This window comes from Hoeflea sp. BAL378 (genome assembly GCF_000759435.1).
Classification (GTDB): domain Bacteria; phylum Pseudomonadota; class Alphaproteobacteria; order Rhizobiales; family Rhizobiaceae; genus Hoeflea.
Genome location: NZ_JRJG01000017.1, coordinates 1 through 55,379, shown reverse-complemented (window position 1 = coordinate 55,379; position 55,379 = coordinate 1). Strand labels below are relative to the sequence as shown.

At 66.6% G+C, this 55,379-nt stretch carries 54 protein-coding genes and 2 tRNA genes (1 of these 56 running past the window's edge); 35 read left to right on the top strand and 21 right to left on the bottom strand.

Features of this window, described 5'->3' with window-relative positions; genetic code table 11:
- A protein-coding gene (aroA, locus tag LL06_RS05880; RefSeq protein ID WP_035523551.1) for a 3-phosphoshikimate 1-carboxyvinyltransferase crosses the window boundary here: on the bottom strand, window positions 1–1,178 show its 5' portion. The gene continues 181 nt to the left of window position 1, outside the view; 1,178 of the gene's 1,359 nt are visible here — the first part of the coding sequence; its start codon is at window positions 1,176–1,178; the stop codon falls past the left edge of the window.
- A 220-nt stretch (window positions 1,179–1,398) separates the two neighbouring features.
- Between aroA and LL06_RS05875 the strand changes: the two genes are divergently transcribed.
- Window positions 1,399–1,803: a TIGR02300 family protein gene (locus LL06_RS05875; RefSeq protein ID WP_035523549.1), complete on the top strand. Its 405-nt coding sequence runs from the start codon at window positions 1,399–1,401 to the stop codon at window positions 1,801–1,803.
- A 169-nt stretch (window positions 1,804–1,972) separates the two neighbouring features.
- Window positions 1,973–2,048, top strand: a tRNA-Ala gene (locus LL06_RS05870).
- Window positions 2,049–2,145: 97 nt separating this feature from the next.
- On the opposite strand, the gene LL06_RS05865 is transcribed toward LL06_RS05870, so the two are convergent.
- Both LL06_RS05865 and LL06_RS05860 read right to left on the bottom strand, forming a co-directional pair.
- Window positions 2,146–2,514: a hypothetical protein gene (locus LL06_RS05865; RefSeq protein WP_035523546.1), complete on the bottom strand. Its 369-nt coding sequence runs from the start codon at window positions 2,512–2,514 to the stop codon at window positions 2,146–2,148.
- 9 nt (window positions 2,515–2,523) lie between these two features.
- Window positions 2,524–2,817, bottom strand: coding sequence for a type II toxin-antitoxin system HigB family toxin (locus LL06_RS05860; RefSeq protein ID WP_035523593.1), 294 nt, complete (start codon window positions 2,815–2,817; stop codon window positions 2,524–2,526).
- A 321-nt stretch (window positions 2,818–3,138) separates the two neighbouring features.
- Between LL06_RS05860 and LL06_RS05855 the strand changes: the two genes are divergently transcribed.
- The 5 genes from LL06_RS05855 (at window position 3,139) to LL06_RS05835 (ending at window position 10,939) form a co-directional block, all read left to right on the top strand.
- The gene (locus tag LL06_RS05855; RefSeq protein ID WP_035523543.1) at window positions 3,139–4,578 is read left to right on the top strand and encodes a UbiA family prenyltransferase; all 1,440 of its coding nucleotides are present in this window, start codon (window positions 3,139–3,141) and stop codon (window positions 4,576–4,578) included.
- Window positions 4,579–4,591: 13 nt separating this feature from the next.
- Window positions 4,592–5,938: an FAD-binding oxidoreductase gene (locus LL06_RS05850; RefSeq protein ID WP_035523539.1), complete on the top strand. Its 1,347-nt coding sequence runs from the start codon at window positions 4,592–4,594 to the stop codon at window positions 5,936–5,938.
- Window positions 5,939–6,063: 125 nt separating this feature from the next.
- Window positions 6,064–7,056, top strand: a complete 993-nt coding sequence (locus LL06_RS05845) for an NAD(P)H-dependent glycerol-3-phosphate dehydrogenase (RefSeq protein WP_035523537.1) — start codon at window positions 6,064–6,066, stop codon at window positions 7,054–7,056.
- Window positions 7,057–7,206: 150 nt separating this feature from the next.
- A complete protein-coding gene (locus LL06_RS05840) occupies window positions 7,207–9,477 on the top strand; it encodes an AGE family epimerase/isomerase (protein WP_081963680.1) in 2,271 nt (756 codons plus the stop codon).
- Window positions 9,478–9,511: 34 nt separating this feature from the next.
- Window positions 9,512–10,939, top strand: coding sequence for a phosphomannomutase (locus LL06_RS05835; protein ID WP_035523534.1), 1,428 nt, complete (start codon window positions 9,512–9,514; stop codon window positions 10,937–10,939).
- Here the strand turns inward: LL06_RS05835 and LL06_RS05830 are convergent.
- The 4 genes from LL06_RS05830 to LL06_RS05815 form a co-directional block, all read right to left on the bottom strand.
- Window positions 10,927–12,222, bottom strand: a complete 1,296-nt coding sequence (locus tag LL06_RS05830; RefSeq protein WP_035523531.1) for a TRAP transporter large permease — start codon at window positions 12,220–12,222, stop codon at window positions 10,927–10,929. The two genes, LL06_RS05835 and LL06_RS05830, sit on opposite strands and share 13 nt — an antisense overlap.
- Complete coding sequence (locus LL06_RS05825) at window positions 12,219–12,782, bottom strand: TRAP transporter small permease subunit (protein ID WP_035523526.1); 564 nt, start codon at window positions 12,780–12,782, stop codon at window positions 12,219–12,221. Before LL06_RS05825 ends, LL06_RS05830 begins: the two co-directional genes overlap by 4 nt.
- A gap of 133 nt (window positions 12,783–12,915) precedes the next feature.
- Window positions 12,916–13,920 carry a TRAP transporter substrate-binding protein DctP gene (dctP, locus tag LL06_RS05820; protein ID WP_035523524.1) on the bottom strand — a complete coding sequence of 335 codons (1,005 nt, stop codon included), beginning with the start codon at window positions 13,918–13,920 and terminating at the stop codon, window positions 12,916–12,918.
- A gap of 139 nt (window positions 13,921–14,059) precedes the next feature.
- Entirely contained in the window at window positions 14,060–14,728 is a 669-nt protein-coding gene (locus tag LL06_RS05815; RefSeq protein WP_035523521.1) for an FCD domain-containing protein, read from the bottom strand.
- Window positions 14,729–14,879: 151 nt separating this feature from the next.
- On the opposite strand from LL06_RS05815, the gene LL06_RS05810 reads away from it, so the two are divergent.
- The 3 genes from LL06_RS05810 to LL06_RS05800 are packed head-to-tail and all read left to right on the top strand — an operon-like array spanning window position 14,880 to window position 17,622.
- Entirely contained in the window at window positions 14,880–15,911 is a 1,032-nt protein-coding gene (locus tag LL06_RS05810; RefSeq protein ID WP_035523519.1) for a Gfo/Idh/MocA family oxidoreductase, read from the top strand.
- Window positions 15,912–15,969: 58 nt separating this feature from the next.
- Complete coding sequence (locus LL06_RS05805; protein ID WP_035523517.1) at window positions 15,970–16,800, top strand: shikimate dehydrogenase; 831 nt, start codon at window positions 15,970–15,972, stop codon at window positions 16,798–16,800.
- Between the two features lie 51 nt (window positions 16,801–16,851).
- Window positions 16,852–17,622 (top strand): aldolase/citrate lyase family protein, encoded by a 771-nt coding sequence (locus tag LL06_RS05800; protein WP_035523516.1) that lies wholly within the window; start codon window positions 16,852–16,854, stop codon window positions 17,620–17,622.
- A gap of 15 nt (window positions 17,623–17,637) precedes the next feature.
- Here LL06_RS05800 and LL06_RS05795 read toward each other — a convergent pair whose 3' ends face one another.
- Window positions 17,638–19,062 carry an amidohydrolase gene (locus LL06_RS05795; protein ID WP_035523513.1) on the bottom strand — a complete coding sequence of 475 codons (1,425 nt, stop codon included), beginning with the start codon at window positions 19,060–19,062 and terminating at the stop codon, window positions 17,638–17,640.
- Between the two features lie 183 nt (window positions 19,063–19,245).
- A tRNA-Leu gene (locus LL06_RS05790) sits at window positions 19,246–19,332 on the bottom strand.
- A gap of 395 nt (window positions 19,333–19,727) precedes the next feature.
- On the opposite strand from LL06_RS05790, the gene LL06_RS05785 reads away from it, so the two are divergent.
- A complete protein-coding gene (locus LL06_RS05785) occupies window positions 19,728–20,669 on the top strand; it encodes a DMT family transporter (protein WP_035523510.1) in 942 nt (313 codons plus the stop codon).
- 42 nt (window positions 20,670–20,711) lie between these two features.
- Here LL06_RS05785 and lepA read toward each other — a convergent pair whose 3' ends face one another.
- Entirely contained in the window at window positions 20,712–22,520 is a 1,809-nt protein-coding gene (gene lepA / locus LL06_RS05780) for a translation elongation factor 4 (protein ID WP_035523506.1), read from the bottom strand.
- Window positions 22,521–22,870: 350 nt separating this feature from the next.
- Between lepA and LL06_RS05775 the strand changes: the two genes are divergently transcribed.
- Window positions 22,871–24,121: an O-antigen ligase family protein gene (locus LL06_RS05775; RefSeq protein WP_035523502.1), complete on the top strand. Its 1,251-nt coding sequence runs from the start codon at window positions 22,871–22,873 to the stop codon at window positions 24,119–24,121.
- Window positions 24,122–24,158: 37 nt separating this feature from the next.
- Here the strand turns inward: LL06_RS05775 and LL06_RS05770 are convergent, their stop codons facing one another.
- Together LL06_RS05770 and LL06_RS05765 are read right to left on the bottom strand one after the other, a co-directional pair.
- On the bottom strand, window positions 24,159–25,475 hold the full coding sequence (locus LL06_RS05770; protein ID WP_052161247.1) for a SulP family inorganic anion transporter: 1,317 nt from the start codon (window positions 25,473–25,475) through the stop codon (window positions 24,159–24,161).
- Window positions 25,476–25,660: 185 nt separating this feature from the next.
- Entirely contained in the window at window positions 25,661–26,464 is an 804-nt protein-coding gene (locus LL06_RS05765; RefSeq protein WP_035523500.1) for a YiiX/YebB-like N1pC/P60 family cysteine hydrolase, read from the bottom strand.
- Window positions 26,465–26,589: 125 nt separating this feature from the next.
- Between LL06_RS05765 and mbfA the strand changes: the two genes are divergently transcribed.
- The gene (gene mbfA, locus LL06_RS05760) at window positions 26,590–27,573 is read left to right on the top strand and encodes an iron exporter MbfA (RefSeq protein ID WP_035523497.1); all 984 of its coding nucleotides are present in this window, start codon (window positions 26,590–26,592) and stop codon (window positions 27,571–27,573) included.
- A 180-nt stretch (window positions 27,574–27,753) separates the two neighbouring features.
- Window positions 27,754–28,950 (top strand): MFS transporter, encoded by a 1,197-nt coding sequence (locus tag LL06_RS05755; RefSeq protein WP_035523495.1) that lies wholly within the window; start codon window positions 27,754–27,756, stop codon window positions 28,948–28,950.
- A gap of 26 nt (window positions 28,951–28,976) precedes the next feature.
- On the opposite strand, the gene LL06_RS05750 is transcribed toward LL06_RS05755, so the two are convergent.
- Both LL06_RS05750 and LL06_RS05745 read right to left on the bottom strand, forming a co-directional pair.
- The gene (locus tag LL06_RS05750) at window positions 28,977–29,585 is read right to left on the bottom strand and encodes a transglutaminase-like cysteine peptidase (protein ID WP_081963679.1); all 609 of its coding nucleotides are present in this window, start codon (window positions 29,583–29,585) and stop codon (window positions 28,977–28,979) included.
- A gap of 196 nt (window positions 29,586–29,781) precedes the next feature.
- On the bottom strand, window positions 29,782–30,573 hold the full coding sequence (locus tag LL06_RS05745; protein WP_035523492.1) for an alpha/beta hydrolase: 792 nt from the start codon (window positions 30,571–30,573) through the stop codon (window positions 29,782–29,784).
- A 194-nt stretch (window positions 30,574–30,767) separates the two neighbouring features.
- On the opposite strand from LL06_RS05745, the gene infC reads away from it, so the two are divergent.
- The 9 genes from infC (at window position 30,768) to LL06_RS05700 (ending at window position 38,405) form a co-directional block, all read left to right on the top strand.
- Window positions 30,768–31,304 (top strand): translation initiation factor IF-3, encoded by a 537-nt coding sequence (gene infC, locus LL06_RS05740; RefSeq protein ID WP_035523583.1) that lies wholly within the window; start codon window positions 30,768–30,770, stop codon window positions 31,302–31,304.
- 261 nt (window positions 31,305–31,565) lie between these two features.
- Window positions 31,566–31,766 carry a 50S ribosomal protein L35 gene (gene rpmI / locus LL06_RS05735; RefSeq protein ID WP_035523489.1) on the top strand — a complete coding sequence of 67 codons (201 nt, stop codon included), beginning with the start codon at window positions 31,566–31,568 and terminating at the stop codon, window positions 31,764–31,766.
- Between the two features lie 37 nt (window positions 31,767–31,803).
- On the top strand, window positions 31,804–32,205 hold the full coding sequence (gene rplT / locus LL06_RS05730; protein ID WP_035523486.1) for a 50S ribosomal protein L20: 402 nt from the start codon (window positions 31,804–31,806) through the stop codon (window positions 32,203–32,205).
- Window positions 32,206–32,394: 189 nt separating this feature from the next.
- The gene (gene pheS / locus LL06_RS05725; RefSeq protein ID WP_035523483.1) at window positions 32,395–33,480 is read left to right on the top strand and encodes a phenylalanine--tRNA ligase subunit alpha; all 1,086 of its coding nucleotides are present in this window, start codon (window positions 32,395–32,397) and stop codon (window positions 33,478–33,480) included.
- 4 nt (window positions 33,481–33,484) lie between these two features.
- A complete protein-coding gene (locus LL06_RS05720; protein WP_035523480.1) occupies window positions 33,485–33,727 on the top strand; it encodes a DUF4160 domain-containing protein in 243 nt (80 codons plus the stop codon).
- Window positions 33,702–33,977: a DUF2442 domain-containing protein gene (locus tag LL06_RS05715; protein ID WP_035523477.1), complete on the top strand. Its 276-nt coding sequence runs from the start codon at window positions 33,702–33,704 to the stop codon at window positions 33,975–33,977. Before LL06_RS05720 ends, LL06_RS05715 begins: the two co-directional genes overlap by 26 nt.
- A gap of 28 nt (window positions 33,978–34,005) precedes the next feature.
- On the top strand, window positions 34,006–34,434 hold the full coding sequence (locus LL06_RS05710; protein ID WP_035523474.1) for a GFA family protein: 429 nt from the start codon (window positions 34,006–34,008) through the stop codon (window positions 34,432–34,434).
- Entirely contained in the window at window positions 34,431–36,842 is a 2,412-nt protein-coding gene (gene pheT / locus LL06_RS05705; RefSeq protein ID WP_035523471.1) for a phenylalanine--tRNA ligase subunit beta, read from the top strand. Before LL06_RS05710 ends, pheT begins: the two co-directional genes overlap by 4 nt.
- A gap of 177 nt (window positions 36,843–37,019) precedes the next feature.
- Entirely contained in the window at window positions 37,020–38,405 is a 1,386-nt protein-coding gene (locus LL06_RS05700; protein ID WP_052161245.1) for a nicotinate phosphoribosyltransferase, read from the top strand.
- Between the two features lie 9 nt (window positions 38,406–38,414).
- On the opposite strand, the gene LL06_RS05695 is transcribed toward LL06_RS05700, so the two are convergent.
- The gene (locus LL06_RS05695; protein WP_035523465.1) at window positions 38,415–38,705 is read right to left on the bottom strand and encodes a hypothetical protein; all 291 of its coding nucleotides are present in this window, start codon (window positions 38,703–38,705) and stop codon (window positions 38,415–38,417) included.
- A 256-nt stretch (window positions 38,706–38,961) separates the two neighbouring features.
- Between LL06_RS05695 and LL06_RS05690 the strand changes: the two genes are divergently transcribed.
- Window positions 38,962–39,948 carry a Gfo/Idh/MocA family oxidoreductase gene (locus LL06_RS05690; RefSeq protein ID WP_035523463.1) on the top strand — a complete coding sequence of 329 codons (987 nt, stop codon included), beginning with the start codon at window positions 38,962–38,964 and terminating at the stop codon, window positions 39,946–39,948.
- Window positions 39,949–39,950: 2 nt separating this feature from the next.
- Here LL06_RS05690 and LL06_RS05685 read toward each other — a convergent pair whose 3' ends face one another.
- Complete coding sequence (locus LL06_RS05685) at window positions 39,951–40,334, bottom strand: GtrA family protein (protein ID WP_035523460.1); 384 nt, start codon at window positions 40,332–40,334, stop codon at window positions 39,951–39,953.
- Window positions 40,331–41,362, bottom strand: a complete 1,032-nt coding sequence (locus tag LL06_RS05680) for a glycosyltransferase (RefSeq protein ID WP_052161244.1) — start codon at window positions 41,360–41,362, stop codon at window positions 40,331–40,333. Before LL06_RS05680 ends, LL06_RS05685 begins: the two co-directional genes overlap by 4 nt.
- A 93-nt stretch (window positions 41,363–41,455) precedes the next feature.
- Between LL06_RS05680 and LL06_RS05675 the strand changes: the two genes are divergently transcribed.
- From LL06_RS05675 to LL06_RS05645, 7 genes are all read left to right on the top strand, one after another.
- Window positions 41,456–43,321 carry a hypothetical protein gene (locus LL06_RS05675; RefSeq protein ID WP_161784937.1) on the top strand — a complete coding sequence of 622 codons (1,866 nt, stop codon included), beginning with the start codon at window positions 41,456–41,458 and terminating at the stop codon, window positions 43,319–43,321.
- 124 nt (window positions 43,322–43,445) lie between these two features.
- Complete coding sequence (gene mepA / locus LL06_RS05670) at window positions 43,446–44,507, top strand: penicillin-insensitive murein endopeptidase (protein WP_035523457.1); 1,062 nt, start codon at window positions 43,446–43,448, stop codon at window positions 44,505–44,507.
- 141 nt (window positions 44,508–44,648) lie between these two features.
- Complete coding sequence (locus LL06_RS05665) at window positions 44,649–45,026, top strand: methylglyoxal synthase (RefSeq protein WP_035523454.1); 378 nt, start codon at window positions 44,649–44,651, stop codon at window positions 45,024–45,026.
- 76 nt (window positions 45,027–45,102) lie between these two features.
- Complete coding sequence (locus LL06_RS05660; protein WP_035523450.1) at window positions 45,103–46,128, top strand: glucokinase; 1,026 nt, start codon at window positions 45,103–45,105, stop codon at window positions 46,126–46,128.
- Between the two features lie 104 nt (window positions 46,129–46,232).
- Window positions 46,233–48,062 carry an ABC transporter ATP-binding protein gene (locus LL06_RS05655; protein ID WP_052161242.1) on the top strand — a complete coding sequence of 610 codons (1,830 nt, stop codon included), beginning with the start codon at window positions 46,233–46,235 and terminating at the stop codon, window positions 48,060–48,062.
- A 17-nt stretch (window positions 48,063–48,079) separates the two neighbouring features.
- Window positions 48,080–48,889 (top strand): 4-hydroxy-tetrahydrodipicolinate reductase, encoded by an 810-nt coding sequence (dapB, locus tag LL06_RS05650; RefSeq protein WP_035523571.1) that lies wholly within the window; start codon window positions 48,080–48,082, stop codon window positions 48,887–48,889.
- A 29-nt stretch (window positions 48,890–48,918) separates the two neighbouring features.
- Entirely contained in the window at window positions 48,919–49,554 is a 636-nt protein-coding gene (locus tag LL06_RS05645) for a 2,3-bisphosphoglycerate-dependent phosphoglycerate mutase (protein ID WP_035523447.1), read from the top strand.
- 9 nt (window positions 49,555–49,563) lie between these two features.
- On the opposite strand, the gene LL06_RS05640 is transcribed toward LL06_RS05645, so the two are convergent.
- Together LL06_RS05640 and LL06_RS05635 are read right to left on the bottom strand one after the other, a co-directional pair.
- Window positions 49,564–50,448, bottom strand: a complete 885-nt coding sequence (locus tag LL06_RS05640) for a bifunctional helix-turn-helix domain-containing protein/methylated-DNA--[protein]-cysteine S-methyltransferase (RefSeq protein ID WP_035523444.1) — start codon at window positions 50,446–50,448, stop codon at window positions 49,564–49,566.
- 130 nt (window positions 50,449–50,578) lie between these two features.
- Window positions 50,579–51,049, bottom strand: a complete 471-nt coding sequence (locus LL06_RS05635; RefSeq protein WP_035523441.1) for a DUF2244 domain-containing protein — start codon at window positions 51,047–51,049, stop codon at window positions 50,579–50,581.
- 90 nt (window positions 51,050–51,139) lie between these two features.
- Between LL06_RS05635 and nth the strand changes: the two genes are divergently transcribed.
- On the top strand, window positions 51,140–51,907 hold the full coding sequence (nth, locus tag LL06_RS05630; protein ID WP_035523568.1) for an endonuclease III: 768 nt from the start codon (window positions 51,140–51,142) through the stop codon (window positions 51,905–51,907).
- A 392-nt stretch (window positions 51,908–52,299) separates the two neighbouring features.
- Here the strand turns inward: nth and LL06_RS05625 are convergent, their stop codons facing one another.
- Complete coding sequence (locus tag LL06_RS05625; RefSeq protein WP_035523438.1) at window positions 52,300–52,872, bottom strand: TetR/AcrR family transcriptional regulator; 573 nt, start codon at window positions 52,870–52,872, stop codon at window positions 52,300–52,302.
- A gap of 82 nt (window positions 52,873–52,954) precedes the next feature.
- On the opposite strand from LL06_RS05625, the gene LL06_RS05620 reads away from it, so the two are divergent.
- The 3 genes from LL06_RS05620 to LL06_RS05610 all read left to right on the top strand — a co-directional run bounded on the left by LL06_RS05620 (window position 52,955) and on the right by LL06_RS05610 (window position 54,501).
- Window positions 52,955–53,380: a VOC family protein gene (locus LL06_RS05620; protein WP_035523435.1), complete on the top strand. Its 426-nt coding sequence runs from the start codon at window positions 52,955–52,957 to the stop codon at window positions 53,378–53,380.
- Window positions 53,381–53,505: 125 nt separating this feature from the next.
- Window positions 53,506–53,877: a hypothetical protein gene (locus LL06_RS05615; RefSeq protein ID WP_152599506.1), complete on the top strand. Its 372-nt coding sequence runs from the start codon at window positions 53,506–53,508 to the stop codon at window positions 53,875–53,877.
- A 162-nt stretch (window positions 53,878–54,039) separates the two neighbouring features.
- Window positions 54,040–54,501 carry a DUF411 domain-containing protein gene (locus LL06_RS05610; protein WP_035523430.1) on the top strand — a complete coding sequence of 154 codons (462 nt, stop codon included), beginning with the start codon at window positions 54,040–54,042 and terminating at the stop codon, window positions 54,499–54,501.
- A 57-nt stretch (window positions 54,502–54,558) separates the two neighbouring features.
- On the opposite strand, the gene LL06_RS05605 is transcribed toward LL06_RS05610, so the two are convergent.
- Window positions 54,559–55,302 carry a sulfate transporter family protein gene (locus LL06_RS05605; protein WP_035523427.1) on the bottom strand — a complete coding sequence of 248 codons (744 nt, stop codon included), beginning with the start codon at window positions 55,300–55,302 and terminating at the stop codon, window positions 54,559–54,561.
- Between the last annotated feature and the right edge of the window lie 77 nt (window positions 55,303–55,379).

Below are 55,379 nucleotides of genomic sequence, written 5' to 3'. Positions count from 1 at the left end.
GCGCCAAGCCCCTTGCCGCCTGGCCTGCCGCGCACGGACAGCCAGTCCCCGCCCTCGCTGCAGTCGACGCCGTTGATCGCAAGGCCGCGCGCCATGGCGGCAAGCCGGTCGCTTTCCTTGACGCGGAGCTCCGCGAGGCCTCGCATCACCGTCTCGCCGCGGGCGAAACTCGCCGCGATCGCCAGCGCCGGATATTCGTCGATCATCGACGGCGCCCGCTCGGCCGGCACTGTCACGCCCTGGAGCGCGGAGGCGCGGACCCTGAGATCGGCAACCTGCTCGCCGCCGCTCCGGCGCGGATCCAGGATCTCGATCTCCGCGCCCATTTCCTGAAGCGTGAGGATCAGTCCGGTCCGGCCCGGGTTCATCAGCACGTTGCGGATCGTGATGTCGGATCCCGGCACGATCAGCGCCGCCACCAGCGGGAAGGCGGTCGACGAGGGATCGCCGGGCACGTCGATCACCTGACCCTTAAGCACGCCGCGGCCTTCGAGCCGGATCGTGCGCGCACCATCGGCGTCGGTCTCGACCTCGAGGGCTGCGCCGAAGCCGCTCAGCATGGTCTCGGTGTGGTCGCGGGTCATCACCGGCTCGATCACCGTGGTAACGCCGGGAGTGTTGAGCCCGGCCAGGAGCACGGCCGACTTCACCTGCGCCGAGGCCATCGGCACGCGGTAGCTGAGCGGCGCCGGCGCCCGCGGGCCGCGGAGGCTGAGCGGCAGCCGGTCGCTGGCCTCGGCCGTGACCTGCACGCCCATCTGCCGCAGGGGCTCGAGCACGCGGCCCATCGGCCGGCCCGACAGCGAAGCGTCGCCCACGAAGCGGGTCGTGAAATCGTAAGCCGCCACCAGCCCCATGGTCAGCCGGCAGCCGGTGCCGGCATTGCCGAAATCGAGCGGCGCCTCGGGCGCGAGCAGGCAGCCATTGCCGACGCCATGGACGATATAAGTGTCGCCCAGTTTGCGGATACGTGCCCCCAAGGCCTGCATCGCCTTGGCGGTGGCGATCACATCCTCGCCTTCGAGCAGGCCGGTGATCCGGGTTACCCCCTCGGCGAGGCCGCCCAGCATCAGCGCCCGGTGGGAAATCGACTTGTCGCCGGGAATGCGGACGTCGCCCTTGAGCGCGCCGCTTCGCGCGGCGGTGGCGGGACGGAGCGGGGCTGTGGCATGTCCCATGGGCTGGTTCCGGCGGGTTGGTCGGGATCGGCCGGAGGCCCGGCTGATGCGTTTGGGTGACTATCACAGCCGCGGGGGCTCAGTCATCCGGATTGGGCGGATTTTCATTGAGATTGGCTTTGACAGCCGCGTCCAACATCATTATGGGGACCGGACCCGCCGAAACGGGAAGTCGGGCGCTCCAGCCCCAAACTTCCTGCCAGTTCATGAGGCTTCGACAGTGGCAAAACCGGAACTTGGAACAAAACGCGTTTGCCCCGAAACCGGGCGCAAATTCTACGATCTGAACAAAGATCCCATCGTCTCGCCCTATACGGGCAAGGAATACCCGATTTCCTATTTCGAAGAGACCGCCAAGGTGGCCATCATCGAGAAGGTGAAAGAGGAAGAAGAGGAAGTCGCCGAAGTCGACGGTGATTCGGCCGACGTCGAGATCGTCTCGCTGGAAGAGGCGGACGAGGACGTCACCAGCACCGGCAAGTCCGAGGATCTTCCCGACATCGACGACGACGACGTTGAAATCGACGATGACGACGACGATACGTTCCTGGCCGATGACGATGATGACGACGACGACGATGTGAGCGACATCATCGGCGTCAATGACGACGACGACGACCAGTAAGCAAGGCCCTTTCGCAGGCGCGACGCCGTCAGGTGTGCGAAACTGCGAAAAGGTTTGAATTTACATCTTGATCTTGCGCGGCTGCAGAAGTATGAAGCCGCACCTGCCGGCCGGTTCTTCTGGCTGGTTCTCGCAAGGAGCGCGCGAAAGCACACCTCCTTTGCGTCCCGGGGCCATAGCTCAGCTGGGAGAGCGCCTGCATGGCATGCAGGAGGTCAGCGGTTCGATCCCGCTTGGCTCCACCATTTTTTCTCACGTCAGTTGGCTTCGCTCACACCCGCGGTGGGGCGGGGCGAAAGCCCGGGCCGCGGTCGTGTTCCGCCTTACAAGTCGCCTTCATCATTATCCTCGTACTGCGTAATCCTGAATCAAGGCTTCGGCAGGAATCTGCATGGCCTGATGCAGATTCCTGACCATTTCCATGGTCAGCTTCCGCTTGCGGTTCAGCACTTCGGAAACACGACTTTTCGATCCGAGCAATGGCTCCAGATCCTTTCGCGCCATGCCCATGGCTTCCATACGGTGATGGATGGCGGCGATGGGGTCGGGCGCATCAATAGTATGGTGCTTCGCCTCGTAGGCTTCCACGAGAGTCACGAGCACGTCCAGCTCGTCACCCTCTGGTGTGTTTGCTCTGGCGGTCATCAACGCTTCGATGCGCTTGAGGGCCTGGGCGTGGTCTTTCTTCGTCTTGATCGGCCGAATATTCATCGTTCATTCCTATATGTTTTGCGCATCCACTTTGTCGTACTGCCGATGCGTGCCGACGAAGCGCACATAGACCACGCGGTAGGGGAAGTTGATCCACACGATAAGCCGGTATTTGTTGCCCGCGATATTAAAGACGACACGACCCTCTTGGAGGATGCTCGCATTGCCATAGGTCGCTTTCACTTCGCCGGGCGTTTTCCAGTCCGACGTCCTGGTTACCGCATACCATGCCTTCAGCGCTTGTTCGCTATCGGGGTAGTCTTCCCAGAATTCTTTGAGCGTCTTAAGCGCTATGATCCGCATGTCCTCTCCCACTTGTATCACGTTCCCGAACTGGGAACCACTCATATTTCCCATATTGGGAACTGTGTGGGCTTTCTTACAAGCACCAGACCGAGCCATTATACCTTCCCGACGCAGACGAACAATTTGCTGGAGCGCAGAAGCGCATCCAGTCGATTGTACGCACGACGGACCACCAGCCGTAACCGGCAAGCTTTTGATAACCACGCGAGCCAAAAACCGGGTTCCCGGCGGCTCTCCCCCCGGTTGAAGCGGCGCTTTTACCTGAATCGAAATGTTTTCCGCCCATTGTCGCCCCAGACAGAAGGCAGGGACACGATCATGGATGCAGTGAGCGACAGTCGGCACGTGCCGCTTTGTATTGACCTGGATGGAACTCTGGTCGCCACCGACACGCTGTGGGAAGGGCTGGCCTCGGTGCTGATCCGGCGGCCGTGGCTGCTCTTCGCCGCCATCGCCTGGGCGATCGCCGGCAAGGCGGTGCTCAAGCGCGAGGTCGCCGCCCGCTACCAGAGCGCCGGCGGGGACTGGCCCTACCGGGCCGAGGTGCTCGAGCGGATCAAGCGCGCCCGTGCGGAGGGCCAGCCGGTGTGGCTCGTCACCGGCGCCGCCGAATCGACCGCCTGTGCCATCGCCGAGCATCTCGGCCTTTTCGACCGGGTGCTGCATTCCTCCGGAACCGAGAACCTCACCTCGCGCCGCAAGCGCGAGAAGCTTGTGGCGCTGTGCGGCGACGGCGGCTTCGACTATGCCGGCAACAGCCGCGACGATCTCCAGGTGTTCGACGCGGCGCGGCGCGCCATCATCGTCGCTCCCGACCGGGCCGCCAGGCGCTGGGGCGCGAGCCACGGCGGCGAAGTGCTGCCGATCGCCAGGGTCTCGCCGCTCGCCATCCTCAAGTCGATCCGCGTGCATCAATGGCTCAAGAACGTGCTGATCGCCGTTCCGCTCATCCTCAACCACGAATATGCCGACGCCGGACTGGTGCTGGCCGCGATCGCCGCGTTCTTCGCCTTCAGCTTCCTCGCCTCCGCGGTCTATGTCGTCAACGACATCGCCGATCTCGCCAATGACAGGCATCATCCGCGCAAGCGTTTGAGGCCGCTGGCGAGCGGCGCGGTGTCGATCCCCGTGGCCTGCGTCACGGCGGCGGCGCTGCTGCTGGCCTCGATCGGCCTGGCCGGCCTGCTGCCGCCGATGTTCTGGGCGGTGCTCGCGGCCTATGCGCTGATCACCACGGTCTACACCTTCGTGCTCAAGCGCAAGCTTCTGGTCGACGTCTTCACGCTCGCGTCGCTCTACACCGTGCGCATCGTCGCCGGAGCGGCGGCGACCGGGGTCGATCTCTCTTTCTGGCTGCTGGCCTTCTCGATCTTCTTTTTCCTCAGCCTTGCCCTGGTCAAACGCTATGTCGAGCTCAACGAGCTGGCCGAGGACGCCGCCACGCCGCTCAAGGGCCGCAGCTATGTCGGTTCCGACAAGGACATGATCGGCCAGGCCGGCATTGCCTCGGCCTTCTCGGCAGCCATGGTTCTGGCGCTCTATGTCGACAGCAAGGAAGTGGCCTCGATGTATCCCCAGCCGGCGCTGCTGTGGCCGCTGTGCCCGCTCATTCTCTACATGCTGCTCAGGATCTGGATCCTCGCCCGCCGCTCGCAGATGCATGAGGACCCGGTGGTGTTCATCATGCGCGACTGGCGCAGCCAGATCACCACGGTCGCCGGCGCTTGCCTTGTGCTGCTGGCCGCCTGGCAGATGTGACGGGGCGGACGGGATGGCAAACAGCGGCAGATATGACAGTTGGGGCCGGGTGCTCCGCCAAGTGCGCCCGGCGGCGGGCATGGAGGCGCTTGCCGGCGGCGCGCCGGGCGGCTTCCTGCCCTTCGGCAACGGCCGCTCCTATGGCGACAGTTGCCACAATGATCGCGGCCGCCTGATCCCGATGCGGCCGGGCGCGGCCATCCGCGCCTTCGATCCCGACACCGGCCTGCTGACGGCCGATGCCGGCATTCTTCTCTCCGAGATCCTGGCGCTGGTGATGCCGCACGGCTTCTTCCTCGAGGTCACGCCGGGGACGGCGCAGGTCACGCTCGGCGGCGCCATCGCCAACGACGTGCACGGCAAGAACCACCATCGCCGCGGCACCTTCGGCGGATCGGTGCTCTCCTTCGTGCTGCTGGGCAGCGACGGCGCGAGCCGGACCTGCTCGCCCGAGACCAATCCGGCGCTGTTTTCGGCGACCATCGGCGGCATGGGGCTGACCGGCATCATCGAAGCCGCCACCATAAGGCTGATGAAGGTGCCCTCCGCCAATGTGCGCCAGACCGCGTTCCGCTTTGCCTCCATCGACGGCTATTTCGACGCGATCGACGGCATCGACGCTTCGCATGAATATTCCGTCGCCTGGATCGACCAGCTTGCCCGCGGCGCCCGTCTGGGACGCGGCGTGATGCTTGCCGGAGACCATGCGGAAGACGGCGGCCCGGCGCGCGCGCCCTCGGCGCCCCGGCTGGCGGTTCCCTTCGCGCCGCCGGTCAACCTGCTCAACCGGCTCACGCTCACCGCCTTCAACGCGCTCTATTACGGCCGCGCGCCGAAACGGCCCGCGACCGGCATCGTCTCCTGGGCCTCCTATTTCCATCCGCTCGATGCGATCACCGGCTGGAACCGTCTCTACGGCCCGGGCGGCCTGTTCCAGCACCAGAGCGTCTATCCCTCCGAGACTGCGCGGCAGACGACGATCGCGCTGATCGAATGCGCGCAGAAACACGGGGCGGCCTCGTTCCTCACCGTGCTCAAGCGGTTTGGCCGGGTTCCCTCGCCGGGCCTGATGTCGTTTCCGCGCCCGGGCTTCACCCTGACGCTCGATTTCGCCAATTCCGGCGAGCGCACGCTGAGGATGCTCGAGGCCCTCGACGACATCGTGCTTGCGGCCGGCGGCGCGCTCAATCCCTACAAGGACCAGCGCATGTCGCCCGCGATGTTCGAAGCCTCGTTCCCTCAATGGCGGCAGCTCGAAGCGGTGCGCGATCCGGCGCTGATGTCGGATTTCTGGCGCCGCACGGCGATGGCGCTCGGCGAACCCGCCATGGCGCCAAAGCGCTCCGCCGTCGCCGGCTGACAGGAGCCCCGGCTTGCCAGCTTGGGTGCCTGCCAGTATGGGAGGGGGCCTGGGCCCCGAGGCCCGTCCGGCCTGAACGGCCGGACCCGATCGTGCCGCAACCAATCCTGAAGGACCGCCACCGCATGTCCCGCATCTGCATTCTCGGCGCCGGCGCATGGGGAACCGCCCTCGGGGCGGCCTTTGTGCGCCAGGGCCACGCCGTGCGCATCTGGGGACGCAACGCCGGCACCTGCGATGAAATAAACCGCGCCCACGCCAACAGCGCCTATCTCGGCGACGCGCGCCTGCCCGATGCGCTGGAAGCGACGCCCGACATGGCGAGGGCGCTCGAGAACGCCGACATCGCGCTGTTCGTCGCCCCCGCCCAGTCGACCGACGAAGTGGCCGCCAAGGCCGCCGCCCATCTTCCCGCTTCTGCGGTGCTGATCGCCTGCGCCAAGGGCATCGACAGCCGCTCCGGCCAGGTGCAGACCGATGTGATCGCCGGGAGGCTGCCGGATCATCCGGTCGGCGTTCTGTCCGGGCCGAGCTTCGCCGCCGACGTGGTGCGCGGCCTGCCCACCGCCGTCACGCTCGCCATGCCCGGCCAGCAGGCCGCGCAGTCGCTGGCTGAGGCCCTGTCGGGCGACGCGATCAGGCTCTATGCGTCCGACGATGTCCTGGGCGTGCAGATCGGCGGCTCGCTCAAGAACGTCATGGCCATTGCCGTGGGCATCTGCCGCGGCGGCGGCATGGGCGCCAGCGCGGAAGCCGCGCTGATTACCCGGGGCTATGCCGAGCTGGTGCGGCTCAGCGTGGCGATGGGCGCCCGCCCGGAAACACTGATGGGCCTGTCGGGCCTGGGCGACCTGGTGCTGACCTGCTCGTCGGAACTGTCGCGCAATTTTTCCTACGGCATCGCCGTCGGCAGCGGCCGGGATGTCACCGGGCTGAAACTGGCCGAAGGGGTCTACACCGTCGCCATCGCCAACGAGATCGCCGGCAAGCACGGAATTTCCTGCCCGGTCATGCACACCGCCGGTCTGGTGCTGTCGGGCAGGATGTCGGCCGACGAGGCGCGCATCGCGCTGATGTCGCGTCCGGTCAAGGCGGAACACCCCGAAGCGAGACCATGAGACAGCCTTCTGCCGCACATCGGGGGAATGGCATGGTCCGGCGGCAGGCAACGCAGAGGCACTGGCGCATGAGAGAAATTTTCATGATTTCGCGGTCTAATCACAAAACCCCAGAAATCGGCCGGTAGCCGGCGCGGAGCAGAACAGTTCATGGGCCCGATCCACACCACCACGCCCCACACGATCACGCCTGTCATTCTCTGCGGCGGCGCCGGATCCCGGCTCTGGCCGATGTCGCGGGATTCCAAGCCCAAGCAGTTCCACCGGCTGGTCAACGACAAGACCCTGCTCACCAACACGCTCGAGCGCGTCGACTTCCGCGGCGAGGGCCTGCGCTATCTGCCGACCCGGATCGTCGGCGGGATTGCCTTCGAATCGCTCTTGATGGAGCAGGGCGAGACCGGCGGCGTCGAGGTCGAGCGCTACGTGCTCGAGCCGCTGATCCGCGACACCGCCGCGGCGATTGCCGCTTCCATCGCCGACCTCGCCGAGAGCGATCCGGAGCGGATGGTGCTGGTGCTGCCGTCAGACCACCAGATCTCCGACGTCGCGGCCTTCTATGACGTGATCCGCACCGGCGCCGAGGCGCTGGCCCGGCGCGGCGGCATCATGACCATCGGCATCGCGCCGACGCGGCCCGAGACCCAGTATGGCTACATCGAGCGCGGGCCCGCCGACGGGCCGGTCTACGATGTCTCGCGCTTCCGCGAAAAACCCGATCTCGAGACCGCCAAAGAGTTCCTTCAGTCCGGGCGGTTCTTCTGGAACGGCGGCATCTTCATGTTCCGCGCCGGCGAGATGGGCGCCGAGCTCATGCGCCAGCAGCCGGATGTCTGGGCGCAGGCGAAGCTCGCCGTCGAACGCGCCGAGGTCGAGGGCAAATGCTACCGGCTCGATCCGGAGGCCTTCGCGGCGAGCCCGAAGGTCTCGATCGACTATGCGGTGATGGAAAACGCGTCCCGCATCGGCGTGGTGCCGGCGAGCTTCGACTGGAACGATCTGGGCTCCTGGAACCAGTTGCATGACGGCTCGCCGCTCGACGAGGCCGGCAATGCCCGCTTCGGCGACGTGCTCACCATCGACGTCGCCAATTCCTATCTGCGCTCCGAAGACCGGCTGCTGGCCGTCGCGGGGCTCGACAACATCATCGTCGTCTCCCAGCCTGATGCGCTGCTGATCGTCCATCGCGACAAGTCGCACCTGGTCAAGGACATCGCGGGCCGCGTCAAGCAGACCGGCGAATGGCCGCCCTTGGCGGTGGCCCATTCCGGCCGGCCGGTTCCCTCGACGCGCGCTATCCGCAACTGGCTGTTCGACACGGCCCTGCCGCTCTGGGCCGGCGCCGGCGTCGACTACGTCCATGGCGGCGTGCACGAGGCGCTCAATCATGACGGCACGCCCGCCGATCTGGGCTTCAAGCGGCTCAGGGTCCTGGCCCGGCAGATCTACTGCTTCGCCAATGCCGAGCTGATGGGCTGGGACGGCGGCGCGCGCGCGGTGCTCACCCACTGCTTCGACACGCTGACCACCACCGGCTGGCACGCCGATGGCGGCTGGATCCATCTGTGGAACACGGATGGAACCGTCAGGGATCCGCAACGCGACACCTATGACCAGTGCTTCGTGCTGCTGGCGCTGGCCTGGCTGTGGCGGGCGACGAAATGGCCCGAGGCGCGCCAATGGGCCGAGCGGACCATCGCCTATATGGACGAGCATCTGGTCGACCGGGTCCATGGCGGCTTCTACGAATCGAGCCTGCGCCTCGATTACCGCCGCGCCAATCCGCACATGCATTATCTCGAGGCCATGCAGGCCTGGTACGAGGTGACCGGCGAACAGGCGTTCCTCGACCGGGCGCAGACCGCCGTCGACCTGTTCAAGTCGGTGTTCTTCGATCCCGAGAGCTGGAGCGTGACCGAGAATTTCGAACGCGACTGGTCGGTGCGCACCGACAAGCCGGCCCGGGTCGAGCCGGGGCACCATTATGAATGGGTGTGGCTGCTGCTCAGGCAGGCACGCTTCGCCGGCCAGCCCGAGCTCAAGGAATACTGCCGCAAGCTCTACGCCACCAGCCACGCCTTCGGCCATGCCCGCGGCACCGATGCGGTCTGCGATTCGATGGCGCCCGACGGCTCGGCGATGCAGGGCACCGCAAGGCTTTGGTGCCAGACCGAGGCGCTCAAGGCCGGGCTGCTGGCGCGCGCCGAGGGGCTGCCGGGCGACGAGACGCTGTTCATCCGCATGCTCGATGTCATCTTCAACCGGTATCTCACGGCGCCGGCGCCGGGCGGCTGGTACGATCAGATCGACCCCAAGGGCCGGGTGATCTCCAAGGACATGCCGGCCAGCACGTTCTACCATGTGTTCTGCGCGCTGGTGGAGTATTTGAGATACGAGGACATGCTGCCGCGGGATGCGTGATCCCGAGGCGCGAACGACCAACCGGAGAGACAGGATGGCGGCGAAATTCGGCACCAGCGGGCTTCGGGGCCTGGTCGGCGACCTCACCGACGGAACCGCGGCCGCCCATGCGCGCGCCTTCGGCCGCCATCTCCTTCAGTCGGGCCTGGCGACCGCGGGAGCCCCGGTCTATCTCGGCCGGGACCTGCGCGCCTCCAGTCCCGAGATCGCCCGGCAGTGTGCGAGCGCGCTCATCGCCGAAGGGCTGGAGCCGGTCGAGTGCGGCGTGCTGCCGACGCCGGCGCTGGCGCTTCACGCCATGACGCGGGGAGCCGCGGCGCTGATGATCACCGGCTCGCACATCCCCGACGACCGCAACGGCGTCAAGTTCTACCGGCCCGACGGCGAGATCGACAAGCACGACGAGGCCGAGATCGCCCGTCTCGCGCCGGACCTGGCGGCGGAACCGCTCGCGGGACCGGCGGCCTTGCGCGACGAATCGGCCATCGCCGCTAAGGCCTTCATCGCCCGCTACCGCGGCTTCGTGCCCGGCGCGGCGTTCCGCGGCCTGCGCATCGGGCTCTACGAGCACAGCTCCGCGGCGAGCGACATCCTGGCCGCCATCCTGGAGGAGGCCGGCGCCGAGGTGCTCCGGCTCGGCCGGTCCGAGACCTTCATCCCGGTCGACACTGAAGCCGTGTCGGAGGAGACCCGGAGGCTTGCGGCGGGCTGGGTCGGCGCGCACCGGCTTGACGGCCTCGTCTCCGCCGATGGCGACGGCGACCGGCCGCTGGTGGTCGACGAGACCGGCGCGGTGATCCGCGGCGATGCGCTGGGCTTGATTGTCGCGCGGCATCTGGGCGCCGACGCCGTCGTCACGCCGGTCACGTCCAACTCGGGCATCGAGGGACGCTGCACGGCCGAAGTGCTGCGCACGCGGGTGGGCTCGCCCTTCGTGATCGCCGGCATGGAAGAGGCGCTGAGCCGGGGCCGGCGGCGCGTCATCGGCTTCGAGGCCAATGGCGGCGTGCTGACCGGCAATCCGATCGCCGCCGGGACGGCGCAGCTCGCCGCGCTGCCGACGCGCGACAGCGTGCTGCCGATCCTCTGCGCCTTCGCCGCCGCGCGGGCGGCAGGCGAGAGCCTGTCGGCCCATGTCGCGGGCCTCGGCCTGCCGGTCGCCGCCAGCGACCGGATCGAGAAATTCCCCACGGCCACCAGCCAGGCCCTGGTCGCCAATCTGTCGACCGACCAGGCTGCGCGCGACCGTTTCTTCGCGCCGATCGGGCGCCCGCAAAGCGTCGATCTCACCGACGGTCTTAGGGTCACGCTCGCTGACGGCGGCATCGTTCATCTGCGGCCCTCGGGCAACGCGCCGGAAATGCGGATCTACAGCGAGGCGGCAAACGAGGATCTCGCCCGGGATCTGATCGCCCGGACGGCCCGGCGTGTCCGCGACGTCTCGGGCGACTATCCCGGGTAACCGAACATCCGCGGCAGCCACAGGACAAGCCCCGGGAACAGGATCAGGGCCGCCAGCGCCAGCACCAGCACGCCGAGGAACGCCCAGATCTCGCCGATGATCTCGCGCAGCGGGATCTGGGTGACGGCGTTGATGACGAACAGCAGGATGCCGTAGGGCGGCGTGATCAGGCCGATCATGCAGTTGACCACGGCGACCACGCCGAAATGCACCAGGTCGATGCCGAGTTCGTGGCAGGAGGGCAGGAACAGCGGGATGATCACCAGGATGATCGTCGTCGCGTCGAGCACGCAGCCCAAGAGCAGGAACAGGATGTTGACGCCGATCAGGAAGGTGATCGGCGACACGTCGAGGCCCACCAGCGCCTGGGCGACGAGGTTCGGGATGTTTTCGGACGCCACCACGTAGTTGAGGATCAGCGCCCCGCCGATCACCAGGCCGACGGCCGCCGAAGACCGCGCGCTTTCGACCAGGATCCGGTAGAGCGCGCCGAGCGACAGGGCGCGATAGAACAGGCTCGCAAGCAGCAGCGCATAGGCCGCGGCCACGGCGGCGGCTTCCGTCGGCGTGGTGACGCCGCCATAGATGCCGTAGAGCAGGATCGCCGGCATCAGCAGCGCCGGGAAGGCGTTGGCGGTGTGGCGCGGCAGGTCCCTGAGCGGAACCGGCTCCTCCAGCGCAAAGCCCCGGCGCGCCGAGATCCAGGCGTTCATCGCCATCAGCACCACGCCCATGAACAGGCCCGGCACGATGCCGCCCAGGAACAGGAAGCCGATCGAGGTGTTGGAGACCAGCGCATAGAGCACCATCGGGATCGAGGGCGGGATGATCGGGCCGATGGTGGCAGACGCCGCGGTGATCGCCGCGGCATAGCCGCGGGTGTAGTGCCCGCTCCGGGTCATCATGCCGATGATGATCTTGCCGATGCCTGCGGCGTCGGCCACCGCCGATCCCGACATGCCGGAAAAGATCAGCGAGGCGACGATGTTGACATGGCCGAGCCCGCCGCGGAAGCGGCCGACGGCGGCCACGCAGAACTGCAAAAGCCGCTCGGAGATGGTCCCCGCATTCATGATGTTGGCGGCGATGATGAACAGCGGCACGGCGAGCAGGATGAAGCTCTGGTAGAGCCCGTCCACCAGCACCTTGCCGGCGATGCCTACGCCCTGGCCGGTGGCCGCCAGATAGACGAAGGACGACACCAGGATCGAATAGGCGACCGGAATCCCGATCCCGGCGAGGATGAACAGTGTCAACAGACACAGCGCGAAGGCGAGCGTCATGTGTCCGCCACCTCGCCCGGCCCGGGCTGGTCCCGATCGGCGCCGTGGCGGAAGGCGTCGAGCGCCCGCCAGCCATAGCGCGCGGCGACGACGATCAGGAACACCACATAGATCGAGTAGATGTCGCGCATCCGCACCCAGTCGCCGAGCACGGGGCCGAGCGTCGCCGTCTTTTTCAGCCGCAGGATGAAGAACTTCGACCAGGTCGGCTCCACCGACCACAACAGCCCGATGCAGACGGCCGAACCGCCGAGGATGGCGAACCAGCGGCGCAGCCGCGGATGGACATGGCCATAGACGATGTCGAAGGTGACGTGGTCGCGTTCGCGCACCACGAAGGCCGCGCCCCAGAACACGATCCACACCCACAGCGCCAGGCAGAACTCCAGCGTCCAGCCGTAGCGGCTGGGCTCGAGCAGCGGGAAGGCCTTGCCCAGCCAGTCGAGCTTGGCCGAGTAGCGCACGGCGATCTGCAGGATGAAGGTGAGGAACATCGCCGCCATCATCAGCGCCGCCACGGCCTCGCCGACGCGAAGCAACCACTTGGCGAGGACCTTCATGACAGCTCCGGCGCGGCGCTGGGGCGGTCAGATATGATCCGGATCGGGGACGACATGCACACGGACACCTCCAGAGGCTGCAGCGCCTTTCCGTCAGAAGACGCGAAAAGCGCTGCAGGGTGCGACAGAGGGATCAGTTGCCGAGCGCGTTGATCTTCTCGAGAACGCCGTCCGGCCAGCTTGCGGCGAATTCGGAGCCGACATACTGCGCCTGGACATGGGTGCGGAAGGCGTTGAGGTCGGGCTCGTAGATCTCCAGGCCTTTTTCCCGCAGGAAGGACACAAGATCCTCTTCCTTCTTGAGCTGCGCCTGGCGGCCGCTTTCGGCGGCGTCGTCGGCGGCCTTCTGCACGGTCGCCTGCTGCTCGGGCGTCAGCTTGTCCCACACGGCCTTGGAGAAGGCGATGTAGTTCAGGTCGACCAGGTGCGAGGTGAGGACCACTTGCTTGGTGACCTCGTAGAACTTGGCGTCGACGACTGTCGGCAGCGGATTGTCCTGGCCGTCGACCGAGCCGGTCGACAGCGCGGTGTAGATTTCGGTAAAGGCCATCGGCGTCGGGTTGGCGCCGAGCGCCTTGCCGAGGAACTGCCAGGCGTCCGAGCCCGGCATGCGCAGGTTGACGCCCGCGAGGTCCTCCGGCTTCATCACCGTGAGCTCTTCCTTGCTCTGCCTCAGATTGACGTTGCGGCGGCCCAGATACATCACCGCGAGAAGCTTCACGCCGAGTTCGTCCTCGGCCTTCTTCTTGAACGGATCCATTAGCGGATCGTTGAAGACGGCGACCTGGTGCGCGGCGCTCTGGTGCACATAGCCGGTGGCGAAGATCGAGAATTCAGGAAAGAAGGTCGCCAGCTCCTGGGCGGAGGCGATCGACATTTCCAGGTCGCCCGAGGAAATGGCTTCGAGCTCCGCGCCCTGGGCGATCAGCGACCCGTTGTAGTGCGGCTGGTAGGTGGCGAAGTCGGCCACTGCCGGCGCGAACACGGTCGCGAGCGCCACCGAGCGCTGGTCGGTGTCCGAGGCCGGCGTCGACATGCGCAGCGTCAGCTTGTCCTGTGCGGAACTGGCGGGCACGAAGCCGGCGGCGCCGATCGAGACGGCGCATGCAAGCAGCATGCGGCGGGTAAGTCTGTTCATTGAGGTCTCCTCCCGTTGATCATCCGAGGGCTCCCGGTCCTGCGGATTCTGAAAAAACTGTCACAAAGCCGGTGCAAGTTCAACATACATATTCGGTTTCGTAGGATATTCCTGACGGTCTTCGTGAAGCCGTCGCGGCCTAGGCCTTTTTCCGCGCATTGATGATGAACTCGACTCCTCCGAGGATGTGAAGGCCGAGGATGTCCCTGGCCTTGCCGGAATCGCGCGCGAAGGCCGCCTGCAGCAGCTCGCCATGCTCGCGCGCCGCGTTCTCCCCCCGGAAGGCGAGCGTGAGGATCTGGTAGCGCAGATATTTGTCGAACAACTGTTCATGCAGGTCCATGAGCGTCTCGGACCCGCAGCCGGTGATCAGCGCCCGGTGAAAGCCCCAGTCGGCCTTCTTCCAGTCGTCCCGCGCGCTCATGTCGCCGGCAATCATCCGGTCCTCGAGCCGGCGCAGCTTGTGATGCGCCGCCACCACCTGGGATTCCCAGTCCAGATCGCCCTTGTCGAAGGAGCGCGACACCGCATGGCCCTCGACCAGCAGGCGCAGTTCCGCCACTTCCCACAGGTTCGCGTCGGAGATGCTGGCGACCTCGAAGCCCTTCTGGCCCTCGGCCACGACCAGACCGTCCGACGTCAGGCGGTTGAGGATCTCCCTGAGCGTCGTCACGCTGACATTGTAGCGCTTGCGCAGGGGCTCCAGCCGCAGCTTCTCGCTCGGCCGCAACTGCCCGAAGATGATGTCTTTGCGGATGCTGCGATAGGCGCTGTCGCCGATCGTGTCATGCTCTGCCGCTTCAATCACGGTGTATCTCCGATGGCTCGTCTTGACTGTAGAGATGAATGTAGGACATAAAGCAGATCATAGGCAATTATTGTGAAAAGAGCAATCTCCTCCATGGGGCCGGTGCACAGCATAGTCGCGGGACGCGCGGAATGACCGCCCGGGCGGAGCCATGAGCGGACCCGTTCGGCTGGCGATCGCCGGCGCCGGGCTGATCGGCCGGCGCCACGCCGAGGCCATCGCCGCCTCCCCAAGCGCGACGTTGCAGTCGATCGCCGATCCCTCCGATGAGGGGCGGGCCTATGCCGACCGGATCGGCGTGCGATGGCACGCATCGCTCGCCGATGCGCTCGAGGACGGCCCCGATGGCGTCATCCTGGCGACGCCGAACCGGCTCCATGTCGACCAGGCGCTCGACTGCGTGGCCGCGGGCGTGCCGGCGCTGATCGAAAAGCCGCTGGCGACCGATCTTGCCGAGGCGCGCGATCTTGTCGCCGCCGGCGAGCGGGCCGGCGTGCCGCTGCTCGTCGGCCATCACCGCCGCCACAATCCGCTGGTCGCGGCGGCGCGGCAGAAGATCGCCGAGGGGGCGCTGGGCAGGATCGTCGCCGCGCATGGAATGTTCTGGGTGATGAAGCCGGACGGCTATTTCGATGCCGCCTGGCGCAGCGAGCCAGGGGCCGGGCCGGTCTTTCTCAATCTCATCCACGATATCGACCTGTTGCGCCATCTGATCGGCGACATCGTCTGGGTCCAGGCGCTGACCTCCCATGCGATTCGCGGCAACCAGGTCGAGGACACGGCGGCGATGCTGTTCCGCTTCGCCAACGGCGCGCTCGGCACCTTCAGCCTGTCGGACACGATCGTCTCGCCCTGGAGCTGGGAGCTGACCGCGGCGGAGAACCCTGCCTATCCGCCCACGGGGCAATCCTGCTGCGTCATCGGCGGCACCCATGGCTCGATGCAACTGCCCGACATGCGGATCTGGAGCAATCCGGGCGAAAGAAGCTGGTGGGCGCCGATCGCGGCGACCACCCATCCGGTCGGCAGGCAGGACCCGCTCATGGCCCAGATCGCCCAGTTCGGCCGCGTCATCCGCGGCGAAGAGGAGGCCCTGGCGCCCGCGAGCGAAGGCTTGAAGACGCTCGAGGTGATTGACGCAATGCAGCGCTCGGCGCTGGCCGGCGCGGCGGTGACGCTGTGACCGGGCCCAGGAAATTGGCGCGACCGTCCCGGACGGCGCCTGTGGCGGGGCAGGGCGCATGATTTCGGGCACGACCGAGCTGATCGCCCATCTGGGCGTGCCGACGGAGGCCTTCCGGGCGCCGCTGATCTACAATCCCTGGTTCGAGGCGCGCGGCATCGACGCCCGCGTGGTGCCGATGGGATGCGAATCCGCCGATTACGCGGCGTTCCTGCCGCTCCTGTTCCGGCTGCGCAACATCCGCGGCGGGCTGGTGACGATGCCGCACAAGATCGCCACGGTGGCCCTCCTGGATGAAGCGAGCCCCCGGGTCCGGATCTCGGGCGCCTGCAACGCGGTGCGGCGGGACAAGGACGGCCGCCTGATCGGCGACATGTTCGACGGCGAGGGATTCTTGCGCGGCATGCGGCGCAAGGGCCGCGACCCGCTTGGCGCAAGGGCGCTGATCATCGGCTGCGGCGGCGTCGGCTCGGCGATCGCCGCCTCGCTTGCGGGCGCCGGCGTCGCCGAACTGGGCCTGGTCGACAGCCGCGCGGATGCCGCCTTGCGGCTTGGCGAACGGTTGCGGCGTCATTGTCCCGGGTTGACGGTGTCCACCGGCACCGCCGACCCCGCCGGATGGGACCTTGTCATCAACGCCACGCCGCTCGGCATGGCGGACGGCGACCCGATGCCGGTCGACGTGACCCGGCTCGATGCCGCGAGTTTTGTCGGGGAAGTGGTGATGAAACAGGCCGAGACGCCCTTTCTGGCCGCCGCGCGAAAGCGCGGCTGCCAGACGCAGATCGGCAGCGACATGCTCTACGAGCAGATCCCGGCCTATCTCGAATTCTTCGGATTTCCGGCTGCGACGGCGGATGAGCTGCGCAGCCTGTCGAAACTGACCTAGCAACACGGACGGGCGGCGGATCCGCCGGCCCCTCCCGGAAAGGCAAGAACGATGCAACTGCCCCGCAACGACTTCAAGCACGCCATCGCCCAAGGGCGCCAGCAGATCGGCCTCTGGGTCACCCTGCCGTCCGGCTTCACCGCCGAGGCGCTCGCCACCTGCGGCTATGACTGGCTGCTGCTCGACACCGAGCATTCGGTGGGCGATCCGCTCACCGTGTTCGAGCAGTTGCAGGCGGTGGCGCCCTATCCTGTCAGCGCCGTCGTCCGGCCGGCCAGCAACGACATCACGCTGATCAAGCGGCTGCTCGACGCCGGCGCCCAGACCCTGCTGATCCCCTATGTGCAGAACGCCGCCGAAGCGAAAGCCGCCGTGAACGCGATGCGCTACGGCCCGCGCGGCCTGCGCGGCTTCGCCGGGCTCACCCGCGCCACCCGCTACGGCACCGTCGCGGACTACGCCACCCGCGTCGAGGAGGAGCTCTGCCTGCTGGTCCAGGTCGAGACCGGATCGGCGCTTCATGAGATCGAGGCGATCGCCGCCGTCGATGGCGTCGACGGCATCTTCATCGGCCCCGCCGACCTCGCCGCCTCCATGGGCCATCCCGGCGACACTGGCCATCCCGATGTGGTCCGCGCCATCGAGGATGCGATCATGCGCATCGGCAAGGCCGGCAAGCCGGCGGGAATCCTGTCGCTCGACCCGGCCTTCGTCATGCGCTGCATCGATCTCGGGACGGTCTTCACCGCCGTCGATGTCGACGCCAACATCCTCCTCAAGGGCGCGGCGGAGACGGCCCGCAAGTTCAAGTCCCGCGGCTGAACCGCGGCCCCGTGCTCACGCGGCTGGGCGGGGAACCAGGGGTGGCTTCAGGCCGGCCGGCAGCGGGCAGGTATAGGGCGTCTGCTTGAGCCGCCCGGCATGCTCGGCCTTGGCTTCCGCGAGCAGCGCCGGGTCGGTCATCAGCATCTCGGCGCAGCGGGCCATGGCCTTGGCGGCATGGGTCATACCCTTGTGGGCGGCCGGCGACTTGCCCTGCGCGGTGATCTGCCAGCTATGCGCCGGCGTGCCGATCGCATGGGTCGCCACCAGCACCTCGGTGGTGGGCACCGCCCAGGTGACGTCGGCGACATCGGTGGAGCCCACCATCTTCTCGCCGCCGGGCCTCAGCGGCACGATATAGTCGCACAAGGCTTCGTCCGGGCGCGGCGTCATGGCGACCACCCGGTAGGGCGCGGCGATGTCCTGCTCCGACAGCGTCGCCTGGATCGCCCGCGCATAGGCGAGGTCGTCGGCGTCGAAGGGCACGCCGCCAAGCTCCTCGAGCGCCCGGTGCATGGCGCGGTCCATGGTCTCGTTGACCAGATTGTTCGACACCGCCGAGAACACGTCCATCTCGACCTGCGTCTCGGTCATCAGCGCCGCACCCCGCGCCACGTTCTTGACCCGCTCGACCAGCGCCAGCATGTCGGCGAGCTTGAGCGCGCGGATCGAGTAGCGCACCTTGGCCTTGGCCTGCACCACGTTCGGCGCCATGCCGCCTGCATCGAGATAGGCATAGTGGATGCGCGCGTCCTGGACCGCGTGCTCGCGCAGATAGTTGACGCCCACCGACATCAGTTCCACCGCGTCGAGCGCGGAGCGGCCGAGATGTGGCGAGGCGGCGGCGTGGCTGGCGCGGCCGTGGAAGGTGAAATCCATCCGCGTGTTGGCGAGGCTTTCGGGATCGTCGACCCGGGTCATGCAGTCGGGGTGCCAAGTGATCGCCGCGTCGACGCCCTCGAAGGCGCCATCGCGGACCATGAAGGTCTTGGCAGCACCCCCCTCTTCGGCGGGACAGCCGTAATAGCGGACGCGCCCCGGCGTGCCGGTCTCAGCGAGCCAGTCCTTGAGCGCGCAGGCCGCGAGCAGGGCGGCCGAGCCCAGGAGATTGTGGCCGCAGCCATGGCCGTTTCCGCCGGGCTCCACCGGCCGCGGCTCGGCGATGCCCGCCACCTGGCTGAGCCCCGGAAGCGCGTCGTATTCGCCCAGGATCGCGATCACCGGCCCGCCGGCGCCAGCCTCGCCCATCACCGCGGTGGGGATGCCCGCCACCTCTTCGGTGACCCGGAAGCCCTTGGCGCGCAGCATTGCGGTGTGTTCGGCGCAGGAGCGGTATTCCGCGTAAAGCGTCTCGGGCATGCCCCAGACGCGGTCGGCGAGGCCGGTGAGGTCCTCGCGGTGATGGTCGACAAGATCCCAAAGGGGGCGGGTGTTGCGCATGAGCGTGTCTCTGCCGGGTGAAGATCACCCAGATGAACGCAAGCCGCGCGTGTTTGCAATGGGGATTTCACGCCTGGGCGGGGAACCCCGCAGGGCCGGCAAAGGCAGGCAACAAAAAAGCCCGCTTGCGCGGGCTTTTGAGAGAGTTTCCCGGACTGTCTCGGACAGTCTGAAACCTGAAATTGGTGCCCAGAAGAGGACTCGAACCTCCACACCGTTGCCAGTACCAGCACCTGAAGCTGGCGCGTCTACCAATTCCGCCATCTGGGCATGCGGGCGGATTTAGGCGTTGCGGCAAGCCATGTCAACGGCAGAATGCACAGCCGGTTCAATTATCTGCGGATCGCCGGGATTTGCCGGGGACGGGCGGCACAACGTCGGTGGCGGCGAGGCTGCGGGCCGCCCCGTGGAGGGGAGGCCGGTCCGGGTGATCCGGCCAGGCGGTTAAGTGTCCCGCCCAGGCTGTCTCCGTGGGGGGCGCGTCAGGGGATAACGATACCCGCACTTTCGGCGCGTCCGATGCCGCGGAAGGCAGGCCGGGAAATGTGGAAAAATGGCCTCGAAAAGCCTCGATGGCGGCCGTCGCGGCGGCGCCGGTCCGTTCGCGTCCGGAAATGTCGCGGGCGCCGGCTTGAAAATGGCTGGGGCCGGATTATGAGTGCGTCATGGACCCGATCGCCCCCGCCCCCGCCGGAACTGCCGTCGCCGCAAGCTCGGATGCATCCGACCTCAGGCGCGGTGCGGCTCTGGTGTTCGGCGCGGCGCTGGCCTGGAGCTTCGGCGGCGCCATCGCCCGCGGGCTCGAGGTCGCCGACCCCTGGACCATCATCGCCTGGCGCTCGGCTTTCGCGGCCGTGTTCCTGCTGGGTTTCATGCTCTGGCGCGACGGGCCGGCGGGCACGGTGCGTCTGTTCCGCACCATGGGCATGCCGGGCATCGGCGTGGCGCTGTGCTTCGCCACCGCCTCGATCTCCTTCGTCGTGGCGCTCGGCTACACCACCGTCGCCAATATCCTGCTGATGCAGGCGGGCGTGCCGCTGATCGCGGCGCTGCTGGGCGTCGTCTTCCTGCGCGAGGCGGTGGACCGGGTTACCTGGGCGGCGATTCTCGCGGTGATCGCCGGCATCGCGGTGATGGTGTCGGATTCCTTCGCCGCCAGCGTCTCCTTCGTCGGCGACGGGCTGGCGCTGCTGATCGCGGTGGTGTTTGCCGCGGCGACCGTGATCACGCGGCGCTTCTCCGGCGTGCGGATGACCCCGGCGGTCTGCCTCGGCGTGATGATCGGCACCCTGGTGGGCGTGGTCCTGTCCTCCGGGCTGATCGTCTCGGCGCGCGATTTTGGGCTTCTGTTCCTGTTCGGCGCGCTCAATCTGGGCCTCGGCATGGCGATGTTCGCCACCGGAGCGCGGCTGATTCCCTCGGCGCTCGCGGCGCTGATCTCGACCATGGAGCCGGTGTTCGGGCCGGTCTGGGTGTGGCTGATCCATGCCGAGGTGCCGGCGCCCCGGACGCTGATGGGCGGCGGCGTCGTCTTCCTGGCGCTGGTCGCGCATATCCTCTGGCAATGGCGGCTCAACCGCCGCACGGCGCTGCCGATCCCGAGCTGACCGGCCGGGTCAGCCCGGGCAAACCGGAGAGGCCGAAAGGGCCTATTCGCCGATCTTCAGCGCCTCGATGAAGGCTTCCTGCGGGATGTCGACCTTGCCGAACTGGCGCATGCGCTTCTTGCCGGCCTTCTGCTTGTCCAACAGCTTGCGCTTGCGCGTGGCGTCGCCGCCATAGCACTTGGCGGTCACGTCCTTGCGCATCGCCGAGATCGTCTCGCGCGCCACCACCTTGCCGCCGATGGCGGCCTGGATCGGGATCTTGAACATGTGCCGCGGGATCAGTTCCTTGAGCTTCTCGCACATGGCGCGTCCGCGCTTTTCCGCGGCCGAGCGGTGCACCAGCATCGACAGCGCGTCCACCGGCTCGTCATTGACAAGGATCGACATCCTGACGAGGTCGCCCTCCTGGTAGCCGGTGATCTGGTAGTCGAAGCTGGCATAGCCCTTGGAGATCGATTTCAGCCGGTCGTAGAAATCGAACACGACTTCGTTCAAGGGCAGCGCATAGGTCACCATCGCCCGCTTGCCGACATAGGAGAGGTCGGTCTGGATGCCGCGGCGGTCCTGGCAGAGTTTCAGGATCGAGCCCAGATATTCGTCGGGCGTCAGGATGGTGGCCTTGATCCAGGGCTCCTCGATGCTGTCGATCCGCACCACGTCCGGCATGTCGGCCGGATTGTGCAGCTCGATCAGGTCGCCATTGGTCATGTTCATCCGGTAGACCACCGACGGCGCCGTGGCGATCAGGTCGAGATTGAACTCGCGCTCGAGCCGTTCCTGGATGATCTCGAGATGCAGAAGCCCCAAGAAGCCGCAGCGGAAGCCGAAGCCGAGCGCGGCGGAAGTTTCCATCTCGAACGAGAAAGACGCGTCGTTGAGCCTCAGCTTGCCCATGGCCGCGCGCAGATCCTCGAAATCGGCGGCATCGACCGGAAACAACCCGCAGAACACCACCGGCTGCGCCGGCTTGAAGCCCGGCAGGGGCTGCGCCGTCGGGCGCTTGTCCTCGGTGATGGTGTCGCCGACGCGGGTGTCGGCCACTTCCTTGATCGAGGCGGTGATGAAGCCGATCTCGCCGGGGCCGAGCGTGTCGACGGCCACCAGCTTGGGCGTGATCACGCCGATCCGCTCGACCGTGTAGCGCGCGTCGGTGCCCATCAGCCGGATCTGCTGGCCCTTCTTCATTTCGCCGTCGATGATGCGCACCAGCACGATGACGCCGAGATAGGTGTCGTACCAGCTATCGACCAGCATGGCCTTCAGCGGATCCTTGACGGTGCCGCCCTTGGGCGCGGGCAGCCGCGTGACAATGGCTTCCAGCACGTCGGGGATGCCGAGTCCGGTCTTGGCCGAGATCATCACCGCGTCGGACGCATCGAGCCCGATCACTTCCTCGATCTGCTCCTTGATCCGGTCGGGCTCGGCCGCCGGCAGGTCGATCTTGTTGAGCACCGGCACGATCTCGTGGTCGGCGTCGAGCGCGGCGTAGACATTGGCGAGCGTCTGCGCCTCGACGCCCTGACTGGCATCGACCACCAGAAGCGAGCCCTCGCAGGCGCGAAGCGACCGCGACACCTCGTAGGCGAAGTCGACATGGCCGGGCGTGTCGATCAGGTTGAGTACATACATCTCGCCATCCTTGGCGGTGTAATGCAGCCGGACCGTCTGGGCCTTGATGGTGATGCCCCGCTCCTTCTCGATATCCATGGAATCGAGAACCTGCTGGCTCATTTCCCGGTCGGCCAGGCCGCCGCAGGTCTGGATCAACCGGTCGGCAAGCGTCGACTTGCCGTGATCGATGTGTGCGACGATCGAAAAGTTCCGGATATGGGAGAGTGGCGTGTGTGTCATAGGCCGCGATTTAGCAGGACCGCAGAAAAAGGCAATCACTCAAACCGGGCTGGCAGGATGAGGCGGGCCCGCTGCCCTCTGGGAACCGGTGCTTTTCGGGCGGATCCACGGGGTCCGCCGGCCCCACCGCCCCGTCCATGGACGTTCAACAGGCGCTTGAGCTGGCGATCGGCTGTGGCTATAAGCGAGAAATCTGCGAAAGTGGAATTTTCCGATGGGGCCAAGGCTTCAAAAGGAAATCCGGTTGCAAATCCAAACCTATGAAAGTGTACTGCGTTGACCTGGAATTCGGAACCGGCCTTTTGCAGCTTTTGTCGGCGCGTGGCCAAGACTTATGGTAACATTCGCTGATGATCCGGACCTTCATCGACTTTTTGTTCAGGCCGCGTTTCGATAATTACAGCGGGCTCAATCTGGCTTTTTATTGCGTCAGTCTTTGCCTGGGCGCGTTTATCGGCAGCGCCGTATCGGTTTTTGTCATCGCCGGAAGCATCTATGCGACGCTGCATCTTGCCACCGGCAGACTGAAATGGGCCCTGCCGCGGCCGGTCGAATTCGTCTTCTTCGCGTTCATCGGCCTGTTCATGGCCGATCTGGTCGCCGCCTTGATCCATCCTTCCCGGGTCGCCCTGCAGGAAGTCTTCGAGAATCTACCCTTTCTCGGCTTTGCCGGGCTCTACTCGATCACCTTCGTCGATCGGGCGAGACTGCTCGCCGCGGTGGAAACCGTCGCGGCGGCGGCCTCAATCCTGGCGATCCCGGTCATACTCGTGTTGTCGGGCCATCAGTACCGGCCGGAAATGGCATCGGGCAATTCGAGCGTCCTGGCCGTGCTCGCCGGGATCCTCTATCTGATCACCATAGGCGCGGCCGATCGGCGCTGGAACCGCTCGTCGCTGGTCTTTCTCATCGCCGCGGCCTGTGCGGCCTATATCACCGTGCTGTCGGGGACCCGCGCCATGTGGCTGGCGCTGATCCTGATCCCGATCTACAGCCTGCTGTTTCACCATCCGTGGAAACGGATTCTGATCGGTCTTCCCATCCTGGTCATGCTGTTTGCCGGACTGACGGGCCTGCTGTCGGCCTATTCGGAGATCTTCGAGATGCGCATCGGCCAGGTTGTCAGCGAATCCCGCAGCATCATGACCGGCGACCTGTCCGGACCGATGGGGCAGCGCATCCGGATCTATCAGGCCGGCTATGAACTGATGCTTGAGAAACCGGTCTTCGGCTACGGGCCCGGAAACGAGCGCCAGGAAATCGCCCAAAAGACTCTCGAATTGAGCGGCGTGAGCATTTCCTACAGCCATGCCCACAATGCGGCGCTGACGGCGATGCTCCGCTCCGGGCTGCTGGGCGTCATGGCGCTGGCCGCGGTCGTCCTGGTTCCGCTGGTGGTGGCGTACCGCGCCCGCAAGGATGAAGTCGGCGCCGCCGGGTTCTTCCTCCTGAGCGGGCTCATGATCGTCTATCTGTGTTCGGGACTGGTCGGGCTGATGCTCGGCCACGATATCCACGACAGCGTCTTCATCGCCGGCGTCTGCTTTTCCCTCTATCTCGTGTTCGACCGCGCCGAGGCGCCGGAGAGCCGCCAAACCTGAAGCCGCCCGCCGTCCGGGCGATGGCCTGGCGCCGCCGTCAGCGCTCCGGCGTGTGCCAGTCCGGCTCGGGCGTGCCGCGGCGCGTCAGGCGCAGCATCAGGCCGACCGCCACGCCGGCGCCGATGGCCACCGTCAGGTCGGCCAGGACGGTGAGGACGAGCGTCATCAGCAGCAGGAGCTGATCGGACCTGCGGGTGCGCAGACGCTCCATGAAATGTTGCGGCTCCGCCATGTTCCAGGCGGTGAGCACCAGCACAGCCGCCAGCGCCGGCAGCGCCAGGAGCCCGGCGAGCGGCGCGGCCAGCAACATGAATGCCAGCAGGAAAATCGAATGCAGGATGCCCGCGACCGGGGTCTTGGCGCCGGCGCGGATATTGGTGGCGGTACGGGCGATCGCCCCGGTGGCCGGCAGCCCGCCGAACAGCGCCGAGACGACGTTTGCCGCGCCCTGCGCCACGATCTCGGTGTTGGAGCGGTGCGCGGTGCCGGCCATGCGGTCGGCGACCAGCGCGGAAAGCAGCGATTCGATGCCCGCGAGGAAGGCGATGATCATCGCCGACGGCAGCAGATCCACCAGCCGCTCGAGGCTGACGGCCGGCAGGCCCGGCATGGGGAGGCTCGACTGGATCGCCCCGAAGCGGCTGGCGATGGTGCCGACGTCGAGCCCGAACGCCGCCACCGCCGCGGAGGTCAGGCCGACCGCGACGACGAGGCCGGGCAGCTTCGGCGCGGCGCGCCGGAAGGCCACGATCAGGACGAGGGTGACGAGTGCGATCACGGCGCTCGACAGCGAGAAACTGGAGAGGTTTGCCCACAGGACCTTGATCTTGGGAATGAAATCGGCGGGCATCTGGCCCTCGATGGCCAGTCCGAAGAAATCGGCGATCTGGCTCGAGCCGATGATCACCGCGATGCCGATGGTGAAGCCGTTGATCACCGGTTCGGGCACGTGGCGGATCAGCCGGCCGGCGCGCAGCACGCCCGCGGCGATGAGGATGAGGCCGGCCATGAAGGTGGCGATGACCAGGCCGTCATAGCCGTGGTCGACGATCACGGAATAGACGACGACGATGAAGGCCCCGGTCGGGCCGCCGATCTGCACCCGGCTGCCGCCGAGCGCGGAGATGACGAAGCCGGCGACGATCGCGGTGACGAGGCCGGCGCCGGGATTGGCGCCCGAGGCAATGGCGATCGCCATCGCCAGGGGCAGCGCCACCATCGCCACGGTCAGTCCGGCGCCGAAGTCGGACAGGAACGTCGGCATGTCATAGGTGCGCAGGGTCGTCAGGATCTTCGGGTGAAAAATTCCATGGCGTTTGCGGGCGGCTTCGTCAGCCGCAGTCGACTCATTCATGATGAAACCCTCGATCTTGACGCAGGCCGCGCTCGAGCCGTCTCCCTGGCCAGACATTGCCGTGCATCGCCAAAGCGGGGGTGAGGCAAGTTCCGCGCAGGCAACCCGATAGGCGCCGCGGCTCACTTTCCCGCCCGGCGCGCCGGAATGTCAATCCGTCGTCGGCTGAATTTCCTGGTTTCTTCTCACCGCCGGGCGCGCTCGCCGGTCCCCCATTCGAGCTGCTTGTAGTCGAACCCGTACTCGAGCGTCGGCTTGACGATGCGGAAATAGGGGGAAAGGTCGAAGTCCCGCGGCGCATAGAGCGAGTGATGCCTTATGTGCAGGATCTCGCGGCGGGAATAGTCCGAATCGGCCCGCTGCCGCCCCGGCGCGCGGGTCACCTCGGGAAGGATCGGGTATTTCACCGCCTGGAACGCCTGGGCGATCATCGACGAACAGATGGCCCGCGTCGGATCGCCGGAGCCGAAGGCGAGCATGCGCCGGCGCCACCGCACCGGAACCGGCGGGGTGGGAAAGAAATAGCGCAGCAGGTCGAAGATGTTCTTCATGTCGTAGCGCACGCCGAGGCGCGCGACCATGTAGCCGACCACCGCCTCCCGATCGTCCGGCGTCAGGCCGACGGGCCGGCAGATCCGCGTGTTGAAGCGGGTGTATTTGGAGAGCGGCACGGCCACGCAGCCTTCGCCCAGATTGACCTCGATGAGCTGCGGATAGTCGCCGGCCTCCGCGTCGTCCGGCTTCAGCGCCGTGCCGACATAGACCGCCGCATGCGACCAGGTCGACTGGGTGAGGTATTTGATCGCCGCCGATATCTTCTGGTTGCCTTCCACCAGCAGGACGTCGCCGGCCCGAAGCGTGCGCGACAGCGTCTCCGGATCGGACGGCGTGTAGGGTTCATAGCCGGGATTGGCCGAATGCAGCCGCCGCGCCAGAAACCGCCCCAGGCGGTCGAGCAGTGTGTCGGTCATGTCCTTGGCTTCGGTCATCGCGCAAGACTTGCCCCGAGCGGGCTCGGGGATCAACCCGCCCGGCTTCAACTTTCCGTTTTCGCGGCTTGAAAACGCGATCGTCTGCGTATAATTTAGAATCATTCTAAACAGGGAAATCCCCCATGCTGTCCCGCCTTGCCGGTTTCCATCGCAGACCGTTTGATTCACTGAGCGAGCAGGAAATCCTCGCCCTCGCCATATCCTCGGAAGAGGACGACGCCCGCATCTATCTCGCCTATGCGGATCATCTGCGGGCGGACTATCCGCAGTCGGCCAAGGTGTTCGATGAGATGGCGACGGAAGAGGGGGAGCACCGCGCCCGGCTGATCGAGCGCCACCAGGCGCGGTTCGGCGATCGCATTCCGCTCATTCGCCGCGAGCATGTGCGCGGCTATTACGAGCGCAAGCCGGACTGGCTGGTGACGAACCTGCCGGTCGACCGGATCCGGCAGACCGCCGAGGACATGGAGGCCCAGGCCCACAGCTTTTATCTCGCCGCAGCGCGCCGGACCTCGGACGCCGACACGCGCAAGCTCCTGGGCGACCTCGCCCTGGCCGAAAAGGGCCATGAATCGCTCGCCCGGCGGCTGGGGCTCGAGCATGCGCCCGAAGATGTCCGCGCCGAGGAGGCGGAGACTTCCCGCCGCAAGTTCATCCTCACCTATGTCCAGCCGGGCCTTGCGGGCCTGATGGACGGATCGGTCTCGACCTTAGCGCCGATCTTCGCCACCGCCTTTGCCACCGGCGACACCTGGACCACCTTCCTGGTCGGTCTGTCGGCCTCCGTCGGCGCGGGCATTTCGATGGGCTTCACCGAGGCCGCCCATGACGACGGGGTGATCTCCGGCCGCGGATCGCCGCTCAAGCGCGGCCTTGCGTCGGGCATCATGACGGCGCTCGGCGGCCTGGGGCACGCGCTGCCCTACCTGATCCCGGATTTCACCGTCGCCACCACGGTCGCCATTGCGGTCGTCTTCGTCGAGCTCTGGGCCATCGCCTGGATCCAGAACCACTGGATGGAGACCCCGTGGAGCCGGGCGATCTTCCAGGTGGTGCTGGGCGGCGCGCTGGTCTTTGCGGCAGGCATGCTGATCGGCAACGCCTGATCCGGCGCCGGGTTCGGCGTCCGCCATGGCCGGCGGCAGCGGACGCGGACCGCGGCTTCAGCCCGCCTCCGCCCGTGACCTGCCGGACACGACAGACGGTTGCGCCGATCGGACGGGGTTGACCTTTGCCGGCGGCTGGAGTGTCATCCAGCCGCCATCCAAATCACCTGCCGCGGCCCCATGAAAATCTTTCCCTCGACCATCGGTCTGGGCGTCACCATGACCATCGGTTACGGGACGCTCTATTATTCCTTCGCGGTGCTCGCGCCGGAGATCGCCCGCGAATTTCACTGGGAGGAGAGCTTCGTCTTCGCCATCTTCTCGATCGGCCTGCTGGCAGGCGCCGTCTCGGCGCCGATCGTCGGCCGGATGATCGACCGGTTCGGCGCGCGCTCGGTCATGAGCGCCGGGTCGCTGTTCGCCGCGGCCACGCTCGCCCTGATCGCCGTCATGCAGACTGCCTGGCAGTTCACGGTGCTGGCGCTGATGGCCGAGTTCGTGGCGATCGCGGTCCAGTATGACGCCGGCTTCGCGGCTCTGGCCCAGCGCTATGGCCGCAATGCCCGCGCCGAGATCACCCTCGTCACCCTGATCGCCGGCTTCGCCTCCACCGTGTTCTGGCCGCTGATCCAGTATCTGCTGACCCTGATGAGCTGGCGCGAGGTCTATCTGGTCCTGGCCGCGATGAACCTCCTGATCGCGCTGCCGATCCACCTGACCATGCCGAAGGGGAGGCAGACGCCGCAGGAAGCACCCGTGGGCGCTGCCGTGCTGCCGCCGGCCCCGTCCTACCGGCACGTGACCGGACCCCGTCCGATGATCCTGCTCGGCGTCAGCCTGGCCAGCGGCGGCTTCGTGCTGTCGGCGATCGGGGCGTCGCTGCTCATTCTTCTCAAGGACATCGGCTTTGCCACGACGACGGCCACCATCGCCGCAAGCTGCATCGGCCCGTCGCAGGTGGCGGCGCGCCTGTTCGAATATGCCCGCCGCAGCCATTTTTCGCCGCCGGTGACGGCGATCATCGCCGCGTCGGCGATGCTGCTCGGTGTGGCGCTGCTGGGGGTGACGCTGCTGGCGCTGGTGCCGGCCTTGCTGTTCGCCTTCGCGGTGATGTATGGCGCGGGCCAGGGCCTGACATCGATCGTGCGCGGCATGCTGCCGCTGCATTACTTCGGCCCGGAAGGCTATGGCCGTCGCACCGGCACCCTGGCGGGCTTCCGCATGGTGCTGTCGGCGGCCGCTCCCTTCACCATCATCTTCCTCAATGAACGCATGGGAACGGCGACCGCGATCGGCTGCCTGGTGGCGCTGGCGCTCATGTCGATGATTTCGCTGCTGGCGCTGGTGCGCCTCATGGAAGGGCGCAAGCCCGCGTGAACATCAGGGCTGCGGCATGAACCGGATCAGTCCAGCGCGCCGACCAGCACGTCGGAGCCGTTTTCGATGGTGACCCACCGGCCCGAATTGTTCGACGCCTGCCGCTTGAGATAGCTGTAGGGCGTATCGCGCCAGTTCTTGACCTCGTCGACGAGATTGTCGAGCACATAGTCGCCTTCCGACGTCCTGAGCGTGAGCACCGCATGGCCTTCGCCGTCGGGCTTGCGCACGACGGTGATCAGCGCGTCGGCCGGCGAGAAGCCGCGCTCGATCAGCATGTGGCGCTTGAGCAGCACATAGTCCTCGCAATCGCCGGCAATGTCGGGATAGGCCCAGACCTCTTCCTTGCCGAACAGTTCGAGGTCGGTCTTCGGCATCACCGAGAAATTGACCGCACGGTTGATCTCGCGGATCACGTCCCAGCCGTAATCGGTGACCTTCGGCGCCGCGCCCGAGCCCTTGACCGATTTGCACTCGGCCGAAAACTGCTTGCAGAATTCGTAATGCCCGATGGGCTGCGAGGTGATCCGGCCGGTTTGCATCGACAGGTCCGAAGCCATGCCTCCGGCCGGGATTGCGAAAGACGCAATCATGGCAATCAAAGCCCGCTTTGTCAGTCCCGGTGCGCACAACACTGCCGGTTACCCCCACGCCGTCCAAATTCGTTAACAAAGAGTTAAGGGCCTATGGCGCGGAGAGTCAATTGCGGACCCGGGGCCTTCTGCCGACATGGTTACCGGCCGGGACATTTTGATCACACATGCCGCGGTTTGCCGCCCGGTCCGGGAGCGGATCAGGGTTCGGCCCGCCCCGCGGTCCGGCGCCGGGACTTCAGCTATGGGCGGCGAGCGTGTCCACCGCGGCCAGGATCCGGGCGATGTCTTCCTCGCGCGACAGCCGGTGGTCGCCGTCGCGGATGAGCGTCAGCGTCACGTTCTCGGAGGGCAGGTGCTCGACCAGCTTCAGCGCGTGCCGCCAGGGCACGTCCGGGTCGGCCATGCCCTGGATGATGTGGACCGGGCAGCCGGTGTCGATCAGGCCGTTGAGGACCAGGTTCTCGCGGCCGTCCTCGAACAGCGCCCGGGTGTAGACGTTCGGATCGGGGCCGTAGGGCGTCGGCTCCTCGAAATAACCGTCGCGCTCGAGCGCCGCGCGCTGCGCGTCGGTGAGCTCCGGCTCCATCAGCTCCAGCGTGAAATCGGGAGCCGGCGCGATCAGCACCAGTCCCGCCACGCGGTCGCCCTCGCCTTTCGCCCGGAGCTCCTGCACCATCCTGAGCGCGATCCAGCCGCCCATCGACGAGCCGACCAGGATCTGCGGACCGGAGGTGTGGCGCTCGAACGCCGCCAGGCTCTCTTCCAGCCAGCGCGAGATCGTGCCGTCGCGGAAGCTGCCGCCGGACGCGCCATGCCCGGAATAGTCGAACCTGAGGCAGGCCTGGCCCTTCAGGCCGGCCTGGCGGCACAGCGCCTCCGCCTTGGAGCCGGTCATGTCCGAGCGGTAGCCGCCGAGCCAGACCACGCCCGGCAGGCCGGGATCTCGCGCAGGGCGCGTCAGGACCGCGAGGACGCGCCGGTCCTCGCCCTGGCCCACGGTGAGGGTGTTCGCGTCCGGTTGCGTCATGGTGCTGGCTCTCCCGATTTGTCGCTTTGCAGCCCTTTTACAAGATTCGCGCCTGCCCGGACGTCCCTGTGGTGATTTTTTCCCAAAGCCGTGCTATTGACACCAGCCGGCCGATGACGACATTGCGCGCCAGACATATTTGCTCGCGTGCATCAACCGGCCGATATGGACGAGTTAATCAGGAGACCAAAGCCATTCGCAGACCATTTAGAGCGCCGCCAACCGCCAACGAAGGCCCCCGCGCAAACCAGAATATCCGGACCCCGACGGTCCAGCTCATCGATCAGGAAGGCCAGAACCACGGCGTCGTGCCGACGGACCAGGCGTTGGCCATGGCCGAAGAGGCCGGCCTCGATCTGGTCGAGATCAATTCGGCGGGCGACGTGCCGGTTTGCAAGATCGTCGATCTGGGCAAGCTGAAATACGCCTCGCAGAAGAAGGCCTCGGAAGCGCGCAAGAAGCAGAAGACCGTCGAGGTCAAGGAAATCAAGATGCGCCCGAACATCGACACCCATGATTACGAGGTGAAGATGCGCGCGATGAACCGGTTCTTCGACGAAGGCGACAAGGTCAAGGTTACGCTGAGGTTCCGCGGCCGCGAAATGGCGCATATGGAGCTCGGCATGAAGCTGCTCCAGAAGGTCAAGGACGACACCGTCACCATCGCCAAGGTCGAAGCCGAGCCGAAGCTCGAAGGCCGCCAGATGATGATGGTTCTGGCGCCCAAGTAACGACCCAGATCCGCAAGAGGAACCGGTCCGGCCAATGCCAGGGCCGGTTTTTTGCTTTATAGCGCGGATTCGGCCCGACGCCCGTTGCGCTTTGATCCGGCTGCGGCTATAAGGCGCGCGTTCAAACCGGCCGGCAGGGCATGCCGAGGCGGTTTCCAACGCTTGATGCAAACGGGGTCTTCGCCCTTTGCCTCTCACCCAACAAGAAGATGGCTGCGCGGCGCCGGTACGGTGTCCGAAGGCCTGACAAGGAGTAGCGAAATGCCCAAGATGAAGACGAAATCGTCTGCCAAGAAGCGGTTCAAGATCACGGCGACCGGCAAGGTCATGTCCGCGGCCGCCGGCAAACGCCATGGCATGATCAAGCGGTCCAACAAGTTCATTCGCGACGCCCGCGGCACCATGGTCCTTTCGGACCCGGACGCCAAGATCGTCAAGAAGTTCCTGCCCAACGGCCTGTAAGCAGCGCCGGGACCCGAGATTTTAAGGAGATCATGACATGGCACGCGTAAAACGGGGTGTAGCCGCCCACGCAAAGCACAAGAAAGTCCTCAAGAAAGCCAAGGGCTTCTACGGACGCCGCAAGAATACCATCCGCGCCGCGAAGGCCGCCGTCGACAAGTCGATGCAGTATGCCTACCGCGACCGCAAGGTCCGCAAGCGGAATTTCCGCGCCCTCTGGATCCAGCGCATCAACGCCGCGGTCCGCGAGCACGGCCTGACCTATGGCCGCTTCATCGACGGCCTGACCAAGTCGGGCATCGAGGTCGACCGCAAGGTTCTCTCCGACATGGCGATCCATGACGCGGAAGCCTTTGGCGTGCTGGTGGCCGCTTCCAAGAAGGCGCTGGACTACCTCAAGGACTCCACGCCGAATGAATTTGAAAGCGCTGTCCACTAAGCCAGCGTTTCCCGAAGGCATTCTCGACATTGACCATTTGGGATCCCGCGCTGGCAGGGCTGGCGCGGGATTTTTCGTTTTCAAGGCCAGGCGTGAACCGGGCGCGGTCCCGGCGCGGTTTCAGCCTGACGCAATGAGCCAGCTACGGCCAGTCGCATCGGACTGGCCCTCCAGGAATGGACAAAGACCATGAGCCAGTACCAGACGCTTGAAACCTCCATCATGGACGAGATCGCCGCAAGCGCGGACGAGGCTTCCATCGAGGCCGTGCGGGTCGCGGCACTCGGCAAGAAGGGCTCGGTGTCCGAACTGCTCAAGGGCCTGGGCAAGATGTCCGCCGAGGAGCGCCAGGAGGCCGGCCCCGCCATCAACGGTCTCAAGACCCGCGTCACCGACGCCATCGCCGCCCGCAAGGCGGAACTGCGCAAGGCCGCCATCGCCGAGCGGCTGGCGCGCGAAAGCGTCGATGTCAGCCTGCCGGTGCGCTCGTCTCCGGCCGAGCGCGGCCGCATCCACCCGATCAGCCAGATCGTCGACGAGATCACCGCGATCTTCGCCGACATGGGCTTCTCGATCGCCGAAGGCCCGGACATCGAGACCGACTACTACAATTTCACCGCGCTCAACTTCCCCGACGGGCACCCGGCGCGCGAGATGCACGACACCTTCTTCCTGCATCCCGACGAGAACGGCGAGCGCAAGGTGCTCAGGACCCACACCTCGCCGGTGCAGATCCGCACCATGGAAGCGCAGAAGCCGCCGATCCGCATCGTCATCCCGGGCAAGACCTACCGGCAGGACAGTGACGCCACCCATTCGCCGATGTTCCACCAGGTCGAGGGCCTGGTGATCGACAGGACCGCCAATGTTGGCCATCTGCGCTGGGTGCTCGAGGAATTCTGCAAGGCCTTCTTCGAGGTCGACAACGTCGTCATGCGCTTCCGCCCGTCGTTCTTCCCGTTCACCGAGCCCTCCTTCGAGGTCGACATCCAGTGCGACCGCACCTCGGGCCCGATCGTCAAGTTCGGCGAGGGCACCGACTGGATGGAGATCCTCGGCTGCGGCATGGTGCACCCGAATGTGCTGCGCGCCGGCGGGCTCGATCCCGACGAATACCAGGGCTTTGCCTGGGGCATGGGCCTCGACCGCATCGCCATGCTCAAATACGGCATGCCCGACTTGCGCGACTTCTTCAACGCCGATGTCCGCTGGCTCAGCCACTACGGCTTCCGCCCGCTCGACATGCCGACGCTGTTCGGGGGGCTGAGCACATAAAGCCATGCCGACCGTGCTTCGCAAATATGGCTTCCGGTTTCATTTCTATGGATTTGACATGGCTGAGCCCCGTCATATCCATGTCACCGGGCACGGCGGCACGGCGAAGATCTGGCTTGAGCCGATCGATCTGGTCGAGGCCAAGGGGTTTAACGCAGCCGACCTGAGGCGTATCATGGACGTAGTCGGAGAGCATCACGGGCAGTTTGTGGAGGCATGGGATGAATTCGCCAAGTCTGTATCCTGAAAATGAGCGACCAGTCGAAGCCTGGTGCGACCTTCACAACGTGCATGTCCGGCTGGCCGATAGTCGGGAGGTCATCACGCCGTTGTGGTGGTACCCAAGCCTTTATGCGGCGACTCCAGCCCAGCGAAACAACATCGAGCTGATGCTGGATGGCGTCCATTGGCCGGATGTCGATGAGGATCTTTCGATCCGCGGCATGCTGGCCGGTTGGAAATACCCGAAGGCCAAGGCGCCGGAAAAGGCTGCATGATGCGGATATTGTCTGGAGCGTTGAGCGGATGACCAAGCATCACGGCTCCTGCCGCTGCAGCCTGATCTCGATGGAGGCCAGCGCCGCGCCGATCTGGCAGTCCTATTGCCACTGCCGCGACTGCCGCAAGCAGACCGGCGCGCCGGTGATGGCCTTTGTCGGCTTTCCGACGGAGGCCCTGACCTGGTTCGGCGAGCCCAACAGTTGGCGCGGCGCGGGCGGCGTGACGCGCATGTTCTGCGGCCATTGCGGCAGCCAGATCGGCTATACCGACGACCGGCTGCCGGGCGAGACCTATCTGGCGCTCGGGTTCATGGACGAGCCGGAGTCCTATCCGCCGGCAGCGCATGCCTTTGTCGAGCGGCAATTGCCGTTCCTGCACATGACCGACGATCTTCCGCGTTTCGACGGGTTTTCCGTGGAACGTCCCCCAATGAAAACGGAAAAAGACCGATGAAATTCACCCTCTCCTGGCTCAAGGATCACCTTGAGACCGACGCCACGCTCGACCAGATCTGCGATCGCCTGACCGCGATCGGGCTCGAGGTCGAGCATGTCGACGACAAGGCGGCCTACCGGCCCTTCACCATCGCCCGCGTCATCAGCGCCGAAAAGCACCCCGAGGCCGACCGGCTCAAGGTGCTGATGGTCGACGCCGGTGACGGCAAGCCGGTGCAGATCGTCTGCGGCGCGCCCAACGCCCGCGCCGGCCTCGTCGGCGCGCTGGCGCGGCCGGGCGCCTATGTGCCGGGCATCGATGTAACGCTTGCGGTGGGCAACATCCGCGGCGTCGAAAGCCACGGCATGATGTGCTCGGAACGGGAGCTCGACATGTCCGACGAGCATGACGGCATCATCGACCTGCCCGAGGACGCGCCCGTCGGCACCTCCTTCGCCGCCTATGCCGGGCTCGACGATCCGGTGATCGAGATCAACCTCACGCCCAACCGTCCCGACTGCACCTCGATCTATGGCATCGCCCGCGATCTGGCCGCCTCCGGCCTGGGGACGCTGAAAGCGAGAGCCGCGCCGGATTTCCCGGTCGAGGGGGAGACGCCGGTCGATGTGAAGATCATCCTCGACGACGAGAGCCTCTGCCCCGGCTTCGCCTGGCGGCTGGTGCGCGGCGTCAGGAACGGCCCGAGCCCGAAATGGATGCAGAAGCGGCTGCTCGCCATCGGCCTCCGCCCGATCTCGGCGCTGGTCGACGTCACCAATTACATGACCTTCGACCAGGGCCGGCCGATGCATGTCTTCGACGCCGACAAGGTCAGGGGCGATCTGGTCGTCCGCCGCGCCCAGGAGGGCGAGGAGATTCTGGCGCTCGACACCCGCACCTACAGGCTCAACCCGACCAATGTCGTCATCGCCGATGAGAACGGCCCCGAATCCATCGGCGGCATTATGGGTGGCGAGCATTCGGGCTGCGACGAGACCACCACCAATGTGCTGATCGAATCGGCGCTCTGGGACCCGATCAACATCGCCAAGACCGGCCGCAGCCACGGCATCATCACCGATGCCCGCTACCGTTTCGAGCGCGGCGTCGATCCCGAATATATGATCCCCGGCCTCGAGCGCACCACCGAGCTGGTGCTCGAGATGTGCGGCGGCACCGCTGCGGCCTCCCGCGTGGTGGGCTACAAGGGCCATGTGAAGAAGGTGGTCGAATTCCCCTTCACCGAGGTCGGGCGCCTGACCGGGCTCACCGTGTCCGATGATGAATCGGTCGACATCCTGACCGGCCTCGGCTTCGAGGTCTCGGGCCTCGGCGAGCGCGTCCAGGTCGCGGTCCCCTCCTGGCGGCCGGATATCGACGGCAAGGCTGATCTGGTCGAAGAAGTCATGCGCATCCACGGCGTCGACCACATCAGGCCCGAGCCGCTCGCCCCCATCGGTTCGGTCAACGCCAGGATCCTGACCACGCTGCAGGTGCGCACCCGGGCGGCCAAGCGGGCGCTCGCCGCGCGCGGCATGCTCGAAGCCGTCACCTGGTCGTTCATCTCCGAGGAGCAGGCGAAGCTGTTCGGCGGCGGCCGGCCGGAACTCCGGCTCGCCAATCCGATTGCGAGCGACATGTCCGACATGCGCCCCTCGCTGCTGCCGGGGCTGATCGCCGCCGCCGGGCGCAACGCCGCCCGCGGCTATGGCGACGTGGCGCTGTTCGAGGTCTCGGGCACCTATGAGACCGACACGCCCGAAGGCCAGCGGCGGGTGGCGGGCGGCATCCGCCGCGGCACCGCCGGTCTTTCAGGCGCGGGCCGCCACTGGGACGGCGCCGCCAGGCCCGTCGGCGTGTTCGACGCCAAGGCCGATGCGCTGGCCGTGCTCGAGGCCTGCGGCCTGCCGATGGCCAATGTCCAGGTCGAGCAGGGCGGGCCGGACTGGTACCACCCCGGTCGCTCCGGCCTGATCAAGCTCGGCCCCAAGACGGTGCTCGGCCATTTCGGCGAGTTCCACCCCGACACGCTCGACGCGCTCGACGTCACCGGCCCGCTGGCGGGCTTCGAGGTGTTCATCGATGCGATCCCCGAGGCCAAGCGCAAGGCGACCCGCACCAAGCCGGTGCTGAGCCTCTCGGCGTTCCAGGCGCTGCGCCGCGACTTCGCCTTCGTCGTCGACAAGGCCGTGCCGTCCGCCACGCTGGTCCGCGCCGCGTTAGGAGCAGACAAGGCGCTGGTGACCGGCGTCAATGTCTTCGACCTGTTCGAGGGCGCTTCGCTCGGCGAAGGCAAGAAATCGGTCGCCATCGAGATCACCATCCAGCCGCGCGAGCGCACGTTGACCGACGAGGACCTCGACCGGCTGGCGAAATCAGTGATCGCCAATGTCGAGAAGTCGACAGGCGGTGTTTTGCGGGGATGAACCGGACGGAGCGGCCCAGAAGGCCGCTTCCCCGGCCCCCGGTGACTTCCATCCGGGCGAAATCAACAGGAATTGCGCCTCGGGCCCGCTCTGCGGGCCCCGGGCCCTTGCGGTGATGGTGCCGCCGGTTGCATGCTGTCGGGCAACAGGGCAGGACCGCGGAGCGTAATGCGTACAATGAACCTCATTCTCAATTCCGACAGCTACAAATACTCACATTTCGCCCAGTATCCGCCCGAGACCGCGGCGATCTCGGCCTATATCGAGGCCCGGCCTGGCGGTGCCCATGATCACGTGCTGTTCTTCGGCCTGCAGATGTTCCTGAAGGACTATCTCTCGCGAAAGATCACCATGGCCGATGTCGACGAGGCCGAGGAGATGATCCTGGCCCACGGCCTGCCGTTCCACCGCGAAGGCTTCGAGACCATCGTCACCCGCCACGGCGGCCTGCTGCCGCTGCTGATCGAGGCGCTGCCCGAAGGCATGGTCGTCCCCACCGGCACACCGATGGTCCAGGTCCGCAACACCGACCCGGACTTCTTCTGGCTGCCGACCTTCCTGGAGACCGCGCTGCTGCGCGCCGTCTGGTATCCTTCGACCGTCGCCACCGTTTCGCACGGCGCCCGCGCCATCATCTCCGCCTCGCTGGAGCGCACCTGCGACACGCCGGCCGAGGTTCTGCCGTTCCGGCTGCATGATTTCGGCGCCCGCGGCACCACCTCGCTCGAACAGGCGGGCATCGGCGGCGTCGCCCATCTCGTCAATTTCCTCGGCACCGACACGGTGAGCGCGCTGGTTACGGCGCGGCGCTTCTACCACGAGCCGATGGCGGGCTTTTCCATTCCCGCCGCCGAGCACTCGACCATGACAAGCTGGGGCGAGGACCGCGAGACCGAGGCCTACCGCAACATGCTCAAGCAGTTCGCGGGCCCGGGCAAACTGGTCGCCGTGGTCTCCGATTCCTACGATCTCTACCGGGCGGTGAAGAACATCTGGGGCGAGGAGCTGAAGGCCGAGGTCGAGGCCTCGGGCGGCACGCTGGTGGTGCGGCCCGATTCGGGCGACGCCACGCGGGTGCCGGTCGACACCGTCGAGATGCTGGGCGAGATCTTCGGCTCCTCGCTCAATGGCAAAGGCTACAAGGTGCTCAACCCGGCGGTGCGCGTCATCCAGGGCGACGGCGTCACGCCCGAGACCATCAAGATCATTCTGGGCCGGCTGGAGGACCGCGGCTGGTCGGCGGAAAACATTGCCTTCGGCATGGGTGCGGGGCTGTTGCAGAAGGTCAACCGCGACACGCTGCGCTTCGCGATGAAGGCCAATGCCCGCCAGGACGATCAGGGCGTCTGGCACGGTATCAACAAGAACCCCAAGACCGACCCCGGCAAGGCCTCCAAGCGCTACCGCCAGGCGGTGGTGCGCGAGAATGGCCGGTCCATGGCGGTGGCGCTCAAGGACCTGGGAGAGCGCGAAAACCTGCTGCAGCCGGTGTGGCGCGACGGCGAACTGCTGGTCGACTGGACGTTGGCCGAGATCCGCGCGCGGGCGGCGTCCGGCCGCTAGAAAGCGCGATCAGGAATTCCGGTCGTAGCGGATCAGTTCGGCGCCCGAGACACGGCCGTCGCCGTCGTAATCGACCCGCGACAGGGCGATGCCGTAGGCGCGGAATGTCCGCACCTTCTTGGCCACCGCGCTGCCGTCCTCGGCGCGCAGGTCGACGAAGCGCCTGAACTCGCTCGCCTCGAGAATGCCGTTGCCGTCGGTGTCGGCGGCCTTGAAGTCGCGCACCGGATCGGCGTTGGCAGTGGTCGCCGCAAGCATCAGCGGCAGGGCCAGGCCGAGAATCAGTATTGAACCGCGCATTCCCGCATTCTCCTCAAATCACCCGACGATATCACCCCAAACGCCGGACCGGCGCAAGCCGGGGTGTTGACAGATCCGGCCGCAGACGGGATTGAATGCACCCGGCCGCCCTTTTGCAGGGCGGGCGGCGACCAGATCCGATGCACAACGCGTCCGAAGGGGATAGGTTCACCCCCGGGCCGCGCGCGGCGGATCGAGGCAATGTCGCGCCATGCGCCCGGGTTTGGAGGCGCGGCGCTCAAGGGGAGGAAGACGCATGTTTCGCTGGGGAATTCTGTCCACCGCCAAGATCGGACGCGACCAGGTGATCCCGCAATTGCAGGATTCCGAGAACGGTGTGGTCACCGCGATCGCCAGCCGCGACTATGCCCGCGCCCGCGCGCTCGCCGACCGCTTCGGCGTGCCGCTGGCCTTTGCGTCCTATGACGAACTGCTCGCCTCGGGCGAGGTCGACGGCGTCTATATCCCGCTGCCCACCTCGCAGCACATCGAATGGTCGATCAGGGCCGCGGAAGCCGGCAAGCATGTGCTCTGCGAAAAGCCGATCGCGCTGCATGCCGACGCCATCGCGCCGCTGATCGCCACGCGCGACAAACACAATGTCCTCGTCTGCGAAGCCTTCATGGTCACCTATCACCCGCAATGGAAGAAGGTGCGCGACCTGATTGCCGAGGGCGCCATCGGCCGGCTGCGCCATGTCCAGGGCGCGTTTTCCTATTTCAACGCCGATCCCGCCAACATGCGCAACCAGCGCGAGCTGGGCGGCGGCGGCCTGCCCGACATCGGCGTCTACCCGACGGTCACGACACGGTTTTCGACCGGGCGCGAGCCGCTGAGGGTGCAGGCGACGGTCGAGCGCGATCCGCAATTCGGCACCGACCGCTATGCCAGCGTCAAGGCCGATTTCGGCGATTTCGAGATGAGCTTCTACTGCTCGACCCAGATGGCGCTGCGCCAGTTGATGGTGTTCCACGGCGAGGAGGGCTACATCGAGGTCACCGCGCCGTTCAACGCCGGCGACTACGGCCATGCCGTCGTCACCCTGCACAACGCCACCCAGGAGGAGGCCCGCATCTTCCGCTTCCCCGGCGTGCGCCAGTACCGGCTTCAGGCCGAGGCTTTCGTGCGCAAGGCGCGCGGCGCGGACGAACCCGTGTTCACGCTGGAGCAGTCGGTTCTCAACCAGAAATTCATCGACGCAGTCTACCGCGCCTCCGCCCATGACGGCTGGGAGAGCGTGTAGCGCTACTTCTTCGCGCCGAACACGAAGCGGTCATAGCCCAGATAGGAAAACACCGTCGCCGAGCCGGAGCCCAGGATCAGCGCCAGATAGGGCGAGATGAAGGGAAACGCGATCAGGCTGCCGGAATAGACCGTGTAGTTGATCAGCGCCGAGGCGATGCCGACGCTGCCGTAGCGCGCGCCCTCGACGCTGACCTTGCGGTGCGAGCGGCCGAAGGTGAAGGTGCGGTTGATCATGTAGGTGCACAGCATCGCCGCCCCGATGGCGAGCACGCGGCCGCTGAACGGATCCAAGAGCCGGAACTGCAGCAAAAGCCAGAGCACGCCCATGTCGACCGCGAAGCCGATGGCGCCTGCGAACAGGAAGAAACTGATTTTTCTCTTCATGAAGCCAGTTTGTGCCCTTCGGGTGCCTCAGGCAGGCCTTCGGCCCGATCGGAGGCGCGCTGACCCGGCTTGGCAGTTGTTCGTCCTTCGCCGCGCGCGGCCGCGATCGACATGTAATGAAAGCGCTTCTGCTCCGCCCGTCCGCGCGCCACCGAATCGAGGATAACGCCGCCGGTGAAGATCATCAACGCCATCATCATCAGCGCCATGGCGAGCATCCAGGTCGGCATCCGCGTCACCAGCCCGGTCAGGAAATACTCGTTGAGCACAGGGACCATGAACATCATCGAGATGGCAAGCGTGAAAACGCTGAGATAGCTGAAAAAGGTGAAGGGTCGCGTCTCCTTCATCAGCATGGCGAACATCCACAGGATCCTGGCGCCGTCCCTGAAGGTGGAGAGCTTGGAGTGCGATCCCTCGGGACGCCGGCCGTAATCGAGCGCCAGCTCCATCACCGGCAGCTTGAGCTGGGAGGCATGCACGCTCATCTCGGTCTCGATCTCGAACCCGCCCGAGACGGCCGGAAAGCTCTTGGCGAAGCGGCGCGAAAAGGCGCGGTAGCCCGAGAAGATGTCGGTGAAATCGTCGCCGAAGATCTGCTTGTAGAGCGTGTTGAAGATCGTGTTGCCGAAGGCATGGCCGCGGCGGCCGGCATCGTCGGTCACGCCCCGGCGGGTGCCCACCACCATGTCGCAGCGCTCGCTCACCAGCGTGCGGATCAGTTCCGGGCCGTCGGCGGGCGCATAGGTGCCGTCGCCATCGGCCATCAGGAAGATGTCGGCGTCGATGTCGGAGAACATCCGCCGCACCACATGGCCCTTGCCCTGGCGCGGCTCGCGCACGACGATGGCGCCGGCCAGCGCGGCCCTGAGTGCCGTCTGGTCCTTGGAATTGTTGTCATAGACATAGATCCGGGCGCCCGGAAGCGCCTCGCGGAAGCCGCGAACGACATCGCCGATGGTCGCCGCTTCATTGTAGCAAGGCAGAAGCACCGCGATCTCGAGGTCGTCGAACATGGCGTCGGTCATGGGGGTCCCCGTTGGCTCAGGGCGGCGTCCGCCCATGGCTTTACTATTTCTTGAGAAGGTTAAGGCTAGGTTGAATGCACAACAGAAAGTGTGGTGGAGTTTCCCTTGCTCAAGTCCGATCCGGCCGCCGGCGATGCCGGGTTCGCCTCGCCGGAGCGTTTGCCGCGCTCCCCCGGCACCCATCCGCTGGCGTCGCTTCATCTCCCGGTCTTGATGGCCTTTGCCCTTTTCGTCGTCCTGACGACGGCGATGCATTTCAGCTCCTATGTCGATTATGTCGGCGCCGACAATGACGATGTCATGCGCCTGGTCCAGGTGCGCGATCTCCTTGGCGGGCAGGGCTGGTTCGACCTCACCCAGTACCGGCTCGGGCTGGAAGGCGGCACCCCGATGCACTGGTCACGGCTGGTCGATCTGCCGATCGCCAGCCTGATCCTGCTGTTCTCGCTGGTCATGAGCCCGCTTATGGCCGAGGCTTCGGCGCTGCTCGTCTGGCCGCTGCTGACCGCGCTGCCGGTGTTCTACGCCCTGTCCCTGAGCGGCGGCGTTGTGGGCGGCCCCCCCGGACGGGTCATCGGTCTCGCGCTGGCGTTCCTTTACGTGCTGGCGATCAACCGCTTCCTGCCGGGCGCGATCGACCACCACAATGTCCAGCTCGCGCTGATCGCCACCATCGCCGCCTGCCTCATCCTGCCCGGTCGCCCGCCCGCGGCCCATGCGCTGGCGGGCGTGACCGCGGCGCTGGCGATCGCTATCGGCGCGGAGACGACGCCGCACATCGTCGTCGTCGCCGCCATCGTGGCGGTGCAGTGGCTCTGGCTCGGCGGCGCGATGAAGCACGCGGCCTCGGCCTTTGCGCTCGCCATGGCCGCGACCCTGACCGCGGCGTTCTTCCTCACCGTGCCGCCTGCGCAGTATGGGATCGTGGCCTGCGACGCGCTGTCGACCGGGTTCTATGCGCTCGGCGTCATCGGCGCGGGCCTGTTCTTCCTCGCCGTCTCCTCCCTGTCGGAGCGCGGCTTTGCCGTGCGCCTGGCGGGGCTGGGGCTGGTCGGCGTGGCGACCTCCGGCTTCGCGCTGCTGGCGGCGCCGCAATGCCTGGGCAATCCGCTGGGTTCGCTCGATCCGCTGCTGGTGAGCATGTGGCTCACCCATGTCACCGAAGCCCAGTCGGTCTTCGCCCAACTGCGCATCGAGCCGTGGACCGGCGGCGGCTTCTATCTTGTCCCGGTCCTGGCCATGATCCTGTGCGCTGTCCGGATCCGGCAGGGCCGCGATGTCCATGCCCACGGGGTGCTGCTGGCGCTGCTGGCTGTGTCCTGGGCCATTGCGCTGGTCCAGGTCCGCGGCGCGGTGTTCTCCAACATGCTGTCGGCGATCCCGCTCGCGGGACTGGTTGCCGAGTTGCGGACACGTTCCAACGCCGATCCGAAGAACCTGCGCAAGGGTATTGCCTATGCCGCCACCGCCTTCGCGGCAGTGCCCTTTGTCTGGGCCCTGTCCGGTGCCCTCCTCTCGATGGGCGTCAACACGGTGATGGGGCAGGAGGCGGGGCAGTTGCCGGCCGGGGAGGAGAAGATCTGCACCAACGCCGAAGCCATGGCTCCGCTGGCGCGGGAGCCCGTCGGCGTCGTCTCAGGCCCCTCCAATCTCGGCGCCCATATCCTGCGCTTCACCGACCATCGGGTCCTCTCGGCACCCTATCACCGCAACCAGGGCGGCATGCTCACCGAACTGCATGCCGCCATGGCGCGGCCGGCGGATTCGGTCAAGTTCCTGCGCGGCGCCGGCGTCACCGTGCTCGCCTTCTGCAGCAGCGACCCGCAGGTGGGCAGCGACGCGGCGGCGGCGCCCGACGGCCTTTATGCGCAACTGCGCAAGGGGATCGTCCCGGATTTTCTCGAGCCGGTGCCGGGGACCGCGGACCAGCCACTGCAACTGTTCCGGGTCAAGCCATAGTGCCGCCGGCTTTGCCTGCTCCACTCACCGCCCAGCCAGGTGTTTTCTTGAAGCGATCCCCGCGCTAGACTCGCTTGATATGATTTGCGCATTCACGCGGATGCGTCGCAGGAGGTCGAGCCCCATGATCAATGTCCGCCGCTCAGCGGCCTTCCTGCGCCAGTCGGCCCTTGCCGTGCTGATCGCGGCTGCGGCAGGCGCCGCGCTGCCGGCGTCCGCTTTGGCTGGCCAGTCCGCCAAGCAGATCTTCGGCGCGGCCAAGCTGCCGGCCGTGCTGCCCGCCCGCGCCATCGGTTTCTACTCCAAGGGCTGCCTCGCCGGCGGCGTGGCGATCGCAACCGACGGCCCCACCTGGCAGGCCATGCGGCTGTCGCGCAACCGCCGCTGGGGCCACCCGGATCTGGTCTCGCTGGTCGAGCGCCTGTCGCGCGACGCGGCGGCCAAGGACGGCTGGCCCGGGCTTCTGGTCGGCGACCTCGCGCAGCCGCGCGGCGGCCCGATGCTGTCGGGCCACGCCTCGCACCAGGTCGGTCTCGACGCCGACATCTGGCTGACCCCGATGCCGAACCGGACCCTGAGCGGCAGGGAACGCGAGGACATCTCCGCGACTTCGATGCTGAAGAAGGATTCGCTCTACGTCGACGACCGGATCTGGACCCCGGCGCATGCGCGGCTGCTGATGCGGGCGGCGTCCTATCCGGAGGTCCAGCGCATCTTCATCCATCCCGGGATCAAGAAGAAGCTCTGCGACACGTGGACCGGCGACCGGTCGGCGATGGGCAAGCTGCGCCCCTATTACGGCCACCACTATCATTTCCATATCCGCATCAAGTGCCCGCCCGGCGCCAGCGGCTGCAAGAGCCAGGAGCCGCCGTCCAGGGGCGACGGCTGCGACCAGTCGCTGGCCTGGTGGTTCACCGACGCACCCTGGGCACCGGCGAAGCCCGACAAGAAGGCCGAAAAGCCCAAGCCCAAGCCGGAGATGCAGCTCTCCGATCTTCCCGCCGCCTGCACCGGGGTGGTCCAGGCGCCCGGTCCCGCGTCCGAGGCGCAGGTGACCTTCGGATCGGGCCTGACGCCGGTCCCCGCCGCGGCCGCGGCGGCCGGCGCGGTGCCGGCATCGGCCTTCGCGCCGGTCGCGCTGCCGGCGCGGATCCCGATCCCCGAGCCCAGGCCGGTCCGGTGAGGGCCGCGCCCCGGCATCGGCGAGATTTCATCACCGGCCGTCTTTCGCTTGACAGAGGGAACCGCTATAGCTTCGTTCTCAAATCGATTGAAACGGCGCATTCTGCGGGTTGCGCCGGGTTTCTTGAGACGACAGGACGTCATGACCGTTCACAAGACCATTGCGTTGATCGCGCACGACCAGAAGAAGGACGATCTGGCCGAATTCGCCCGGTCCCATCAGCCGGCCCTGTCGCGGTTCCCGATCGTCGCCACCGGAACCACCGGCGCGCGCATTGCCGACGCCTGTCCGGAGCTGAAGATCACGCGGCTCAAGAGCGGGCCGCTGGGCGGCGACCAGCAGATCGGCGCGCTGATCGCCACCGGCGAGGTCGGCCTGGTGATCTTTTTTGTCGATCCGCTGACCGCCATGCCGCATGATGTCGATGTCAAGGCGTTGATGCGGCTCGCCATTGTTTACGATATCCCGATGGCGCTCAACCGCGCCACCGCTGAAACCTTGCTCACGGCGCTTGGATAGACCGCCGGATTGCTTTCGAAATGGCGGGCCCGCCGGGTCCCGCCGCAACCAGATCAGGCCTGACGGGGACCCGACCATGCCCACTCACTACGATACCGACCAGCCCATGGCCTTCCCGATTCTGATCGGCGATATTGGCGGCACCAATGCGCGCTTCGCCATCCTGATGGACGCCAATGCCGAGCCGAAGCAGTTTCCGATCCTGGCGACGGCGGACTATCCGACCATCGACGCGGCCATCCAGGCGGGCGTGCTCGACAAGACCTCGCTGCAGCCGCGCTCGGCGATCCTGGCGGTGGCCGGACCGATCAAGGGCGACGAGATCGACCTGACCAATTGCGACTGGGTGATCGAGCCCAAGGTGATGATCCGCGACCTGGGCTTCGAGACCATCGTCGTGATCAACGACTTCGAGGCCCAGGCGCTGGCCGCGGCCTCGCTCGGGCCCGAATATCTCGAACAGATCGGCGGCGGCGAGATCCGGCCCGCCACCTCGCGCGTCGTGGTCGGCCCCGGCACCGGCCTCGGCGTCGCCGGCCTCGTCCACGCCCGCCACACCTGGTACCCGGTGCCGGGCGAAGGCGGCCACATCGACATGGGCCCGCGCACGGCGCGCGATTACGAGCTGTTTCCGCTCTATGAACCGATCGAGGGTCGGATTTCCGCCGAGCAACTGCTGTGCGGACGCGGGCTGATGAACATCTACCGCGCCGTCTCCAAGGCCAACGGCACCCCGCCCGTCGCCGCCAATCCCTCCGAGGTCACCTCGGCCTGGAGCGACGGCTCGGATCCGGCGGCACGGGAGGCGATCGAACTCTTCGTCACCTATCTCGGCCGCGTGGCCGGCGACCTGGCGATGATCTTCATGGCCCGCGGCGGCGTGTTCCTCGCCGGCGGCATCGCCCAGAAGATCATCCCGGCGCTCAACGAACCCCGGTTCCGCCAGGCTTTCGAGGACAAGGCGCCGCATTCGGCCATTTTGCGGATGATCCCCACCTTCGTGATCACCCACCCGCTGGCGGCGCTGTCGGGGCTTGCGGCCTATGCCCGCACGCCGGTGCGATTTGGCGTTTCCACCGAAGGCCGCCGCTGGAAAGCATAGGCAAACGGGCTCGGACCCGCTATAGAGCCGCACACATCGGGGCGGGACATCCTGCTCAATGAGGCATGGCGGTCTTTGCGGAGCGCTCTAAAGGGTGATGGAATTTGGCGCGCAGCAGAAACATCAAGCAGGATGTGGAATCGCTGACAACGGTGATCCGCCGGATCATTCGTGAGAACGGCCGCGACTACGTCAAGACCTACCTGTTCGCCGCGGTCTGCCTGATCCTGGTGGCGGCCACCACGGCCTTCATGGCCTGGATCATGGAAGCGGTGATCAACGAGGCCTTCGCCAAGAAGAACGCCGACGTGATCTGGCTCATCTGCGGCTCGGTGCTGGCGGCCTTCGTCATCCGCGGCGCCGCCTCCTACGGCCAGGCGGTGGCACTCGCGCAGGTCGGCAACAATCTCGTCGCCCGCTACCAGCAGCGCCTGGTGGATCACCTGATGTCGCTCGGCGTCAGCTTCTTCGGCGATTCCCGCTCGGCGCAGATCGCCGCGCAGATCAGCCAGAACGTCGCCGGCATCCGCGACGTGATGAACCTCACCATCACCTCCTTTGCCCGCGACCTGCTGACGCTGATCGCGCTTCTGGTGGTCATGGTGACGAAGGACCCGATCCTCAGCCTCATCGTCTTTCTCGGCGCGCCGCCGATTCTCATGGCGCTGCGCTACATCTCCAAGCGGCTGAGGAGCGCCACGCGCGAATCGATCGATCTCAACAGCCGCGTGCTGAGCGCCATGCAGGAGACCGTGCAGGGCATCACCATCGTCAAGGCCTTCACCATGGAGGAGCAGATCAGCGCGCGCACCTCGACGCTGATCAAGGCCGCCGAGGAGCGCTCCAACCGCATCGCCCGGCTCACCGAACGGACCTCGCCGCTCACCGAAATCGTCGCCGGCCTGGCGATCTCCGGCGTCATCGCCTACGCCGCATTCCGCTCGATCTATGGCGACGTCCTGCCTGGCGCGTTCTTCTCCTTCATCACCGCGCTGCTGCTCGCCTATGATCCGGCGCGGCGGCTGGCGCGGCTGCAGATCAACCTCGAGCGCGCCGTCGTCAACGCCCGGATGATCTACGAGATCCTCGACGAGGAGCCGACGCAGGGCGACCTGCCCGGCGCGGCCGACATCGTCATCGAGCGCGCCGGCATCGAGTTCCGCAACATCTCCTTCGGCTATGGCCAGGGCATCCCCGTCCTCGACGATGTCAGCTTCACCGCCGAGGCCGGAAAGACCACGGCGATCGTCGGCCCCTCCGGCGCCGGCAAGTCGACGCTGATCTCGCTGGTGCCGCGGTTCTACGATCCCGCCGCGGGGCAGGTGCTGGTCGACGGCGTCGATATCGCCACGGTGACCAAGAAGTCGCTGCGCCGCCAGATCGCCTATGTCTCGCAGCAGCCCTGGCTGTTCGAGGGGACGATCCGCGAGAACCTGCGCTACGCCCGGCCCGACGCCAGCGATGCCGAGATCGAGGACGCGGCGCGGCTCGCCAATGCGCATGACTTCATCCTGGCCCAGCCGCTGGGCTACGACACGCCGCTGGGCGAAAACGGCGTCAACCTGTCGGGCGGCCAGCGCCAGCGCATCTCCATCGCCCGCGCGCTGGTGCGCGACGCGCCGATCCTGCTCCTGGACGAAGCCACCTCGGCGCTCGACAATGAATCCGAGGCCGCGGTGCAGAAGGCGCTGGAAAGCGCCATGCGCAACCGGACCGTGCTGGTGATCGCGCACAGGCTTTCGACCATCGCCCGGGCCGACCGCATCGTCGTCATGCAGGCCGGGCGGGTGGTGGAGATCGGCAGCCACGCCGACCTGTCGGCCTCAAGGGACGGGCTCTACGCCCGCCTGCAGGCGATCAGCGAGGTGGGAGCCCAGCCGGCCCCGGCCGCCACGGACAAGACAGACGCGGAAGTTGAAGGAGGCAAGGCATGACCACAGCATCGGCAAGCATGGGATTGATCGTCGTCGGCGCCGCTGGCCGCATGGGGCAGACGCTGGTGCGCACGATCGCCGAAATCGACGGCGTGCATCTCGCCGGCGCCATTGAACGGCCCGGTTCCGCAGCCCTTGGCCGCGACGCCGGCGAACTGGCCGGTCTCGGGCCGAACGGAGTGCTGATCAGCGATGACGCGCTGCCGGCCTTCGCGGCAGCCGAGGGCGTGCTGGATTTCACCGCGCCCGCCGCCACGCTCGAATTCGCCGATCTGGCGGCACAGGCGCGCATCGTCCACGTCATCGGCACCACCGGCATGGATGCGAGCCACGAGGCCAGGCTGGAGGCGGCCTCGCGCCACGCCCGCATCGTCAAATCCGGCAACATGAGCCTCGGCGTCAATCTGCTGTCGGTGCTGGTGCGCCAGGCGGCGCGCGCGCTTCAGGCGGCCGACTGGGACATCGAGGTGCTGGAGATGCACCACCGCCACAAAGTCGACGCGCCCTCGGGCACGGCGCTGCTGCTCGGGGAAGCCGCCGCCCAAGGCCGCGGGATCGGTCTCGGCCAGCATTCGGTCCGGGTCCGCGACGGCCACACCGGTCCGCGCGAACCCGGTGCGATCGGTTTCGCCACGCTGCGCGGCGGCTCGGTGGTGGGCGAGCACTCGGTCATCCTCGCCGGAGAGGGCGAAACCATCGAACTCAGCCACAAGGCCACCGACCGCTCGATCTTCGCCCGCGGCGCAATCCGCGCCGCCCTCTGGGCGCGGCACCAGAAGCCGGGCTATTATTCCATGCTCGACGTGCTCGGCCTTTCCGGCCAGTAATTCAAACCGCCTGAACAAAGGAAATCACCATGTCCGGAACGCTCGTCCTCGTCCGCCACGGCCAAAGCGAATGGAACCTCAAGAACCTGTTCACCGGCTGGAAGGATCCGGACCTCACGGACCTCGGCATCGAGGAGGCCAAGGCCGGGGCCGCGGCCCTCAAGGCTGCCGGCCTCAGGTTCGACGTGGCCTTCACCTCGGTCCTGATCCGCGCCCAGCACACGCTCGACCTGATCCTGGAGGGCATCGGCCAGACCGATCTCGAGGTCATCCGCGACCAGGCGCTCAACGAGCGCGACTATGGCGACCTCGCCGGGCTGAACAAGGACGACGCGCGCAAGAAGTGGGGCGAGGAGCAGGTCCACATCTGGCGCCGCTCCTATGACGTGCCGCCGCCTGGCGGCGAGAGCCTGAAGGACACCGGCGCCCGCGTCTGGCCCTATTACATGCTTGAGATTCTGCCGCGCGTGCTGCGCGGCGAGACCGTTCTGGTCGCCGCCCATGGGAATTCCCTGCGCTCGCTCTTGATGGTGCTCGACCGCCTCGACCGCGAGCAGATCCTCTCGGTCAACCTCGCGACCGGCGTGCCGATGGTCTACAAGCTCAACGCCGATTCCACCGTGGCCTCCAAGGACGTCCTGGGCGACATGTCCAAGGCGCATTGATCGCGGCGGTCAGGCGCTCTTCTGCAGACACCCCGTCTCCCAGCCGAGCATCGCCCGCTTGCGGGTGATGCCCCAGTGATAGCCGGTGAGCGCGCCGGATTTGCCGAGCGCCCGGTGGCAGGGCACCACGAAGGAGATCGGGTTGCGCCCGACAGCGGCGCCGACCGCGCGGGACGCCGAGGGCTTGCCGATGGCGCGGGCCACGTCCTGGTAGGTCGAGGCGGCGCCGAGCGGGATCCTGAGCAGCGCCTCCCACACCCGGACCTGGAAATCGGTGCCGATCATGACGATCCTGAGCGGCTGGTCGGCGCTCCATTGCTCCGGCGAGAAGATCCGGCCTGCATAGGGCGCGGTCGCTTCCTGATCCGGCGCAAAGCGTGCGCCCGGCCAGCGCCGGGTCATGTCCTCGAGCGCCGCCTTCTCCTCGCCCGGATCGGCGAAGGCGAGGCCGCACAGCCCGCGCTCGGTCGCCATGATCACCGCGGTGCCGAAGGGCGAGGGGTGGAAGCCGTAGCGGATCGAAAGCCCGGCGCCGCCGGTCTTGAAATCGCCCGGGCTCATCGCCTCGTGGGTGACGAACAGATCATGCAGCCGCCCCGGCCCGGACAGGCCGAGCTCGAAGCTCGCATCGAGCAGCGGCAGGCCCTCGTGGCCGAGCAGCCGGCGGGCGTGGTCGAGCGTGACTGCCTGCAGGAACGCCTTCGGCGTGAGCCCCGCCCAGCGGCTGAAGGTCTTCTGCAGCCGCGCGGGCGCAACGCCGAGATCCGACGCGATGTCCTCGAGCGACGGCTGGGCCTGGTAATCGAGCGAGATCCGCTCGATCGTCTTGCGGACGAGATCGTAGTCGTCGCCCTTCGGCGTGATGTCGCGGTCAAGCTGTGCGGTCATATTCATGGTCTGGCTCCCTGCAGCGCCGTGCCTGGGGATAGGGGCTAGGGCCGGCTGCGGCACTGTGCATCGTCAGCGCACTCAATCACGCTGCAGCAAGCACCGCCACCCGAAACACTCCGTGCGGATAATCGCCTCAGCGCTGCTTGACGGTTGCCAGCGCCCGCTGGAAGGCCGAGGCGAAGCTTTCCTTGTCGCCGGGATTGAGAAACCCGCCCACGTCGGTCCGCCGCCCCTGGCCGGTGATCTGCATCTCGGTGATGCCGATCTCCTCGTGCCGGGCGATGCTGAACCGCGCCCAGAACGGGTTGAACCGGTGCTCGACCGTGCGTCCCGAGGGCGAGACCTTGCGCACATTGAGATCTGTGCGCGACATGCGGATGAACTCCCGCATGCGGCCCGAGCGGTAGCTCAGCCAGAAGGCGCCGAACAGCAGCGCCAGGTCGAGCCCGAAAAACGCGAAGATCGGCCAGGCGCCGATGCGCACGAAGATGGCCATGTGCACCAGCGTGACGACGGTCGCGATCGTCATCAGGATCATGAAGCCGGTGCGTCCCAGCGACCGGTGCGGGCTCAGCACCGCCTCAAACAGGGGTTCGTCGTTCATCGGGGCTCCCGTCTCAGTCGATTGCCATCGTCCCTCCCGGATGATTATAGGGATAGAATGGAAAAGCCCAAGACCCCGAGATCCGCCAAAATGCCGCGCGCTTCAGCCGCCCAGGCGAAGACGCCGGCCGGCGCCACGCCGGTGTCCGTTCGCAGGCCCAAGCCACGACGCGCCAGGATTCCCTACAGTGCGGAGGAGATCCACGAGATCTTCCGCCGCTTCTCCATCCAGCGGCCCGAGCCCAAGGGCGAGCTCGAGCATGTCAATCCCTTCACCCTGCTGGTGGCTGTGGCGCTCTCGGCCCAGGCCACCGACGCCGGCGTCAACAAAGCCACCCGCGCGCTGTTCGCGCTGGCCGACACGCCCGCAAAGATGCTGGCGCTGGGCGAGGAACGGGTGCGCGACCTGATCAAGACCATCGGGCTTTATCGCAACAAGGCGAAAAACGTGATCGTGCTCTCCCAAAAGCTGGTCGACGAGTTCGGCGGCGAGGTGCCGCTCAGCCGCGAGGAGCTGGTGACGCTGCCCGGCGTCGGCCGCAAGACCGCCAATGTGGTGATGTCGATGGCCTTCGGCGTGCCCACGCTCGCCGTCGACACCCATGTCTTCCGCATCGGCAACCGGCTGAGGATCGCGCCCGGCAAGACGCCCGACGAGGTGGAGGCCGCCTTCCTGCGGATCATCCCGGAGGAGTACCTGTTTCACGCCCACCACTGGCTGATCCTGCACGGCCGCTACTGCTGCAAGGCGCGCAAGCCCGAGTGTGAGCGCTGCGTCATCGCCGACATCTGCAAGTCGCTCGAGAAGACCTGCGACGTACCCGCGCCGCTGGTCGAGCTTCCGGCGCAGGTGGTGTGAGACCGCCGACACCGAGCCGCTCTTCCACGACGCGGACAACCCGTGAATACTGACAAGGACTACTGCCCGGCGCTGGCCCGGGAGGCGACATCGGTGCGAGATCTCGGCTGCGGCACGGGAGAACTGGCCGTAGCCTCTGGCGAGGTCCGTCCCGGCGAGACCTTCGATCTCGTGCCGATGACCGATCACGCCTTCCAGTGCCTTCTGACGTTAAAGGGCCAGCAGGCGCTCTGCGCGGCCATCGCGGTCAAGTGCAGATCGCTGACGCAATCGCCTCTGCGGGTCTCGAAGTGCACCGCTGGATGGGAGACTCAAGCGGCGGGCCGCTGGCCCCGCTCTCGCCCGAAATCATCCCGGTCGGTGGTCTCACCGCATGACCGGCATTTGCAGGATCATCTCATGAGCCCGTCGATAAGCGCCGCGATGGCCTCCTCGCAGGCGCGGCGGTCCGCGCCCGCCTCGATCGCCAGCGCCGCCCGGTCGAAGGCTGCGGAGAGAAGTACGGCGAGCATGGCTGCCTTGCCGCTGTTGCGCGTGCCCGACAGCAGCGCACCAAGGCCGACCACGAGGCTCGCTTCGGCGGTCTCGGTGTCGATCGCGCGCATCAACTCCATCCCCAGCACCGCTGGCCCGTCGAGAAGCAGAAGTCGGGTGCGTCCGGGCCTCGCCATGGCGTCGAAATAGGCGCGGGTGCCGTTGAGGATCGCGTCGCGTGGGCTCCCGCCGTCCGGCGCCGAAGCTTCGATGTCGGCCGCGACTTCGGCCGCCTCGCGCTCGATGACGGCGCGGAACAGCGCCCTCTTGTCCTCGAAATGGTGATAGAGCGCGCCGCGCGTGACGCCCGCCAGGGCGACGATCTCCGGCGTCGCGGTTTCCGCATAGCCCTTTTCGATGAACAGCGCTCGCGCGGCATCCATCAGTGCCTGGCGCATGCTTTCGGAGCGGTCCTTGTTCGATCGACGCATTTTTCCTCTTTACATACATACTGTATGTTTGTAATTAATCAGATACAGACAGACTGTATGTTAAAGAGAGGAGCCTGCAAAGATGAAATCCACCAGCTATTACCCCGTCATCATGACCCGCGACGTCGCCGCCACGGCCGCGTTCTATGAGCGCCATTTCGACTTCCAGCCGCTGTTCTCCAGCGACTGGTACGTCCATCTGCAATCGAAGGAAGACGAGCGCGTCAACCTGGCGATCCTCGACGGCCGGCATGAGACGATCCCGCCCCAGGCGCGCGGCATGGCCTCGGGGCTCATCCTCAATTTCGAGGTGGAGGACGTCGATCGGATCTATGGAGATCTGTGCGGCGCCGGCCTGCCGATTCTCAAGGAGATCTGCGACGAGGACTTCGGCCAGCGCCATTTCATTACCGCCGATCCGAACGGCGTGCTGATCGACATCATCAAGCCGATTCCGCCAAGCGCCGCCTTCGCCGCCCTCTACGACACTTCGGCCCTGCCGGCCTGACCGGGGGCAGATGCACACCCGTACCGCGGGCGTGCAGGCGCACCCGCCTGGCATCAGATAGCCTTGCCGCCCATGCGACATCGGGCCATCTGGAACCGCCCGTGAATCCGGAATATCCAGAGCTCATGCGAAACTGGATCGCCACACTCATGCTCGTCGCCGTCAGCCTGGCCTTCGTCGTGCCGGCGTTCTCAAGCCATGGCGGCGCTGCCGCCCATGCGCAGGCGATGCGGCATGAAAGCGCCCAGGCCATGGCCACGCTTGCCGAAAGCATGCCCGCGGCCGACCAGCCCGGGGCCCCGGGCGATTGTTGCCCCGGATCCGACAGGAAGCACAGGGCCGGGCACGGCGCGGCCTGCGATCTTCATTGCCTGCTGGCGATCGCCGCCACCAGCGGTTTCGAACCGCTGCGGCGGGCGGATTTCGTCGCGCCGGCCGGCGACGCCGCCACCCGCATCACCCCGCATTTCCCCTTCCGACCTCCGATCGCCGCCTGAGGCGCCTCCCGGTCCCCGCGCGGAGGCCGGAGAAGAACGCCGCGACCCGGGCGGGACTTGCCCGCCGGTTTCGCCGCACGCACAGCCACGCGACTGGCCTGATCCGCCCGGGAATGACCGGCAGGTGGCCGTCGCCGAATCGGAACGACAAGGACATTCGACATGAAAACGATCACACGGGCAGCACTTGCCACCCTCCTCAGCCTCTTTGCCGCCCAGGCTGCCGCGGCCCAGGCCATGACCGTCTACAAGACGCCGTGGTGCGGCTGTTGCGAGGACTGGACCCAGGCCATGGCCAGGGCCGGCTACGAGGTCACCACCCACGACATCGAGGACCTGACCATGGTCAAGAAGCAGGCCGGCGTCAGCCCGGAGATGGAGGGCTGCCACACGGCCAGTCTCGATCTCGGCAGCCGGACCTATGTGCTCGAAGGCCACGTGCCTCTGCAGGCGATCGAAAAGCTGATGGCCGAGCTGCCGGACAACCGCGGTCTGGCCACGCCGGGCATGCCGTCGGGATCGCTCGGCATGGGCGAGGACGAAGACGCCCGCTACGATGTCTACGCCTTCACCGGCAGGCAATCGGACGCGCCGGTGGTCTACTACGAGGCCGGCCGCGACTAGGCGGTACCGGAAAAGTGCCGGCGGTTTCGGCCGCCGGCGCCAATCATCTGGGGCCAATCATCTGGGGGAGGGGGCGCCTTCGAAGCCGCGGGAGGCGGCTAAGCCGTTCCGCGCCGCGATCATCTTGAAGAGATGCACCATCATGCCGGCCGCGAACATCGGCGTGAGCAGGTTGAGGAGCGGAACCGACAGGAAGGCGGCGATGATCAGGCCGGCGAAGAAGATCGTCGTCGAGTTGCGCGCCCTGAGCTGCTTGGCCTCGGCCGGGCTCATGAAGCGCATGGCCGCGAATTCGAAATATTCCCGCCCCAGCAGATAGCCGTTGACGAGGAAGAACGCCGCCAGGTTGATGCCCGGCACCAGCAGCAGGATCAGGGCAAGCAGGTTGCCGAGCGCCACCACCAGGAGGAAGCCGAGCGATTGCCTGATCGACTGGCCGAGCGGCATCGGCGTCCCCGGCGCATCCCCGGGATAGTCGCGGATCTCGATCACCTCGGCGATGTCGTCGAGGAACAGGCCGGCCATCGCCGCCGTCACCGGCGCCACGAACAGCGCCAGCACCAGCGCCAGCCCGACGCCGGCGATGATCGCCGCCACCGTGCCGGCCCATCCGGCCCAGTCGGGCAGGCCAGGAAGCAGGTCTTCGAGCCAGGGCATGGCGGTGAGCGAAAACAGCTCGCCCAGGCCGAACCACAGGCCCGCCAGCAGCAGGATCGTCAGGCCCAGCGACTTGAACAGCACCGACCGCGAGGCGGTCGAGAACAGGTTGGATCCGCCCTGCCGGGCGGCTTCGATGATCATCGCTGGCTTCCTTCGTCTCGCGGCCCGGACCCGGCGCCGCGGTCGGGCTTGGCAGGGATCCCGTTGCCCGGGCTGGT

What these genes read in the sequence shown, in the direction of transcription:
- LL06_RS05800 (WP_035523516.1), top strand. Translation starts at nt 16,852, where the DNA reads ATGCAACTGCCCCGCAACGACTTCAAGCACGCCATCGCCCAAGGGCGC.
- pheT (WP_035523471.1), top strand. Translation starts at nt 34,431, where the DNA reads ATGAAATTCACCCTCTCCTGGCTCAAGGATCACCTTGAGACCGACGCC.
- LL06_RS05825 (WP_035523526.1), bottom strand. Translation starts at nt 12,782, where the DNA reads ATGAAGGTCCTCGCCAAGTGGTTGCTTCGCGTCGGCGAGGCCGTGGCG.
- LL06_RS05660 (WP_035523450.1), top strand. Translation starts at nt 45,103, where the DNA reads ATGCCCACTCACTACGATACCGACCAGCCCATGGCCTTCCCGATTCTG.
- LL06_RS05805 (WP_035523517.1), top strand. Translation starts at nt 15,970, where the DNA reads ATGATTTCGGGCACGACCGAGCTGATCGCCCATCTGGGCGTGCCGACG.
- dapB (WP_035523571.1), top strand. Translation starts at nt 48,080, where the DNA reads ATGGGATTGATCGTCGTCGGCGCCGCTGGCCGCATGGGGCAGACGCTG.
- LL06_RS05620 (WP_035523435.1), top strand. Translation starts at nt 52,955, where the DNA reads ATGAAATCCACCAGCTATTACCCCGTCATCATGACCCGCGACGTCGCC.
- LL06_RS05810 (WP_035523519.1), top strand. Translation starts at nt 14,880, where the DNA reads ATGAGCGGACCCGTTCGGCTGGCGATCGCCGGCGCCGGGCTGATCGGC.
- LL06_RS05855 (WP_035523543.1), top strand. Translation starts at nt 3,139, where the DNA reads ATGGATGCAGTGAGCGACAGTCGGCACGTGCCGCTTTGTATTGACCTG.
- lepA (WP_035523506.1), bottom strand. Translation starts at nt 22,520, where the DNA reads ATGACACACACGCCACTCTCCCATATCCGGAACTTTTCGATCGTCGCA.
- LL06_RS05710 (WP_035523474.1), top strand. Translation starts at nt 34,006, where the DNA reads ATGACCAAGCATCACGGCTCCTGCCGCTGCAGCCTGATCTCGATGGAG.
- LL06_RS05755 (WP_035523495.1), top strand. Translation starts at nt 27,754, where the DNA reads ATGAAAATCTTTCCCTCGACCATCGGTCTGGGCGTCACCATGACCATC.
- LL06_RS05765 (WP_035523500.1), bottom strand. Translation starts at nt 26,464, where the DNA reads ATGACCGAAGCCAAGGACATGACCGACACACTGCTCGACCGCCTGGGG.
- LL06_RS05840 (WP_081963680.1), top strand. Translation starts at nt 7,207, where the DNA reads ATGGGCCCGATCCACACCACCACGCCCCACACGATCACGCCTGTCATT.
- nth (WP_035523568.1), top strand. Translation starts at nt 51,140, where the DNA reads ATGCCGCGCGCTTCAGCCGCCCAGGCGAAGACGCCGGCCGGCGCCACG.
- LL06_RS05695 (WP_035523465.1), bottom strand. Translation starts at nt 38,705, where the DNA reads ATGCGCGGTTCAATACTGATTCTCGGCCTGGCCCTGCCGCTGATGCTT.
- LL06_RS05640 (WP_035523444.1), bottom strand. Translation starts at nt 50,448, where the DNA reads ATGAATATGACCGCACAGCTTGACCGCGACATCACGCCGAAGGGCGAC.
- LL06_RS05865 (WP_035523546.1), bottom strand. Translation starts at nt 2,514, where the DNA reads ATGAATATTCGGCCGATCAAGACGAAGAAAGACCACGCCCAGGCCCTC.
- rplT (WP_035523486.1), top strand. Translation starts at nt 31,804, where the DNA reads ATGGCACGCGTAAAACGGGGTGTAGCCGCCCACGCAAAGCACAAGAAA.
- LL06_RS05835 (WP_035523534.1), top strand. Translation starts at nt 9,512, where the DNA reads ATGGCGGCGAAATTCGGCACCAGCGGGCTTCGGGGCCTGGTCGGCGAC.
- pheS (WP_035523483.1), top strand. Translation starts at nt 32,395, where the DNA reads ATGAGCCAGTACCAGACGCTTGAAACCTCCATCATGGACGAGATCGCC.
- LL06_RS05720 (WP_035523480.1), top strand. Translation starts at nt 33,485, where the DNA reads ATGCCGACCGTGCTTCGCAAATATGGCTTCCGGTTTCATTTCTATGGA.
- LL06_RS05770 (WP_052161247.1), bottom strand. Translation starts at nt 25,475, where the DNA reads ATGAATGAGTCGACTGCGGCTGACGAAGCCGCCCGCAAACGCCATGGA.
- LL06_RS05680 (WP_052161244.1), bottom strand. Translation starts at nt 41,362, where the DNA reads ATGACCGACGCCATGTTCGACGACCTCGAGATCGCGGTGCTTCTGCCT.
- LL06_RS05745 (WP_035523492.1), bottom strand. Translation starts at nt 30,573, where the DNA reads ATGACGCAACCGGACGCGAACACCCTCACCGTGGGCCAGGGCGAGGAC.
- LL06_RS05850 (WP_035523539.1), top strand. Translation starts at nt 4,592, where the DNA reads ATGGCAAACAGCGGCAGATATGACAGTTGGGGCCGGGTGCTCCGCCAA.
- rpmI (WP_035523489.1), top strand. Translation starts at nt 31,566, where the DNA reads ATGCCCAAGATGAAGACGAAATCGTCTGCCAAGAAGCGGTTCAAGATC.
- mbfA (WP_035523497.1), top strand. Translation starts at nt 26,590, where the DNA reads ATGCTGTCCCGCCTTGCCGGTTTCCATCGCAGACCGTTTGATTCACTG.
- LL06_RS05860 (WP_035523593.1), bottom strand. Translation starts at nt 2,817, where the DNA reads ATGCGGATCATAGCGCTTAAGACGCTCAAAGAATTCTGGGAAGACTAC.
- LL06_RS05795 (WP_035523513.1), bottom strand. Translation starts at nt 19,062, where the DNA reads ATGCGCAACACCCGCCCCCTTTGGGATCTTGTCGACCATCACCGCGAG.
- LL06_RS05625 (WP_035523438.1), bottom strand. Translation starts at nt 52,872, where the DNA reads ATGCGTCGATCGAACAAGGACCGCTCCGAAAGCATGCGCCAGGCACTG.
- LL06_RS05845 (WP_035523537.1), top strand. Translation starts at nt 6,064, where the DNA reads ATGTCCCGCATCTGCATTCTCGGCGCCGGCGCATGGGGAACCGCCCTC.
- LL06_RS05615 (WP_152599506.1), top strand. Translation starts at nt 53,506, where the DNA reads ATGCGAAACTGGATCGCCACACTCATGCTCGTCGCCGTCAGCCTGGCC.
- LL06_RS05690 (WP_035523463.1), top strand. Translation starts at nt 38,962, where the DNA reads ATGTTTCGCTGGGGAATTCTGTCCACCGCCAAGATCGGACGCGACCAG.
- LL06_RS05610 (WP_035523430.1), top strand. Translation starts at nt 54,040, where the DNA reads ATGAAAACGATCACACGGGCAGCACTTGCCACCCTCCTCAGCCTCTTT.
- LL06_RS05830 (WP_035523531.1), bottom strand. Translation starts at nt 12,222, where the DNA reads ATGACGCTCGCCTTCGCGCTGTGTCTGTTGACACTGTTCATCCTCGCC.
- LL06_RS05685 (WP_035523460.1), bottom strand. Translation starts at nt 40,334, where the DNA reads ATGAAGAGAAAAATCAGTTTCTTCCTGTTCGCAGGCGCCATCGGCTTC.
- dctP (WP_035523524.1), bottom strand. Translation starts at nt 13,920, where the DNA reads ATGAACAGACTTACCCGCCGCATGCTGCTTGCATGCGCCGTCTCGATC.
- mepA (WP_035523457.1), top strand. Translation starts at nt 43,446, where the DNA reads ATGATCAATGTCCGCCGCTCAGCGGCCTTCCTGCGCCAGTCGGCCCTT.
- LL06_RS05645 (WP_035523447.1), top strand. Translation starts at nt 48,919, where the DNA reads ATGTCCGGAACGCTCGTCCTCGTCCGCCACGGCCAAAGCGAATGGAAC.
- LL06_RS05785 (WP_035523510.1), top strand. Translation starts at nt 19,728, where the DNA reads ATGGACCCGATCGCCCCCGCCCCCGCCGGAACTGCCGTCGCCGCAAGC.
- LL06_RS05635 (WP_035523441.1), bottom strand. Translation starts at nt 51,049, where the DNA reads ATGAACGACGAACCCCTGTTTGAGGCGGTGCTGAGCCCGCACCGGTCG.
- LL06_RS05715 (WP_035523477.1), top strand. Translation starts at nt 33,702, where the DNA reads ATGAATTCGCCAAGTCTGTATCCTGAAAATGAGCGACCAGTCGAAGCC.
- LL06_RS05700 (WP_052161245.1), top strand. Translation starts at nt 37,020, where the DNA reads ATGAACCTCATTCTCAATTCCGACAGCTACAAATACTCACATTTCGCC.
- LL06_RS05775 (WP_035523502.1), top strand. Translation starts at nt 22,871, where the DNA reads ATGATCCGGACCTTCATCGACTTTTTGTTCAGGCCGCGTTTCGATAAT.
- LL06_RS05605 (WP_035523427.1), bottom strand. Translation starts at nt 55,302, where the DNA reads ATGATCATCGAAGCCGCCCGGCAGGGCGGATCCAACCTGTTCTCGACC.
- LL06_RS05665 (WP_035523454.1), top strand. Translation starts at nt 44,649, where the DNA reads ATGACCGTTCACAAGACCATTGCGTTGATCGCGCACGACCAGAAGAAG.